We start from the raw sequence: 54498 nt of genomic DNA on the forward strand, positions 1-54498 counted from the left end.
ATATTGGCATTATCCAACACGATTTTTTGCGTTTAGCCTTACTTAGAATACGTAAAGGGAATGTACACAATGCAAACCGCAGCGGCAGAAGGTGCTATGGCAGTGGGCGGCAACCTCGCGCTTGTAAGGCGCGCGCTTGAGAACTTTCCACGTGTGCGTTTTGGTCATTTTCCGACCCCTTTGGAGCCGCTGGAAAGGTTGAGTAACGAGCTGGGCGGGCCGCGCATCTGGGTCAAGCGCGATGACTGCACGGGCCTTTCGTCGGGCGGCAACAAGACTCGCAAGCTGGAATTTCTGATGGCCGACGCCATGAAGCTGGGTGCTGACACAGTGATCACGCAAGGCGCTACCCAGTCCAATCATGCACGACAGACAGCAGCCGCAGCAGCCCGGTTGGGGCTGAACTGCCATATCCTGCTTGAGGATCGCACCGGGTCGAATGACGAGACTTATAATTTCAACGGTAATGTTCTGCTGGATCAGCTACATGGCGCAACCGTTTCCAAACGAGCAGGTGGTGCCGACATGAACGCTGAAATGGAAGCCTTGGCCAGCACGCTGCAAGATCAGGGCCGCAAGACCTACATCATCCCGGGCGGCGGCTCCAATCGCGTTGGGGCGTTGGGTTATGTGAATTGTGCCGCCGAGTTGGAAGAGCAAGCCGGAAACATCGGTCTCAAGATTGACGCCCTGGTTCATGCCACCGGCAGTGCGGGAACCCAAGCAGGACTGGTGGCTGGACTTGCTGCCCTTGGCAGCAACATTCACTTGCTTGGGATCGGTGTTCGGGCACCTCAGGGGAAACAGGAAGGCATGGTCTATGACCTGGCCTGCAAGACCATGGATTACCTTGGAATGGGGGCCGTGATTGAACGTACTTCGGTGCGCGCGAACTGTGATTATGTTGGCCCAGGCTACGGCCTGCCGACCGACGGCATGCGTGCGGCGCTTCTGAAACTGGCTCAACTCGAAGGGCTTTTGTTTGACCCGGTCTATTCGGGCAAAGGGCTCGATGGCCTGATTGATCAAGTTCGCAAAGGCTACTTCGAAGGAATGGATAATGTTGTGTTTCTGCACACCGGTGGAAGTGCAGCGTTATTTGGATATTCCGGCATTTTCGATCTGCCGGGCTATCAGGACTAACAAAAGCAACAGAAACTAAGGGAGAAAACCATGAAATATATGAAACCAGCGGCCGTATTGGCTTTTGCCTTGGCCTTTTCTGCTCCGGCTGTGGCTGAGGATCGCACGGGAACTTTGGCCAAGATTGACGCCTCGGGCGAAATTGTCATTGGACACCGGGAAAGCTCCGTTCCGTTTGCCTATCTGGACGAGAACCAAAATCCGGTTGGGTATTCGATCGACCTTTGCATGAAGGTGGTCGAAGCGGTTTCCGCCGAGCTGGGTAAGGAACTGACGATCAAATATGTGCCGGTGAACCCCAAGACCCGGATTGCACTGATGGCCAATGGCACGATTGACCTTGAATGCGGCTCGACCACGAACAACCTGACCCGTCAGGAGCAGGTCGAGTATCTGCCCACGACCTTCATCACCGGTACCAAACTGATGGTCCGTAAAGACTCCGGCATCAATTCGGTTGCAGATCTGGGCGGCAAGGCCGTTGCGTTGGCGCAGGGCACCACCAACGAGCGTGCCGTCAAGGCCGCAATTGAAGAGCTGGGGCTGGACGTGAAGGTTCTTCCGGTGCGGGATCATGCCGAGGGCATGTTGTCTCTGGAAACTGATCGTGTGGATGTCTATGCCACGGATCACATCCTTCTGTTCGGGCTCATTGCAAAATCCAAGACCCCCGAAGATTTCGCGGTGGTCGGCGATTTCCTGTCTTTCGATCCCTATGCGTTGATGGTGCGCCGCGACGACAGCGCCTTTGAGCTGATCGGCAAGAAGGCTATGGCAGATGTATTCCGCTCGGGTGAGATCAACGACATCTATGCCAAGTGGTTCGATCCGCTGGGTGTCGGTCAGACAGACCTGCTGAAGGCTGCGTTCCAGCTTAATGCGCTGCCGGAATAACCTCCTCCTGTAGCAACACTGTCGGGCCTGCACCGTGCGCGGGAGGCCCGGCACCATTTTATCAGGGTAGAAAGCATGAACTACAACTGGAACTGGGGTGTCCTCTTTGAAGAGGAATACCTTGGCTGGCTGATATCGGGGCTGGGGTGGACCTTTGCGGTCGCGCTTGTGGCCTGGGTTCTTGCGCTGGCCGTCGGTGTTCTAATTGGCGTCGGGCGCACACTGCCATCACGGCCTGTTGCCTTACTTTGCACCACCTACGTTGAACTTTTTCGTAATGTGCCGCTTCTTGTACAACTGTTCCTGTGGTACTTCGTCATGCCTGAGATCGTTCCGGATGATCTGGGTCGTTGGATGAAGCGGGACATGCCAAATCCCGAGTATGTTACGGCTGTTATCGGTCTAGGACTTTACACCGCAAGCCGCGTTGCCGAACAGGTTCGTGCCGGGATCAATGCCGTCGGTCACGGGTTGACCAGCGCAGCCTATGCCAATGGCTTCTCGACTGCGCAGACATATCGCTATGTGCTGTTGCCGATTTCCTTCCGGCTGATCGTGCCGCCGATGACCTCTGAATTCCTGACCATCTTCAAGAATTCCTCACTGGCGCTGACCATCGGCCTTCTTGAACTGACGGCGCAAAGCCAGCAGATCGCGGAATACACTTTTCAAGGATTTGAGGCCTTTACCGCAGCGACGGTCATCTACGTCGTCATCGCTCTTGGTGCGACAGTCATCGCGCAGACACTTGAAAAATACACCCGCATCCCGGGTTTTGTCGGAAAAGGCTGAATTATGGGTGATTTTGATCTTTCCGTCATCTGGAACAATCTTCCATTTCTGTGGCAGGGCTTGCAGCTCTCGCTATGGCTGACCTTTCTTGCTGTGATCGGCGGTATCATTTTGGGGACCGGCCTTGCCTTGATGCGGCTATCTGGTATCGCGCCATTGGCTCTGCTCGCCGCAGGTTATGTGAACCTGATCCGCTCGGTGCCGCTGATTTTGGTGATCTTCTGGTTCTACTTCCTGGTGCCTCTTGCTTTGGGTCGGCCGATTGGCGGCTTCTATTCGGCGCTGATCGCCTTTGTCATGTTCGAGGCGGCCTACTATTCAGAAATTATCCGGGCAGGCATTCAGTCAGTCCGCAAAGGACAGGTGCATGCCGGACAGGCCACTGGCCTCAGCTACTGGCAGATCCAGCGCTATGTGGTCCTGCCACAGGCGTTCCGGAACATGATCCCGATCCTTGTGACGCAGGGCATCATTCTGTTCCAGGATACCAGCCTTGTCTTTGTTGTCAGCTTGCGCGACTTCATGACCGCCTCATCTATTGTCGCCCGAACCGAGGGCCGGCTTGCTGAGATGTATATCTTCGCCGCCCTTGTCTACTTCAGCATTTGCTTCGCCGGTTCACTTGTTGTCCGGCACCTTCAGAAGGCCAAAACAGCATGATCAGCATTGAAAACATCTCTAAATGGTACGGCAACTTTCAGGTGCTGACCGATTGCACCACCAACGTCAAAAAAGGCGAGGTTGTAGTGGTCTGCGGTCCGTCCGGATCAGGAAAGTCCACCCTTATCAAATGCGTTAACGGGCTGGAGCCGGTGCAGCAGGGCCGCATTCAGGTTGAAGACGTGGATGTAACCGCAAAAGGCACCAATCTTACCAAGCTGCGCTCGCGCATTGGTATGGTGTTCCAGCACTTTGAACTTTACCCACATATGAGCGTGCGCGAGAACCTTTGTCTGGGTCAGCAGAAAGTCCTGGGCCGGTCACGCGACGAGGCCAACGCCAAAGCTGAAGCTCTGATCAATCGGGTTGGGCTCCTGCCACATATCGAAAAATTTCCCGGGCAGCTTTCAGGTGGACAGCAGCAGAGGGTCGCCATCAGCCGGGCGCTGGCTATGGACCCGATTGCGATGCTGTTTGATGAACCGACTTCGGCCCTTGATCCGGAAATGATCAATGAGGTTCTGGATGTGATGGTCGAACTGGCAAAGGACGGTATGACAATGATGGTTGTCACGCACGAGATGGGCTTTGCACGCAAGGTGGCGGATCGGGTGGTGTTCATGGATGCTGGTCTGGTTGTTGAAGACCGTCCCACCGAGCAGTTTTTTGGAAACCCGGAAAGTAATCGAGCGCAGGATTTTCTGAGCAAGATTCTGAACCACTAGGCCTGCGCTCAGTTCCCGGGATTGGCCCGGTTGCCAGTACGATGCTAATCGCGGAAATGCCAGAACTTGGTCAAATCACAGGCGAGCAGGCTGCCGCGCTCACCGGCCTCGCGCCCATTGCACACGACAGTGGCGCGATGCGAGGCAAGCGCGCCATCGGAGGTGGGCGGCGATTGCTACGGCACGTGATGTTCCAGGCCGCTCTCGTCGCCAGCCACCACAATCCAGTCCTCAAGGTCTTCGCTGATCGTCTGCGCAAAGCGGGAAAACCGCATAAAGTCGTTATCACGGAAGTCGCCCGAAAGCTCGTCACAATCGTGAATGCTCTCTGCAAATCGCAGCAAAAATGGACGTCTCAGACCGTCTGAGAAATACAGTTGCTAGCCAAAGTACAGACGATCAGGTCCAAATTTTTGAACAACATGATCGAACAGGATCATCGGTTCATAAGGACAAACGTCGGCTTTGCCTGTGAACTAGCACGCAAAATTGACTCACTTTGGTGGGTTATGAGTGAGTAGAATTGACCCAAATGCTTTCGTTAACATCCGCCCAGATTAGTGCGGACGAAAGCGCAGGTGTTATTGATGGAAGGCGTATCTGTTCACCCATCGGTTCAGAGTTGCGTGATCCAGTACAACGCCTCGTCCCGCTATGATTTCTTCCAAATCCCGATTTAACACTCTGTATCGGAGATAGAAGAAAGCACTATACAAGATCACTTCTTTCGGAAAGTCTGCGCCCTCGAATGAGATTGTCACGGTCTGCTCCTGTCTCATCCGAGCATGCGCTACCAAAACGACGCTTTATCCGACAGGTGGGAACTAAAGTATGAGACAGAACAATACTCTGTTGCCATCTCAGAAGCAGCACGTCGTCGAAAAGCCTCCCGCTGACCGTTCTTCGAGAATGAACGAAACTCTGAGTAATTGAGCAACTGCTCTCTTGGTTGGTGCAAGATTGCATTGAGACAGCGAAAGGAGAGCAAGATGGAACAGCGTTTTGTCGGACTGGATGTCTCTAAAGCCGAGACGTCGATTTGTATCTGGTGCGGCAATTAGGGATGGAAGCGAAGTCGCGAGCATGATCCGCAAGAGGCCCTCAGTGTCAGTTCTGATCCACGCATTTCCTTTTCGGTGGCACTGATTTGATAATGTCCGACATTATTGTATATTTTGTCGGACATTAATTGTATTGTTGGAGGCAACTTGATTCGGAGCCACCGCACGTGACAGAAAATTTACCACCGCAAAAACGGAGCGATGACGCGGGAAACTCGCTTAAGGAGTTGCCCTCCGGCAGCACCAGCCGGGATGTTCTGGATACGCTGTCCTCGATGATTGATGCGGAAGGCCTAAAGATTGGCGACCGTCTGCCTCCCGAAATTGAAATCGCACGCCGCCTTGGTATTGGTCGGGCAAAGGTCCGAGAAGCCCTGACGAGTTGGCAGAACATGGGCATCGTTGTTCGCAACAAGAAAGCCGGAACACGTTTGGCGGCCGAAGTGTCAGCGAATGCGATTCACCTTCCTCTGACATTGAAACTAGAAGCAGAGAGCTTGTTGCGAACCCACGCTGTGCGCCGACCCTTGGAAATCGAAGCGGCACGGCTGGCGGCGCTGAATTGCACTGAGGCGCAAGGACTGTTGATTACTGCCCGTGTTGCCGAGCTCATAGCCACTCATGCCGCTGGTGAAGACTGGCGTCAGGCTGACTATCGGTTCCATTCATCACTGCACGACGCTTGCGGAAATCCTTTGTTCGGGCAATTGATCCGTCAGATCCAGCAAGGCTTCAATGAAGTTTACGAAGCGCCGTTCGGTCAGCCGCATCTGGGTCAGGCGACAATCCCAATTCACACAAAGCTTGCCGAGGCGGTTGTCTCGGGGAATGCTGACGAAGCTGCGCGGATTGTCGGCGAGATCATGGACATGGTCGAAGCGGAAATTCTCCAGATCATGGAGAGCCAGAATGTCTGATCACAAAGATATCGCAACCCTCCTTGCAGCGGTACATCCAGACCCAGATGGGGCGGTGGCGCCTCCGATCGTTCAAACCTCACTGTTTACGTTCGATAGCTACCAATGTTTCGAAGACAGGATGGCGGGTCGATCGGATGCCGCGATCTACACCCGCGTCGAAAATCCCACCGTCGCAGCGTTTGAAAAACTCATGGCTCAAGCCGAGCAAGGGGAAACCGCTGTTGGATTTGCTTCCGGGATGGCGGCCATTTCCTCAACGCTCTTGGCATTTGTCAAACCTGGCGATCGGATCGCCTGTGTCGAGCATGTCTATCCGGATACATTCCGGTTTCTGGAACGCATGTTGCGCCCGTTCGGAGTACACATTGAGTATTACGCACCGGAACGGTTTGAAAACGACCCGGATCTGCTTGCTGATGTGTCACTGGCCTATCTGGAAAGCCCCGGATCGGTCGTTTTCGAGGCAATGGATCTACGTCGTGTCGCCGAACATGCCAAACGTCACAACGTGTTGACGATGATCGACAATTCCTGGGCGAGCCCGGTGTTTCAACGCCCCCTCACAATGGGCATAGATATCGTCATCCACTCAGCCTCGAAATATATTTCGGGGCACTCGGACACGGTTGCGGGCGTGGTGGTCTCCTCCCTGGACCATATCGCCCGCATCCGTGATCTGACCCTTCCTTTGCTCGGTGCGAAGCTGGCGCCTTTTGAGGCCTTCCTGCTGACGCGAGGCTTGCGGACTTTGAGTGCACGCATGATGCAACATCAGGCGACGGCCAACATGTTCGTTGATCGTCTGGCCACTATTCCACAAGTTCGGCAGGTCAATTCACCCGGCGCCAACGACGTTCCCGGGTTGGCGGGGCGATCTGGACTAATGTCGATCGAGTTCGATGACAGTGTAGACATCGCAAAGTTTTCAGATGCGTTGAACCTGTTCCGCCTCGGCGTGAGCTGGGGTGGCTTTGAAAGCCTGATCCTGCCGGCGCGCGTCGGTCTTGCTCAGGCGGGCGAGCAGAATTCAATGCAAAAGTTTGGTGTCTCACCCAATCTGGTGCGCCTGAATCTTGGGCTCGAGTCCGCGGATGATCTGTGGACCGATTTCACATCAGCACTCGCAAAAAGCGCCGCTTAGAACTGCGCCCCGACGTAGAAATCAAAACCAACTGGAGGAAAACATGAAAAAACTATTAGCGGGAATGACAGCTGCTGCCGTGCTGATGGGATCGGCGTCGTATGCCGAAACCACACTGAAACTGGTTGAGGTGATCACAAGCCCCGAGCGTACTGAAGTGCTTCAGGGGATCGTCGACGAGTTTGAGGCCAACAATCCTGACGTCACGGTTGAGATTGTATCGCTCCCCTGGGGCAACGCATTCGAAAAGCTGGCCACAATGGTGGCGGGCGGCGACATACCGGATGTTGTTGAAATGCCCGACACGTGGCAGGCGCTCTATGCCGGATCCGACCAGCTGGTCGGCCTCAAAGACCATGTGGCTGGATGGGACCATGGGGCGACGCTGACCGACAAGACCGTTGCAATGGGCAGCCAGGCTGGTGATCTTTATATGATCCCGTACGGCTTCTACCTGCGGGCGATGTTCTACAACAAGAAACTGCTGGCCGAAGCGGGTGTCGACACCCCTCCGACAACGATGGAAGAGTTCATGGCAGCTTCGGCTGCGGTTTCAGAACTTGACGGCAAATACGGGTATTGTTTGCGCGGTGGTCCCGGTGGCACCAATGGCTGGATCATGTTCGCCGCAGCCATGAACGGCACCAACGATTTCTTCACAGAAGATGGCGTCAGCCGCATCAATGAGCCCGGCTCGGTCGAAGGCATCCAGTTCATGATCGACATGTATCAGAACGGATATGCACCCAAGGACAGCGTCAGCTGGGGTTTCAACGAAATCGTGGCCGGTTTCTATTCCGGCACCTGTGCATTCCTTGATCAGGACCCCGACGCGCTGATCGCCATTGCCGAGCGGATGCCTGCAGAAGATTTTGCGGTCATTCCAATGCCAGTTGGACCCTCGGGCAAAGCTTTCCCGACCATTGGTTTTGCAGGCTGGTCGATTTTCAACGCGACCGAACACGAAGAAGAAGCCTTTGATCTGGTCGCGGCCTTGTCCTCGCCGGAGGCCAATGCCACATGGGCCAAACGGGTTGGCGTTATTCCGATCCACAAGGGCGCCGATCAGGATCCGCATTTCCAGACCGAGCAGTTCAAAGGCTGGTTCGAGGAACTGAATGGCGAGCAATATGTGCCGACCACAATGCCAACCAACCTTGAGCAGTGGGGTTATTTTGGCAGCACGCTTCTGTTGGAAACCAGCCAGGAAGCCTTGTTGGGGCAGCGCAGCGCTCAGGACGTCGCGGATGAATGGGCTGAGTTCCTCACTGACGAGCACGCAAAATGGAAGGCAAACCAGTGATTGCTCGCGTTCAAAAAACTGTCAGGCCCGGGGAAACCCGGGCACGACGCTCGCTTTACCTGCAATATATGGTCGAGCCGTTCTTCTATCTGTCGCCGGCAATCCTTCTGATCGGTGCGGTGATCATGATCCCCCTGATCATCGGGATCTCCTACTCGTTCCAATCCATTGAGCTGTTGAAGCCTTTTGCCTCTGGCTGGATCGGGTTCGAAAACTACGTCGATCTCTGGAGCGACCTTAAGTTCTGGATCGCGATGGAGAACACACTGTTCTGGACCTTCTGGTCGATAACGTTCCAGTTTCTGCTTGGCCTCGGCCTTGCCATGCTTCTGAACACTCAATTCTTCGGAAAGAAACTCTTTCAGGCTCTTGTTTTTCTGCCCTGGGCCGTACCGACCTTTTTGTCCGCGCTGACATGGGCGTGGCTTTTCAACCCCGTCATCGGTCCATTGCCGCATTGGCTGGCAGCACTTGGCATTCTGTCAGAGCCTTACAACATCCTTGGTGATCCCAAACTTGCGATGTGGGGACCGATCACTGCGAATATCTGGTTCGGTGTGCCGTTCTTTGCCATCACGCTGCTGGCGGCGTTGCAGTCGATACCCGGTGAGCTGTATGAGGCTGCAGAAGTGGATGGTGCGACCCCATGGCAGACGTTCACCAAGATTACCTTGCCATTCCTTGCTCCGATGATCGCGATCACCGTGATGCTCCGGACGATATGGATCGCCAACTTTGCTGATCTGATCTACGTGATGACCGGTGGCGGGCCTGCAAATTCGACACAAATTCTGTCGACCTACATCTTCACCACGGCCTTCCGCAAACTGGATTTTGGCTACGCGTCGACCATTGCCGTGGCACTTCTGGTGATCCTGCTGATCTACGCCACCATCCTACTCTGGCTTCGTAAGAAGCTGGTAAAGATCTGAGGAGTTGGCCATGTCAGCCGTCAAAAAACCCAACCCCGCATTGATCGTGGGAAAATACGCTGCGCTTGCGTTCTATCTGATTTTTGCGCTGTTCCCGCTTTATTGGTTGCTCAAGATCGGATTGACGCCAGATGCGCTGATCTATTCGGAAGGCACCCGGCTGTTTCCAAGTGAGGTCACTTTCTCGAATTTCACGACGGTCATATTTCAAACCGACTTTGTGGCCTATTTTCGGAATTCTTTGGTGGTGTCACTGGGGGCAGCCTTCTTTACCACTCTGTTCGCAGCCGGGGCGGGCTATGCCTTTTCACGCTTCGTATTTGCGGGCAAACGGATCATCATTGCATTGATGCTGGTCACCCAGATGTTCCCGCTGCTGATGATCATTGCACCGATCTACAAGATCGTCGCAGACCTCGGACTGCTGAATTCACTGACAAGCCTGATCGTCGTCTACACTGCATTCAACATCCCCTTTGCAACATTCCTGATGCAGTCCTTCTTTGACGGTATTCCCAAAGATCTGGAAGACGCGGCAATGATGGATGGCTGTTCGCGATTTCAGGCGCTGTGCAAAGTGGTGTTCCCGCTGACATTGCCCGGTCTCGGGGCGACGTTAGGATTTGTTTTTACCGCAGCATGGTCAGAGTTGCTGTTTGCGCTGATGCTGATTTCGAAGAACGACGCAATGACCTTCCCGGTCGGCTTGTTAACGTTCGTTTCCAAGTTCTCGGTCGATTGGGGGCAAATGATGGCGGCCGGTGTGCTGGCGCTGATCCCAAGCTGTCTCTTCTTCATCTTCATTCAACGCTATCTCGTGCAGGGCCTCACGTCCGGCGCGGTCAAAGGATAGGAGGCCAGATCATGGCACGTATCGAACTTCGTGACGTTGCAAAACGATATGGATCCGTTGAGGTCCTGCGCAACATCGACCTTGAGATCCAGGATGGTGAGTTCATCGTTCTGGTGGGTCCTTCGGGCTGCGGCAAGTCCACTCTGCTACGCATGATTGCCGGTCTTGAGCCGATATCAAACGGCGATTTCCTGATTGATGGCGAGCGTATGAACGATGTTAGACCAAGGGATCGGGACATCGCGATGGTGTTCCAATCCTACGCTCTCTATCCGCATATGGATGTCGCGCGGAATATGGGTTTCTCGATGGAAATCCGCAAAGATCCGGCAGCGGAACGCAAATCAAAGGTCGCCCAGGCGGCGGAAACTTTGGGCCTATCCAACCTGACGGATCGCTTGCCCAAGGCCCTTTCGGGCGGACAACGTCAGCGGGTTGCCATGGGCAGAGCCATCATCCGTGATCCGCAGGCCTTCCTGTTTGACGAGCCTCTGTCCAATCTCGACGCGGCGCTGCGTGTCGAGATGCGGTTGGAGATAGCGCGGCTACATCAAAAACTCAGCGCAACCATGATCTACGTGACACATGATCAGGTCGAAGCATTGACGCTGGCAGACAGGATCGTTGTTCTGAACGATGGTGATATCCAACAGGTCGGCAGCCCGTTGGAACTTTACCAACGTCCGGCCAACAAATTTGTTGCGCAGTTCATCGGCTCACCCACCATGAATGTCGTGCCTGTCACTGGAACCGATACAGGTGTGACCGCCGGAAACGGAGCCGAAATCGAACTTCCCGATCAACTTCTTACTGCACAGGCGAAAGAGCTGGGCATAAGACCAGAGCATATTGATGTCGTGGACAATGGCACAGGTGATCTTTCGGCCGTGGCTGATGTTGTTGAACATCTGGGCTCGGACACGAACATCTATGCCAACGTCGAAGGCATTGGGTCAATGATGGTGCGCAAACATGGCAATATCCCCGTAAAGTCTGGCGAACAGCTTGGTCTGCGCATTCAGACGGAAAACGCGCATCTTTTTGCCAAGGACGGCAAAGCGTTGCGACAGGTCGCTTGAGATGATAAACGAAATTGAAATTCGGGCAGCGCTTGAGAAAAAGACGCTCTGGCTGTCATCGTGGATGATCCACAATGCCAACAACATTCGTGCCAAAGGCAGGATCAAGGTGGGTGGCCATCAGGCATCATCGGCTTCGATGAATGCGATATTGAACGCGCTTTATTTCCATGTGCTGCGACCCGAGGATCGCGTTGCAGTCAAACCGCACGCGAGCCCGGTCTTCCATGCGATCCAGTATCTTCTTGGAAACCAGAGCCTGCAGCAGATGCAGGATTTCCGCGGCCTTGGAGGCGCACAACCCTATCCATCGCGCACCAAGGACAAGGATGATGTCGACTTCTCGACCGGGTCGGTCGGGATGGGTGTTGCAATGACGGCGTTTGCCAGCCTGACGCAGGACTATCTGGCCGGTCACGGATGGCTCAACCAGCCCAAAGGCCGAATGATTGCGTTGGTTGGCGATGCTGAGCTGGACGAAGGCAATATCTATGAGGCGCTTCTCGAAGGCGCCAAACACGACCTGCGCAATTGCTGGTGGGTCATCGACTATAACCGGCAATCGCTTGATGGCGTCGTCACCGAAGGTTTGAACGCAAGGTTCCGCGATATATTCCTCGCCTGCGGGTGGGAGGTGATCGAACTGAAATACGGCTCGCTCATGCAAGCCGCTTTCAAGCGACCCGGCGGAGAGTATTTGCGCGATTGGATCGATCGCTGTGAAAACGCGCTTTATTCAGCTCTGACGTTCAGAGGTGGTGCTGCATGGCGCGCTCAGCTGGAGCAGGATTTCGCGGGCAACAATGAAGCGTTGGCCCTGGTCGCGGATCATGATGATGACACACTGGCACAGTTGATGGGCAATCTGGCGGGGCATGATGCGGCACTGATGTCCAAGACGATGAAAGCTATCGATCACGATCGCCCGGTATGTTTTATCTGCTACACGGTGAAAGGTCACGGGCTGCCCCTTGCTGGACATAAGGACAACCACGCCGGGATCATGACCACGGCGCAGATTGAAGGTCTGCGCGATGATTTGGGGATAGATGCGGGCCATGAATGGGAACGCTTTGCGGGCATCGGTGTTGACCAAGAAGACGTTCAGGCGTTTCTGAACAATGTCCCTTTTAATGACAAGGGGCGTCGCCGCCACATCGCTAACCCGATCCAGGTTGATGAAGTGGCCCGGCCAAGGATCAAGGACGTAGCCTCCACCCAGGAAGCGTTTGGGCAGATACTGTCGGCCATCGCCAGTGAAGCTCCGGCCCTCGCCGAGCGGATTGTTACCACATCACCTGATGTTTCGGTCTCTACCAACCTCGGTCCTTGGATCAACAAGACTGGCCTGTTTGCAAAAGCTGAGCAAAGCGATGTGTTTCGCGATCAGGAAATCCCTTCGACACAAAAGTGGCGCAGGCATAGGGACGGGCGGCATATTGAACTTGGCATCGCTGAGAACAACCTGTTCACGTTCCTAGGCGCGCTAGGTCTGTCTCATTCATTGTTTGGCGAGCGGTTATTTCCGGTCGGGACGGTCTATGATCCGTTTATATGCCGTGGGCTCGATGCGCTGAACTATGCCTGTTATCAGGATGCGCGTTTCATGCTGGCTGCAACCCCCTCTGGTGTATCGCTTAGCCATGAGGGCGGAGCACACCAATCCATTTCGACACCTCTAATCGGTATTGCACAGGACGGGCTTGCAACGTTCGAGCCTGCTTATGCGGACGAGCTTAACGTGATCATGCGTTGGGGGTTCGAATACATGCAACGGGATGGCGCAGCACCGCAGGCTGAACAAAACTGGCTACGCGACGAAAAGGGCGGATCTGTGTATCTGCGCTTGTCCACGGTTCCGCAGGAACAGATCGGGCGCGAAATGACCGATGACCTCGTGCAGGACATAATCGCTGGTGGGTACTGGATGAGACCCCCTACAGCAACAAGTGCAGTCGTGCTGTCCTACACAGGTGTTGTCGCGCCGGAGGCCATTCAGGCCGCAGGACTACTATCTGAAGACGTTCGCGACGTTGCTGTATTGGCTGTGACATCCGCAGATCGGCTGAACGCAGGATGGCAGGCTGCCGAGCGCGCCCGACAACGTGGTGACAGCGCGGCGCTTTCACATGTCGAGAAACTGTTCGCCAATGTGCCGCGTGACGCTGGGTTGGTGACCGTTGCCGATGGCCATCCGGCGGGTCTCAGCTGGCTTGGTGGCGTGCACGGGCACCGCACTAAATCTCTGGGTGTGGAGCATTTTGGACAAGCTGCAACAGTGGAAGACACCTATCATCTGCATGGAATTGACGTGAACGCAATTCTGCATGCGGCGCGAGCGTTGATGCCGGGCCGCGGCGCACGCTACATTACACCCCTCGCCGGATAATAAAGATGATCAAAGACCAACCTCTGCCTCCCGGTGCGCATTCCGAGCCTGGGTTTTGGCTTGAAACCTCCAATCACCGCACATGGTTGATGGATGAGGCCATGCGGCAGCTTGAGTTCTTCAGCACGAGTTGCCGAAATGGGCCTGGGTTCTTCACCCTTGGTCACGATGGCAGTACACAGCCCGGCCTGCTTCAAGAATTGCACACGACAACGCGTCTGGTTCATTCCTATTCATTGGGGCATCTTGCAGGTTTTCAGGGCGCTGAACAGATCATTGATCACGGCATGGCATATCTCGAAAGCCACCACAAAGATCGGGAACATGGCGGGTATCTCTGGGCGCTGGAGGGTGATCAGATCAAGGATGATCGCAAGCTCGCCTACGGGCATGTCTTTGTTCTTCTTGCCTCTGCAAGCGCGAAACTGGCGGGCCACCCGGATGCAGACCGCCTGATGGCGGATGTTCGCGAGGTCTTGGATCAGCATTTCTGGGAGGAAGACGCGGGATTATTTTGCGACGAGTGGAATAGGGATTGGACACCTTTTTCCACCTATCGTGGAATGAACGCAAATATGCATGGTGTCGAAGCATTGCTTGCGGCGTATCAGGCGACAGGGGACGAAATCTATCTCACCCGCGCCGGTCGTATTCTGGATTTCTTCATCGCCAAGATTGCCCCCAGCGAAAACTGGCGGCTGCCCGAGCATTACACATCCGAATGGCAGATTGATCGTGACTATGCCGGCGACCCGATGTTCAGGCCTGCCGGAACAACCCCGGGTCATTCCTTTGAGCTAGGTCGGCTTCAGCTTCAGCACTGGGATCTGTCGGGACGGCCGGAGTCCGACGCTCCGGAAACATCACGCTGCTTGATCGAACAGGCCTTGAGTGATGCCTGGCTACCCGGCGGCGGCTTGGCTTACACGCTTGATTTTGATGGTCGCGTTGCCAACAACTCCCGGTTTTGGTGGCCAGTCACCGAAGCAATTGGGGCAGTTGCGGTTCTGGTTGCTTTGGACAAAATGCCGGAAGACGAGATTTGGTACAGGAAGCTCTGGACCTATGCGAGTGATACGTTCGTGGATCATAAGCATGGCGGTTGGTTTCCAGCGGCAGATGAGAATGGGAATGTCGTGACATCCATCTTTGATGGGAAGCCCGACATTTACCACTCATTGCAGGCCTGCTTCTTCCCTCTTTCTGGACGACTGTCACGGATGATGCTTCCCTAGCTGACACGCATACTTGAAAATTCACCACACAAATTTGCTAAATATTGTCCGTCGTCAGGCCCTCGGTTTTAGGTAGTTCAGACTTTCTTTGAGGATCAGCTTGTCCAGTTCCAGTTCGGCCACGATCTTCTTCAGCCGGGTATTTTCTTTCTCCAGGCTGCGCAACTCCGACAGTTGCGACTTGCCCATGCCACCGAACCGACGCCGCCAATTGTAGTAGGTCGCATCGCTGACACCGACACCACGACAGGCTGTCCGAACATCATCGCCATCTGCCAGCTTCAGTTCAATCTCACGCAGCAGCTTCAGAATGTCTTCGTCCGAGTATCGCTTCCGAGCCATCCCTTGTTCCCCCTTCTCAGCCAAAGTAGTGGCCCAATTTTAAGGGGCAAAGACATTCGATCGCTTGTTTGCCAATTTCAGGTCTCCGAAACCCTATCACATGGATGAGTATCCCGGGTAGGGAGGCCAACACAGACATTTAATAACCCAAAGGAATACGTTGGCAGGAGTTCTGGTTGTGAGGCCGCGCGCGCTACAATATAGCCAAAAAGGTTTCTTTCTCACTGCTCGATTTGGTCTCACTTCATACGAAGTGTGGTCCCAAATTGGAAACAATCAAGTGAAGCCAGTTTACCTCCAAGTGTCTCTGGCAAGCAATTGAAGAGGAGATAGAAATGTCAGTGCCACCGAAGAGTGCCATAAGTTTAGCTTTGTTCACCGCAACAGTGATTTCCTTACCTGTTGTTGCCACTGCACAGCAGGCATGTACTTCGTATACCGTTAAGTCTGGCGATAGTTTGGGGTCCATTGCCCAAGCGGCCTTTGGTACCTTTGACTATCAGTCAATCTTCAATGCGAACCGGGATGTGATCGTTGGCAGCCCCAATGAACTGAAAGAAGGCCTTGTCCTTAACATCCCTTGTGAAGACGGTAGCATCAATGCTGAAAGCAGTGCTGAAGACGTAATCGCTGAGCAAGAAGAAATTCAAGCGAAGAGAAAGAAGACCTCGAATTCGTTTCATCCGCCAATAAAACTGGTAAGTGGTAACGGTTGGGAGCCTTTTACAAGTGAGGAATTTGATGGCGGTGGTATGCTGGTGCGTATCGCGACGACGGCACTAAATCGCGGTGGAAATGATCGCGAGTACAGCGTCAGCTATGTCGACGACTGGGCTTCTCACATGGATACTCTGCTGCCCGTTGGCGCATTCGACGTGTCGATCGCGTGGACAGAGCCTGATTGTGACAGTTTTGACAAGCTGGATGATGAAGGCCAGCGACGTTGTCGGGAACTGGACTTTTCACTGCCGATTTATGAAACCGTTACGGCCTATTGGTCGCTTCCCGACAATGAATACGCAAACGTCAAATCATTTGCTGACTATGCGGGAGCCAAGGTCTGCCGGCCTGAAGGTTGGTCAACTGATGATCTGTCTGTCGAAGGGCTTGTCCCGCCGATTATTGAGTATATCAGGCCGGCCGAGTCGGTAGATTGTATCACTGCTCTGCTAGACGGGACAGCTGACATGGTTTCGCTGGATCTGGAAAGTGGCAATGCTGCGATAGCTCAGGTTCCAGACGCTGTTGGTGTGGTCAAACCCAACCCGAACCTTTCCAAGCTGGAGGCGCTTCAGTTTGTGACCCACAAATCCAATCCGCGTGGCCGCGTTTATCTCTCTTTGTTGAACAAGGGCCTGACAGAGATGCGCGAGACGGGAGAATGGTACGCAATCGTTTCAAGCTCTCGCACGGAATATAACCAACGCCTTGCCGGGCAGTAATGCAATCCGGCAAGCTAGAGAAAGAAGCGTTGTTTGTATGGTCATTTTAACAATGAAAGATGCCCCCTCTCTTTTGTTGAGCCAGATTGGAAATCAAAACAAAAAAGCAAACAACATAATGGTTGTCTGATCCCAAACCCCCTCACTCAATTGGACAACTGAACCGCAGCCGTATCTGGAAACAGTGCGGCTGCGGTTATATTTGTTTTGGGGATACGTGAAGTACTTGAAGATCCAACGATTTTGTCGCTTCAGACGCGGTTGGGCCATACAGCATAACTCGTTTGGAAGCCCCGACTCATCTGTCTGCTGAAACCTAAAAGCCTCTTAGTTTTCAGGCTCAGAGTTGGTCTTTCCCCACTGAAGTGGTCCTCCGCTATGTTTAGGAAAACGGAGGAAACACATGGCAAACAAACGACCGAAGCCAGAGGAGATTGTCACGAAGTTACGGCAAGTTGAGGTTCTGACGGGGCAAGGAATGCCGCGTCTTGATGCGATCCGGCAGATTGGTGTTACGGAACAGACATTCTATCGCTGGAAGAAGAAGTACGGTGGAATGGGCACAGATCAATTGAAGGAACTGAAGCGTCTTCAAAAGGAGAACGAACGGCTGAGAAAGGCGGTATCGGATCTGACTTTGGACAAACTAATCTTAGCGGAGGCCGCAAAGGGAAACTTCTGAGCCCCGCTCGTCGCCGTGCTTGTATTGATCGTGTTCGCAACGAGTTGAACGTCTCAGAGAGGCGAGCCTGTCGCGTCTTGCGGCAACACCGATCCACACAACGCAAAGCACCTGTCGGCCGCCCCGACGAAGAGCGACTGGTGGCGGATATGATCGAGCTGACCCGGCAATATGGTCGATACGGCTATCGTCGGATCGCTGCGTTGCTGAGAGATGCTGGGTGGCAGGTTAACGACAAACGGATCGAAAGGCTGTGGCGGCGAGAGGGGCTGAAAGTGCCAATGAAACAACCAAAGAAAGGACGGCTTTGGCTGAATGACGGTTCATGCGTTCGATTGCGACCTGAACGTCGCGATCATGTTTGGAGCTATGACTTTGTCTATTGCCGCACGGATGACGGAAAGGCGTTCCGCACGCTGAACATCATCGACGAATACAGCCGAGAGTGTCTAGCGATCCGCGTGGATCGCAAACTCGACTCAGGCAATGTCATCGACGTCTTGAGTGATCTGTTCATCCTGTGCGGCATCCCGTCATTCATTCGCTCAGACAATGGCCCGGAGTTTGTTGCCCAGGCCGTGCAGAACTGGATCAAAGCGGTTGGAGCCAAGACAGCTTACATCGAACCAGGGTCACCATGGGAAAATGGATACTGCGAAAGCTTCAACGCCCGGTTCCGGGATGAGTTCCTGAACGGCGAAATCTTCTACAGCCTGCGTGAAGCACAAATCCTGATCGAACAATGGAGGAAACACTACAACACCAAACGACCACACAGTGCTCTGGGCTACCGCCCACCGGCCCCGGAAACCATCGTCCAGATGGACCAAAGGCCAGTCATGCACTAACAATCAAATTGGACCACTCAAGTGGGGCTGATCACTTTGATACTTCATCGTTACCGACCGAAATCTAAACCACTGTAAATTAACGAGTAATAATGATGTTGCTCAATTCCATTCTTGTTGCTGTCTCCTGTTTATTTAGAACCGTTAATCAACTGCCGATTTTCTCAAAACCAGAAAGGTCATCATCCCCAGCGGCGGAAGGGGCCTTTGCTCTTCGACGGCAAGCATATCCTCTTGCAGCACCGTCTCGATCTCGAAATCAGAATGCCAGCCGATAGTATTTGCCAGCGGGGCAAATATGCGTTCCATAGATGCAAGCAGCCCCCGCTTACGTTGGAAATGGTTGGTGATCACCACTCTGCCACCCGGTTTGCAGACCCTCGCTATTTCCGCCATCACCGTTTCCGGTTCCGGAACGACGGACAGCACATGCATCGCTGCAACCGTGTCGAAATGGTTGTCGGGAAATTCTATCGTTCGAGCATCCATTTGCACCAGTGCTTTGACATGCTTTAGTGACATGGCCTGAACCTTGTCGCGGGCCTTTTGTAACATGTCTTCGCTGAAATCGATCCCTGTCACCAGCGTCTCGGCCCCGTAATGTTCCAGGGACAGTCCGGTGCCCACGCCAACCTCCAGAACCTTGCCGGGACGCCTATTGATGTATTCAACCGCGTGCTGTCTCCCGACATTGGTGACAGCCCCAAACGTCCTGTCATAGACGGGCGCCCAGCGAGCGTAAGAGGTTTGAACGGCCTTGATGTCCATATTAAGTCCTTAAAGGTTAGAAGGTAATTCCCTGTCGAGCCATGCCCAGGCGACCATTCCCACATACCCGACACAAAGCGCGATCAGCGTGGCCCAGGCAAATGTCAGCAGCGCCGCCCCCGCAACAGCGACACCGATGAGCAAAAACTTTACGTTCTCGCGGGAAATCCGCGTGGCCTTGAAAGACCATGTTGGTATGCGACTGATGAGCAGAAGACCGATGATCACCATGTAAAGGCAGATCAATACACTCGGCAGCAACGGGGCATCGGCGAAAGCGAAAGACAAATACATTGGCAACATGACCAGAAGCGCCCCCGCAGGGGCGGGGACCCCCTCGAAATAGGCACTGTCCTGATCACATGTCTCGGATTTGCTGCTCACATTGAACCGGGCAAGGCGCATGACGCAGCACACAGCAAAGAACAGAACGGCAATCCACGCCGCGCTGCGTATATCCTGCAAGGCCCAGAAATAGAGAACGAGCGGTGGCGCGACCCCGAAGTTCAGAAAATCTGCAAGAGAGTCAAGCTCGGCCCCCAGCTTGCTGTCACTGCTAAGCAGGCGCGCAATGCGCCCATCTAATCCATCAAGCACGCAGGCAGCAATTATCAACTGGACCGCGAGTACGTAGTTACCCTGAACACCAAATCTGATTGCTGACAGGCCCGCGCAAATGGCCGTTATGGTCAGCGCATTGGGCAGCAAATGGATTAGCGCAAACCCGGTCTCTTCCTGTTTGGGGGGGTCTCCCATTGATCCGCCTACCTATTTTTCTTCAGACATAGAAAAACTGGCAAGGACGGTTTCACCCGCAATCATCGTTTGTCCGACACGCACTTTTGGATCCACGCCATCCGGAAGGTAAACATCCAGCCGAGACCCGAACCGGATCAATCCAAATCGCTCTCCGGTATTAAGCGCTTCGCCTGGTTTTACGAAGCAGACGATCCGTCTGGCCACCAGACCAGCAATCTGGACAACAGCCAGATCCTGATTGTTTGTCATACGAATACGCAAGCTGTTGCGCTCGTTATCGGCACTGGCCTTGTCCAGGGATGCATTGAAAAACTTGCCGGGGCGGTAAGCAACTGCGGTAATCTCCCCTTCAATGGGGGTCCGGTTCACATGACAGTTGAAGACACTCATGAACACGCTGACACGGGTGAGAGGTGTGTCGGGCATCCCAAGTTCTTTCGGCGGTACCGCAGGTTCGATCAGCGAAACCACCCCGTCCGCCGGGCTAACAATCAGGCCTTCTTCTGTCGGTGGCACACGTTCAGGATCGCGAAAGAAATAGTAGCACCAAACCGTGAAGCAGACGCCAATCCAGCCCAGAATGTCGGACAAGAGAAACAGACCGACCGTTATGGCAGCAAAGATTGCGACAAACCGAATGCCTTCGGGATGCATCGGTTTGATGAACGTATCGCGCATGCGCATTGCAAGCTTTCCCTTAGGTCATTTGACGGCACTTTCATAAGTGGATTGGTGTGGAACGCAAGTGTGACTAGCGCGACCGGCGTCAATTGATATTAGGGTGTTACAAGTTGATGGGCACTATTTACAGCACCTCGGCGCTTAGGCTTCGGCCTTGTGACCGGTAAGCAAAATTATGTGAAACGGTTCTGTTGCGAAGTTTAGGTTAGAAGAAGAGAACGTGCTGTAGCAGCAGGTTTAAGAGGCAAGTTCTGCGAACTGGCGAAACGGACAGAGTCCGGGCGTGAGTTGACCTTTGCGGATCATGTGCGCCACTTCGATTCCGTCCAAAGTTGCTGCTGCTGATGCGAAGGCTTTGAACCCCAGCATCGGGCGCGTGCGTCTCTTGATGAAGCGGTGGTCCTGTTCCACAATGTTGTTCAAGTATTTCCGCCTGACCATTTCAATTGGGATCGGGCAACCGAAGCCTTTCAACATCTTGTTTATGGCCTTGATGCCAGCCGTGTTAGCTCCGCTTTTGTCGATGACAATCTTTCTCGGGAGTCCGTTGACCTCCAGTGTCCGAGCAAAGAATTTGGTGGCGGCAGGTTTGTTTCGACGCTGCGAAAGCATGAAATCAAGCGTCTTACCGTGCTTGTCGACAGCTCGGTATAGGTATACCCACGCCCCTTTCACCTTGATGTAGGTCTCGTCCATTCTCCAAGAACGATCGCAAGACTTTTTGCGGCGACGCGCGGCCTCAGCAATCGCGCTAGAGTATCTCTTCACCCAGCGGTTCAGTGTAGTGTGGTCCACCGAAACACCGCGCTCACCCATGATTTCCTCCAGGTCACGGTATGAAACACCATATCGAACGTAGAAGAAGACCGCGAATAGGATCACATCCTTCGGATATTGCGCACCCTTGAAAGAAATCATGAACTGACTTTCGGCTGAATTACACCGGCCGCTATTCACTCTCTGTGTTCTTGAGCGTCAATTGCAAAATGTTTGCAACAGATCCTTTGACGTCTCGTGCGAGGTTACTTTTCCGCCAAAACAATATTGAAGCCATGACAGAAGCGCGGAAGCTCTTGTATCGCGCGAACAAGACCGACCCGGACTATGCAAAAGCGTTTTCATTACTTGCACAAGTGGAGCAGTTTTTCTTTACAAGCCGCGTGAGCGACGAATACGCACAACCAGATACTGCGGAGAGGGTATTTGAAGCCGCTGCCCGTGCGGTCCAAATCGCACCCGAAGATCCATTCGCCGGGGCGGTTTACGGAATGTCGCTAAGAATGAAGGGCGATTACGAAGGTGCGGCACTTGCAGCGCAACATGCGCGCGAGATAGCACCTAATGATCCGGAGGTGTTAGCGCCCGTCTCAGTCATCTTACTCAGCGTAGGAGACTACGAGGGATCTGTTGAGACCATGCAGTTCGCCTGGTCACTCGATCCTCATCTGAGTCCAGTCTTTACAGGAGCTGTCCTTGCGCAGGGCCTTTTTGCACTGGGCGACTACAAGGCGTCAAAAGACGTCGCTGTCGATTGCCTCCGCAAGACCCCTGACGACGTGCGTTGTATGGAAAGCCTTGTACGCGCGTTGGGTGAACTCGGGCCACCCAACGAGACCAAAGAGGCCGTCAAAGATCTTCTTCGCAAAAGCCCAAGTTTCACGATTTCGGAGTACGTCCGGCGAGCCAGTAAGAACCGGAATGATGTTGCGGCGATAGAACGGTGGGCAGAAGGCCTTAGGAAGGCGGGTATTCCAGAGTGACTTGCGAGTTCGCCGGTTGTGAGCTCTTTGCGCCAAACAATTACCTGTTCCGGTCTCAATGCAGACTTCGTAGACAGTGCGATGTGCCCGATCGCGCGTTCTCCGTTCGGTAAGAACGGCCCCAACCGGTCGTTCATCTTGCAAGACGGTGCCGCAGAGCAGCTTCATCAAACCGGCCATTCGCTGCAAACGCGAAATCTGAAGAGAGTTCGCCGTCCGGGATCGCGTAAGAAATTCGACAAATGGCCCCTGGTTGTGAATGTCGATTTCATTTCTACATTCTAAGTTGGTCGTCGAATTTGACCATCCCGCGAAATATTGAGAATGCTCACAAAAGAGCTCTTTCAATTGAGTCAGAACGACGAAGGAGTACATGCGCTGATCACTTTGCATGGCGTGTCACCGGCATTCCGAAACCTGTGTGGCAATATGCTTGAGAAGTAGTACGCGTCCCCGGGGCCCAGAACCCTGGACTGCCCATCTACTGTGACTTCAAGACGGCCCTCTATCACAACCGCACATTCCTCTCCTTCGTGCGACAGTTCAGATCGGCCCGAGTCGGCACCGACATCGTACTCTTCTATGAGCATCTGGAGTTTTCTGTCTCGGCGCTCTCCTGCGACAAGCAAATAGGAGACTCCAGGTGATCCTAAGTCGCGCATTCTTTCGTGCGGATAAAAGAACGACTCCTCTTTTTGCAATTCAAAACTGAAGAAAAAGCCTAAGTTGACGTCTACTGCAGTAAGGATCTTTTTGAGCAGTGCCACGGAAGGTTGCGTCGATCCGCTTTCGATTTGTGAAATCGTCCCGCTACCGACTCCAGCGCGTTTGGCCATTTCACGTTGACTGAGGCCTTTGGTCGTCCGAATCAACTTTAAACGACGGGCTGTTTCGAGATCTGATGACAAAACCGTTACCCTGGTGCTTTCTTGCTTTGGATCGAAAGCATTCTAGGGGCGCAATGATTTTTTTCAATAACTTACAGATTAAAATAAAGCCGGGTATGCGGAAAGTCTGAACTCTGCAAGGATTTGTCATCAAATGAAAATCTGCTTCATGAGGAATGAACGTGCTCGATCAACCCAACACAATGTCATCGTTTTGGATGCCGTTTTCGGCCAATCGTGAATTCCTTCGCGAGCCCCGCATGATCCATTCGGCTGAGGGGATGTATTACACCAGTTCCGATGGTCGGAAGGTCATGGATGGTACCGCCGGGCTGTGGTGCGTCAACGCGGGTCACCGGGATCCACTGATCGTAGAGGCCGTGCAAAAACAAGTGCACGAGCTGGACTATGCCCCGAACTTCCAGTTCTCCCACCCTCAGGCGTTTGAGTTGTCAGCAAAGCTGACAGCGATGATGCCTGAGGGAATGAACCACGCTTTCTTCACAAATTCTGGTTCCGAGTCCGTCGATACGGCTCTCAAAATCGCGCTGCATTACCACCGGATGCGCGGCGATGGCACACGCACGCGATTGATCGGGCGTGAGCGTGGTTACCACGGCACCGGCTTCGGCGGCATTTCAGTGGGCGGCATCGTGAAGAACCGCATGCATTTCGGGACGCTCCTTACAGGAGTAGATCATCTGCGCCACACGCATGACCCAGAGAAAAACGCCTTTTCCCGCGGCAGCCCAAAACATGGCGCGGAACTGGCGGACGATCTGGAACGGTTGGTCGCGCTTCACGATGCCTCAACCATCGCGGCAGTGATCGTTGAGCCGATGGCCGGATCCACCGGTGTGTTGTTGCCGCCGAAAGGATACCTGAAGCGGCTGCGCGAAATCTGCGATCAACATGGCATTCTGCTGATTTTCGACGAGGTCATCACCGCTTTTGGTCGCTTGGGGGCAGCGACAGCATCAGAGTATTATGATGTAAAGCCGGACATCATCACGACCGCCAAAGGCCTCACCAACGGTGTTATTCCAATGGGAGCGGTCATCGTATCCGACAAGATCTATGACTCGGCGATGGAAAATGCCGATGCGCCGATTGAGCTGTTCCATGGCTATACCTACTCCGCCAATCCGGTGTCCTGTGCCGCGGCGCTGGCGACTTTGGAATGCTACAAGCAGAATGATTTGTTCCGCCGTGCCGCATTGCTGTCGCAGCCCTGGGAGGATCAGCTTCACAGCCTCAAAGGTCTGCCGAACGTCATCGATATCCGCAATCTGGGATTGGTGGGCGCGGTTGAACTAGCCCCACGAGAAGGCGCGCCGGGTGCACGGGGCTATGATGCGATGAAACGGGCCTGGGACGCTGGAATAATGATCCGTGTCACAGGTGACATCATCGCCTTGTCTCCACCGCTTATCATCTCGGAACCCGAAATAACGAAACTTTGTCAAACACTTGGAGAGGTATTGGCTGACCTGCCATAACCCCTGACTTCTAACCCCAAAAAGGACTGACATCATGAAAGATGCATCCCCGGTCGCTTTGATCGGCCACTACATTAATGGCCAAACTACTGTTCCTTCCGGCGAAAATACGCAGCCGGTTTTCAATCCCGCAACCGGTGCGCAAACCGGCGAGGTGTCACTGGCGACTGTACAGACCGTCGACGACGCGGTGGCTGCGGCAAAAGCAGCGTTCCCGAAGTGGTCGAACACGCCTCCGATCCGCCGTGCCCGCCTAATGAACAACTTTCTGGCGCTGGTACGCGAGCACAAAGACGAACTTGCCCGCGCTATCACTGTAGAGCATGGCAAGGTGTTCACCGACGCCCAAGGCGAGGTTGAGCGCGGTATTGATATCATCGAGTTTGCCTGCGGCATTCCGCAACTCCTCAAGGGCGACTACACGGAGCAGGTTTCCACTGGCATGGACAACTGGACCACGCGACAGGCGTTGGGCGTTGTCGCCGGGATCACTCCCTTCAACTTCCCGGTCATGGTGCCGATGTGGATGTTCCCGATCGCCATCGCCGCAGGCAATACCTTTATCCTGAAGCCATCCCCGACCGATCCGTCGGCCTCTCTGCTGTACGCGGATCTGATGCAGAAAGCCGGTTTCCCCGACGGAGTGTTCAACGTGGTTCAGGGTGACAAGGTCGCCGTGGATGCGTTGCTGGAGAACGACGACGTCAAAGCCGTGTCCTTCGTCGGCTCGACGCCAATTGCGAACTACATCTACGAGGTCGGTGCGCGCCACGGCAAGCGCGTGCAGGCTCTGGGCGGTGCAAAGAACCACATGCTGGTCATGCCCGATGCCGACATGAACAAAGCCGCCGACGCACTGATTGGCGCTGCCTATGGTTCGGCCGGAGAGCGTTGCATGGCCATCTCGGTTGCTCTGATGGTTGGGGATGCCGCCGACAAGCTTATGCCGGTTCTGAAAGAACGTGCCGAAACCCTGAAAGTCAAAAACGGCCTCGAACTGGACGCCGAGATGGGTCCGATCGTCTCGGCCGCTGCGCGGGACCGGATCAAAGGGTACATCGACTCCGGCATCGCAGAAGGTGCGGACCTGCTGGTCGATGGCCGAGACTATACCGTCGAAGGGCACGAGGAAGGCTATTTCCTTGGCGGTACCCTGTTCGACAAAGTCACACCCGACATGAAGATTTACAAGGAAGAGATCTTCGGTCCGGTTCTGTCCTGCGTCCGCGTCTCGAGTTTCGCGGAAGGCCTGCAACTGATCAACGACCACGAGTTCGGCAACGGCGTGTCGCTGTTCACCCGTGACGGCAACGTCGCGCGTGAATTCGGCAAGCAGGTTCAGGTCGGCATGGTCGGCGTCAATGTTCCGATCCCGGTTCCGATGGCCTGGCACGGTTTTGGCGGCTGGAAGAAGAGCCTGTTCGGCGACATGCACGCCTATGGCGAGGAGGGTGTGCGTTTCTACACCAAGCAGAAATCCATCATGCAGCGCTGGCCTGAAAGTATCTCGGAAGGTGCCGAGTTCGTCATGCCAACGGCCAAGTGATCAAGCGGCTAAAGGAGTGAAAAAATGTTCATTGGTGTTCCCAAGGAAATCAAGAACCACGAATACCGCGTCGGCCTGACCCCCGAAAGTGTCGCGGAACTGGTCTCGCACGGCCACAACGTCGTCGTCGAAACCAATGCCGGTGTTGGGATTGGCGCGGATGACGACGCCTATCGTGCGGCCGGTGCCGAGATTGCCGCAACCGCCGCCGATATCTTTGCCAACGTGGAAATGATCGTGAAGGTGAAAGAACCTCAGGCCGTGGAACGCGCGATGCTGCGCGAAGGCCAAATCCTCTACACCTATCTGCATCTGGCACCCGATCCGGATCAGACCAAGGATCTGGTCAATTCGGGTGCGGTTTGCATCGCTTATGAGACCGTGACTGACGACAATGGCGGTCTGCCACTGTTGAAACCGATGAGCCAGGTTGCCGGGCGCATGTCGATCCAGGCCGGTGCCAGCGCGTTGGAGAAGGCAAAGGGTGGTCTGGGTGTGCTGCTGGGAGGTGTACCCGGAGTAAAACCTGGCAAGGTCGTTGTCATCGGCGGCGGCGTCGTTGGCTTCAACGCGGCGCAGATGGCTGTTGGCTTGCATGCGGACGTCACCATTCTGGATCGCAACCCCGCGGTTCTGGAGAAGCTGGAAAACCACTTCGAGGCCTCGGCCAAGGTTGTCTATTCAACCAAAGCTGCACTGGAGGAAGAAGTCACCAATGCCGATCTGGTTGTTGGCGCGGTTCTGATCCCGGGCGCTGCTGCGCCCAAGCTGGTCTCGCGCGAGCTGATCTCGAAAATGAAACCCGGTGCGGTCGTCGTGGACGTGGCGATTGATCAGGGCGGCTGCTTTGAAACGTCCAAAGCCACCACTCACGCAGAGCCCACATATGTTGTCGACGATGTTGTTCATTACTGCGTCGCCAACATGCCAGGCGCAGTCGCCCGAACCTCGACCTATGCACTGAACAACGTCACGCTGCCGCACGCTCTGGCTATTGCAAACCATGGCTGGAAGCAGGCGCTGGCAGACAATCGTCACCTGATGAACGGCCTGAACGTGGCCCACGGGAAGGTGACGTACAAGGCTGTGGCCGATGACCTTGGATACGAGTTCGTCGCCCCGGAACTTTGCTGATTTGAAGCAAAGAAATGTCCCACCGCGCGTAATGCGGCGGGACACCCACCACTGAGGAGGAAACCTTAATGATTACCAAGATTAACCGCCGCGCCCTCGGCGCGATGGGTGGCGCTGCTTTGCTTGCTGCAACCACACTCTCAACAGCAGCCGCAGCGGAAGACATGACACTGCGCTTTGCCGGCGTGTTCCCGATTGACCATCAGGGCACGAAAATGATGGAGCAGGTCGCAGCGGATGTCGCGGCAGCAGATGTCGGCCTGAAGATCGAAGTATTCCCGGCAAACCAACTGGGTTCGGGTGAGGCGCTGTTCGAAGATGTTGCACGCGGCAATATCGACCTGGCATCGGCGTTCATCTATGCCGACACCGATCCACGCCTGGAATTCCTGTCAATGCCGTTCCTGCTGGGCGGCTGGGATGACATGGAGAGCACGCTTCTCAACATGGATTCCGAGTTCAACACCATCCTGCAAGAGATCACCGACGAATATGGCGTGCGCGTCATGGCGCAGAATCCGGAAGGGTTCATTGGCATCGTTTCGTCGCAAGAGCCCGAGAACTGGAATACTTTCGACGACAAGGGCATGAACATACGCGTCTGGTCTTCCAGCGTCGTTAAGTCGATGGTCGAAGAACTGGGTTACCAGGCGACAACAATGGCATGGGGCGATATCTTCCCAGCACTTCAAGCCGGTATCGTCGATGGGGCGATCTGCTGCACCAAGACTGCAACCTACTCGATCTTCGCCAAGTCGGATGTTGGCACTCACTTTGTCGAGTACAACTCGATCTCAGAGCTGACAACTTTCTATGCGTCGCAGCGGACACTCGACAAGCTCAACGACGACCAGCGCGCCGCGCTGCAAGCCGCGATGACGAAGGCGTCCGAAGACTTCTTTGCCTACAACCGTGAGAATGACGAAGTGTTCGGCCAGAAATTGCTCGACAAAGGCTACACCATCCTGCGCCTGAGCGACGAAGAACAAGCTGCGATGGCCGCTCATGTCCAGGAAACGGTCTGGCCCGCGATGGCACAAAACGTCGGTCAGGACATCATCGACCGCCTGTTGGCAGCAAAGGAACAGCAATAAACACTGAGAAGAAGGGCCAGCAAATCAGCTGGCCCTTTTTTGGTCTTTGGCTCAACAAAGGGAGGGAGAAAGATGTCTAGTTCTGAAGCTGAACGCCCATTGGTCGTCGAAAGCGCAGAAAAGAAGAGCTCGCAAAAAATCACTGACGAGTTGCCAGTCATTATTGGGTATCCGCTGAAAGCAGTGGCCTTTGTCATGAGGCAGATCGTCATGTTTGCCGGTTTCCTGATGGCATTCACGTTTGGAGCCGTTGTTGTCATCCGGTATGGATTTGGCGGTGATCTCTTTGCCTACGAAGAATGGCTTTTGGGTATCAGCATCATCGGCTTTTTTGCAGGTGCTGTTCTGGCCTCGGCCCGCAACCTGCACATCAACGCGGACATTCTTGGCATCGTGATCCAAAATCCTCGGTTGATTTGGTGGCGCGGCTTTGTGGTGCTGACAGTCGAGGTGCTGGTGATCCTGTTCCTCATGTACGCCTGCTATGTCTCGCTGCTTGATGACTTCTCATTCCCCCGGCTGCGCGCAACCCCGGTGCTGCGCATTCCGTTTGTGACCTGGCGGATTGCGATCATGATTGCCTTTGGCCTCATGGCGACGTTCACGGCGGCATATTTGTACGTACACATCCGCAAGGGGCTCGGGCTTCCCCTGAGATCAGAAATGCAAAAAGGAGAAACCCAATGATCATCGGAGGAAGTCTCCTTATCGTCTGCTTTATGCTGCTGTTGGGCGTCAGCGTCTATGTGGCATTCGGATCGGTTTTGATTTTCATCGCCCTTGTCGGAGATCAGTCGATCACTGGCTACCTGCCCACCGGCTCAACGGGCATCCGTTCGCTGGTGCTACTGGCGATCCCCCTCTTCATGATTGCCGGTGGTATCATGGAAAAAGGTAAGATCGCGGCCCCTCTTGTCTCGCTGGCTGAAATGTTCATTGGTCATATCAAAGGAGGTTTGAGCGCAGCGGGGGTGCTGGCCTGCGGTGTGTTCGGCTCCATTTCCGGTAGTGCAAATGCAACGCTGACCTGTATCGGCGGCATCATGATGCCCCACCTGAAAAAGGCCAACTATCCGGGTGGGCAATCGGCGGCTCTGATCGTGGCGGCCAGCCCCTTAGGTCTGTTGATCCCACCGAGTTCGTCGCATATCCTTTATGGCTGGGTTGCTCAGCAGCACGTCCTGAAGTGCTTCTTGTCCACGGTCATTCCGGCGATCATCCTGATCACGCTTTTGATCGTGGTTAATCAGTTCATGCTGCGGAAATATGACAGTATTATCCTGACGGAACGTCCAAAACCGTTCTTGCCGACATTCGGAGTTCAGACGCGCCTTGCCGGGCCTGCGCTTATGATGCCGCTGATCATTCTGGGTGGGATCTATGGCGGTATAATGACGCCAACCGAGGCTGCGGGTATCGCAGTGGTCTACTCGATCCCGATCGCGATCTACTTCTACCGTGGCCTGACCTGGAAAACACTGGCCCAGACGATCCAGAATTCCGGTGTGACGATTGGCGTGGTCATGGTCATGATCTTCATGGTTCTGATCGTGTCGGACAATTTGATCTCGCAGGGCGCCCCTCAGTTGGCCAAGGATCTGGTTTATTCCGTGTCGGACAATCCGGTCGTCATCCTTCTGATGATCAACGTTGTGATGATCCTGATCGGGATGCTCATGGATGATATTTCGGGTCTGCTTCTGGCGACGCCGATCTTGCTGCCCATTGCGCAGAGCACTGGTATGGATCCGATCCACTTTGCGGCCGTGATTGGCGTGAACCTTGGTATGGCGAACATCACCCCTCCAACTGCGCCGCTGCTTTACCTCGGAGCTCAGGTCTGTGATGAGCCGGTTTCGCGCATGCTGTGGCCGACTTTGATCTTCATAGTTTTTGCCTGGCTTCCGACACTGATGCTGACAACTTTTGTACCAGAGTTGGCCCTTTTCCTGCCCGACCTCCTGCTCAGCAGGTAGCGGCAAGAAAGCGCAAAAACCCCAAGACGAAACAACGCGCACCCCATTCTTATGACTGGGGTGCCTGAGCGCCCTCCCGAAGGTGAAGTGGGAGAGGCCAGTCAGCAGCAGATAACCGAAAACCCAAATACGGAGGTTTGAAATGTACAAAAATGTCTTAGTCGCGCTCTCTCTCGAACACGGTATCAGTGAACACGCACTTGCGGCGGCGCATGCGCTTGTATCCGAAGGCGGAAATATCACTGCCGCGCATATCCATGAGCCCCCAAATAGACAGATAATGTACTATATGGATGAAGGAATCGCAGAAAAGTCTCTCCAAAAAGCAAAGGCGCGCTTGGCCGAGCGTCTAACAAGTGAGACCGACGTGTCGTCCATCCTGCTCGAGAGCCAATCGGCAGGTCGCGCAATCACCGAATACGCCAACAAACATGGTATCGACTGTATCGTCCTTGCTTCGCATAAACCTGGAATGAAAGAGTTCTTTTTGGGTTCAACAGCCGCTCTCGTCGTTCGACACGCTCAGTGTTCGGTGCATGTACTCCGTCTGTGACGTTGGCGCCCGCAGCGTGTCAGTAACTCTGTCCAGTGAAATCTGCGATGATAAGCTCGTCTCACTGCGACCAAGGTCTGCAATATGGCGTAACCTAACAGAATTTCACTTTGCGGCATTTGAGAGATAGGGCTCACCGCCGACCTCGGCGGCAATGCGGCATCTTGTGATATCCTCTTTCGTCTACGTCGGGTTGTCGTTGTGGGCGGGCATGGCGGATCGGAGGATCAGTTATGGAAACACCAAACTTACCTGCCATTCGCGCGCTTCGCCCAGCTTGGAACAAGGGACGCATCGTCGGTCAGAAACGGCCGTTAAAACCCAAACACGTCTGGGCAATTCGAGTAAGATTAGAGCTCGCAGAGAACCATCGCGAACTAGCTCTCTTCAATATGGCCATCGACAGTAAGTTGCGCGGCTGTGACTTGGTGAAGATGAAAGTCGTTGACATCATGGCCTCTGGTCAGATCAAGGAGCGGGCTTCGGTGCTGCAAAGTAAAACTCAGAAACCGGTCCGCTTCGAAATTTCTGAAGGAACTCGGGCCTCCGTCGAGAAGTGGATGGAAGACGAACTCATGGTTGGGTCTGAATACCTTTGGCCAGGGCGTTTCCATGAGCGTTTGCACATTTCAACGCGCCAGTATGCGCGGATTGTACGTGATTGGGTAACGTCTATAGGTTTGGAAGCAAGCGCTTATGGCACACATTCAATGCGTCGGACCAAGGTCACCCAAATTTACAAAAAGACGGGCAATCTGCGCGCGGTGCAACTCTTACTTGGGCATACTAAGATGGACAGCACCGTTCGGTATCTCGGTGTTGAGCTTGAGGATGCGCTTGCCATAGCAGAGGCCATTGAAATCTTACTACACGGGCCGCTTTCGTTGGCGGCCCACAGCGGCCGTTTGCGTCAGCCGCATCGAAGGCCTGGTTCGAGCCCAGTATGACCGACGCTGCGCGATACCCCAAAGAACGCGGAGCGCAGTTAAGCAGACTTTGAATAACTTTCTGCAACTGCCTATTCTTGCATTTTGTGATAGCTTCACACTCTCCAAGGCGCAGCCTCCTAAACCAACCATTCGAACTCGGTTTAGCATTGTTGCTTTGAGTATGACGTCGATCCTAAAAACTTGAAATCGTGCGTAAGAAATCAAGGAAACTCGCTTCCTTAGTATCTCGTCAGTGTATCAAGTATCGCTTTCTGCGTTTTGCCGTCGCTGTGAAAAATCCTGTTGGCAAGATACTTAGACGGGAAATCGGGCCATGTCCTGCGCATTTCAGTAACGAGCAGTTGTGCTTCTTCTGAATTCCCCAACTGATCGTGCGCAACGGCTTGGAATAAGAGCGAAGGAGCGCTGACAGGCGCTCCGGCAGCTGGTGCGCCCTGAAAGGCTTCAACAACGTTTTCGTAGTTTCCGAGCATAAGTTGCGAAACACCCCAGATGTTTCTTGCACCAAACCTACCAGATCCTGACCTGACTCTCTTTGGATCACTAACCTCGGCTGCAAGTTCCGGGGCGTTAGCCATGATGGCAGTGATACCTGCAAGGTCGAGAATATGGCCATCCTTCGGTGCTAGTTCGACGGACATTCTTGCGTATTTCAATGCCTCGTTTGGCTGGTTTTTGACAGCCAGCACCCAACCATTTGCGCCGTTTGCCCATGCATCAGCAGGGGACAATTCAAGCGCTGTTCCAGACATTTCTGAGGCTCGACTGAAGAGATCGTCCCTTTGCGCTTCATCCGGGGACAGCAATGCCAGAGTCGCCAAAACCTGCGCTGTTCCGGCAAAGCCGTCAGACAGAGCCGGGTCGAGTTCCACAGCGTGCTGGAACATTCCCAGTGCTATTTGCTGACGTTTGACATCAAAAACGGGAAAAAACATGCCTCTGGCTTGATCCGCAAGGTTAGCCGCCTGAAGTCTCGTCAAAGACTGCTCACCGAGGGCCGCTCTCTCAGCCTGTTCTATGGATTGAGTTGCGGGCGAATCCACCTGGTTGTCCTGAGCAAACCAAAAGCCAATTAAAGCAATCAGTACAAGGCAGCCCAATCCAGCTATCAGCAGTTGCCGCACACGCCGATGTTCTGGAAATACATCGCCGCTCAGTACCTCTGAAGTGCTATCTCCTGTAGTCCTTCTTTGCGAAAACCGTGGCTTGTATCCGCCGGAATCAACAAAAATTCGAACTCCCTCACCGTCCCATTGATCTTCGTAAAACTCATGTAGCAGTCGACGCAGCCGCCTGGCTTCGACGCGAACGAGATTCCGACAACCGGTGCCATCAATGCTCCGACCGTAGACTTCGACTGCGATTGCTTAGCCGCGAACCTGGGCACCGCGACCGGCAAGAGTTTCTTCGACGACATAAGTAAGGAACTGCTGGAGGCGAGGCGAAGCCTGGAACGCGACGCTGGACACAACGCTCTGAAGTGCCTGTCGGACAAGCTCCGGCGATGGCGGTGCAACATCTTGATCTATCGGCAATTCATTAGCTTTGTTCAAGGCAAACTCACCCCCAACTCACGGTGACTCACTTGGCGCATGTCGTCAACCGAACTTATCTTGATGTGAGAATAGATAGTGGGAACCGGGGATTATCCAGTGACTTGGGAACTGAGTGACGAGCTTCCAGATCTTTCCGATGCGCTTTCAGGGCGTATCGAAACGGATGCGTTGCTCAAAGAAGTTATCGAAGACCTGAGGAAAGCTTCGGAGTTGCTGGATGATGTTTCGATCGCAGCCTCAGAGCGTGCGGAATGGGCCCATATCAAATCTGAACTCGTGAACGAGCTTCGCCGGATGGTGAAGCGCGATCCTCACAGCGTTTCCAATTGAGGGCATAGCCATGACAAAAAAAGACAACGGCAAAGATCTTAAGAATGAACCGAACCAGCAATCTGACGGCATCGAAAACCCTACCAGGCGCCACGTTATGCAGGGGCTCGCTGCGGGCGCGGTCGCAACAGGCGCCGTTAGTTACGGTTCAGGCGCAGCGCAAGCACACCAAGGCGATGGCCCACTGGGCGAAAGCCTAAAGAACCCTTACGGCGGCAGACCTGCGGGCGGCATCACGCTACCGGAGTACTTCCGCCCCACAAAATACATGACAGGTTCGAACGCGAACTACTTCCCGCTTTCCGAAGACCTCGGGCCCGACGAAATGCGTATATCGTTCTGTGGTTCGACGCCCTTTCCACCCCGCGAAGATCAGGCTGGAACCTGCATCATGGTCGAGTTGGGTAACGGAAAACGGTTTTTCTTCGACTTCGGGTCAGGTTGTGTCCGCAACATTATCGGGATGCAGGTTCCGGGTCAGTTGATCAACGACATCTTCATTACGCACCTGCATGTCGATCACTATGCCGACATCCCTTACATCTACCCGTTTCGGGCTTGGTCCGGCGGGTACACACCGCTGCGCATTCACGGTCCATCTGGTCGGACACCCGAGCTTGGTACAGCCGGAATGGTGAAAGGTATGCAGCAGATGCTCAAATGGCATCTCGAAGCTTTCGATGTTTTCCCAATCGGTGACGGCTACGAGATCGAAGTCAATGAATTCGATTTCCGCCAAGAAGGTGGCATCGTCTATGATGAAGATGGCGTGACCATACGTTCCTGGCCGCGCAGCCATGCCAAGGACGGCGCTGTCGGATATCGGCTGGATTGGAACGGGCTTAGCTTTGTTTGGACCGGCGATGGACGTCCCGATGAACTGAGCCTTGAATACGGAAAAGGCGTCGATGTGTTTGTGACCGAAATGTCGGGTCAGGATATCGGGCAATTGATGACCTACAAATACGGTCTGCCGCAGGAGCTGTTCAACTACACAATCGATACGCACCATACTTCTCACTACGCTGTTGGTAAGATGATGGCTGAGGCGCGCCCACGGCTTGCAATGGTGACCCACTATACGCAAGACGAGGATATCGATGCCGAAATGCTCGCGGGAATCCGAGCCCATTATGATGGGTTGTTCGCCTGGGGGTTGGATGTCGCCGTCGTCAACGTCACCAAAGATGCAATCTGGTATCGGAAGGCGACACTTCCCGGAAAATCTGGTTCGGTCGCGCCATTCCGCGAATTGGGCAAGATGGAAGCAGAAGGCAAGATCACCTTGCCGGATGAAATCAAGCCGCCAGCACCTCGGTCATCACGTGCCGAACAGCAGGACCAGAAATACCGCGATATGGAGATTGATCCCAAGGAATACTATCCAGCTGACGTATTCCGGGCCCCCGATCCAGAATGGCCCAGTGATTTCGTTATCAAGGTCGATGATGTCATCCCGAACCGCAAGAAGAAGGCGGAGTGATGACATGATCGAATTTGGGTCGTCATCCGCAATTCCTGTAACGATCCTTACCGGCTTTCTCGGAGCCGGTAAGACAACACTTTTGAACCGCATCCTGACAGGCAATCACGGGTTGCGGGTTGCGGTTCTGGTGAATGACTTTGGATCAATAAACGTTGACGCTGACTTGGTAGTCGGTCTCGAAGATGATGTGATGAGTCTTGCGAATGGCTGCGTGTGCTGCTCGATACGAGATGACCTGATCGAAACGGTGGAAGCCGTTCTCGCCCGTCCTGAAAGGCCGGAATACATCGTCCTTGAAGCAAGTGGCGTGTCAGACCCGTCGTCAATCGCGATGACCTTCACGGATCAAAAGTTCCGAGACATGATCCGCTTGGACAGCCTTATGTGCTTAGTCGATGCGGAGCAATTGTTCGCAGCACCTGAACAAATGGAATTGAAGCTTCGCCAAATTGCGTTTTCGGACATGGTTATTCTGAACAAGGTTGATCTTGTTGACAGGGCCACGGTTCAAAAGGTTCATGATTGGCTTGGGTCACGTTTCCGGCGATATCGTCTGGTCGAAGCCGTAAATGCCGATGTCCCGCTGGATATTTTGCTGTCCGTGGGACGCTTTGCCAGCGAGCAACTTGAAACGAAAATACCGGATCATCACGAACATGGGCCCGGTTGCGGTTGCCAAAGCGCCGATCACTCTGACAGCTTTTCGACGACTATGATGAAAGTCGACGACCCCATTAGCCTGTCTTCTCTCAAGACTGCAATTCGAAAGCTTCCGGGCGACGTTTATCGCCTCAAGGGTTTTGTTTTTAGCGAGGAGGATCCAGATCATCGCATTCTTGTACAGGTAGTCGGAAAGCGCATGGACATCGCAAGGGATGGCGCATGGGGTCACCGAAAGCCCGAAACAAGGCTTGTTGCAATAGGTGCACCCGGAGCCCTTTCGGAATATGAGCTTTCCGATGCGTTGTTGGCAACCGCATAGCGGCAAGTCCGACAAAACTTGTTTGCGTGTGTCTCTTAAATTCCAGCACGTAACAGCTCGAAAGCCTGCAGCGCCGAGGACCAAATGTGGAGAAATACCCTATTGCTGAAGCAGTTTAGGAAATGGAGCCAAGCTATCAGGTTGCTCGCACTTGCCACTGCGTTTGTCTTGTCCGGAACGGCTGTGCGCGCGCAGGACGTTTCAAGTCGATAACTTGAAGATACAACCCCAAACCTTGGATTGCCGAGTTCAGCTGGAGGACAAGATGCCGAGTTGCTTTCTGCTTTCCACGGGCTCGAGGCGTTGCCCCGTGTAGCAAATCTCATTTGCAGAGGTTCTAGGGGCAAAGACGGGATGCCTGTTATTTTTTCTACCGAGGTAGATCTGGAAACTTTGCAGGCAGGTGACTTCAGAGTTGTAACAAAGTCAGGCCAGATCGGAACAATGCACTGTGCTTCGGTGTTGCCTGCTACCGATCCCGGTGAATTGCGCACGGTGCTTCTCATCGGGGGTTTTGGGAACGTTTTCGAGGATCCACCGGTTGCAGTAGAGGTTGTTGGACACCTTCATTCCATCGATGGAACACTTGATTTCCGCGGTGCCACTGTCGCCGTGACTCCGCTGGAAGACGGGCCGTCAATGATCTTTGCCGAGATTGTCGAGGATTGGACTTTGGTCGGAAAATTGGGGCCACGTCGCACCAGAGGAAGCCTTTGTCCAAGTGACAACATTGTACAAGCCATTAGAGTAACTTGGGCGGGTGGCGTTACGCTGGCCAATGGTAAGGAACCTGGCGATGTGGAACGTGATCTGTACAGTATTACTGTAGTGGCCGAGGATGGATCTCAACGCATAGTGACACCCGCGGCGCTTGCCGATCTGGGCGACGGAGACAATAACCACATGCTCTGCCGTGATACAAAGGAACAACCTATCTCGGTTTCTTTCCCGGCTGGTATTCTGACGGATCCGAATGACGATCTGAACCCTACAACCAGCATATTTCTCACAAAACCCACTTAAGAAACTGAACAATAATTTGTTCGAATGAACTCGTAACCGAAAAGGTTCGGACGGGCCGGTTGCGGGCTGCGAATATCAGCCATTGGCCATCGCAAGGACAGCTCAAACCGGACATACATTGCGCCCATGCGAGCACTCCAGCATACTCAGGATCGCCTTACCGAAGAAGGCTTGCGGGGATTGGGGGCAGGTATCACCAAGGGGGTAAACCCATCGGCTTGAGAGCGCTCGCCTGCGTAGCTCAGATATCCCTACTGTTCTCGAAGGCTTGATCAATCGCAACCTGCGTTTCCTTAGAGAACTCGAGCGGGCACGGATATTGCGACCCGGTCGTCGCCGAATCCCCGAATGCCTCGACCTGTAATTTATACTGATCAATGATCGGGAAACGCCTACGCGAGACATCTCGACCATCTTTGTGCAACTCGACACTGGCTTCGCCATAGATTCTTGGGTTGAAGGGCGCCGTTACACGGATCAATCCTCCTTCACCGTGGAAAGTCATTTCCTGAAACAGGTTGAGACGTGTGGTCACGTAGGCCGAATAGGTAAAGCCAGGGAAGCTCGCCTGGATGTCGGTGAAGGCGTCCACGTCATTTTCCCATCGGATGCGGGACGAGATATCCTGCGGTTCTTCACCCGTTACAAAGCGGGTCGATCCCAGCACATAAACGCCAATATCGCGCAGCGCTCCTCCGCCGGTTTCAGGGCGATGCCGGATGTTCTCGACATCTTCCCGACTGTCGAAGGCAAAGATGCCGCTGACATGTACCAGCCGCCCAATCTCTCCGGATCGGATCAACTCGCGTACATAATGCCATTGCGGATGGTGCTCGATCATAAAGGCCTCGGCAGCAAGCAAACCAGTTTGGTCGCGGGCGTCTATCAGAGTATCAACCTCGCCCGCCTGCAAGGTCATCGGTTTCTCACAGAGGACATGTTTTCCGGCCTCCAGAGCCTTCAAAGACCACTCGACATGTAGGTGATTTGGCAACGGGATATAGACCGCGTCGATGTCCGGATCAGCCAACAATGCGTCATAGCTGTCATGGATCTTCAGATCAGGACACAAGGCTTGAAATGGCGCGACCTTGTGCTTGGAGCCTGTGGCCAAGGCCACCAGTTTGGCATTGTTTGCCGCGTGAATTGCGGGGCCCATATGTTTCAGCGCAAAGTTCGCGGCACCGAGAATGCCCCAATTGACTGTGTTCGACATGTTATCCCCATTAGTAGTTTGCCTCATCACCTCATAAGTGACGGCATTTTTCGTTTGTGTGGATCCTATCGGATCAGGTTTTCCAGAAGTGACTTTAGTTCTGTAGCTATTTGGAAGCTGTTGCTCTGATGTTGCTTTCGGCAGAACAACTCCGGGCTCCACCAACCCACATATCCCGTCGACTTCACAGCGTCGCACCATTCGCGCAGATCAAGAGCACCACTGCCGGTGGGCAAATCTCGCAGGACCCTTTCATCCGGAATCCCCCCCAGGAATGGCAGTGAATCGCACACATGCACGCCATAGATACGATCTTTGTCAATCCGAGCCACAGTTTCGGGCGTGTCACCCGACACATAGCAGTGCCAGAAATCCACCACCATTTTCAGGTTGTCCCGATCCGCCCTGTCGAGCAGTTCACATTGGTCTGCGATCGTGTTGACCGGTGCCCAACCCAGCGCCTCCAGATAAAGCACAAGCCCCCGTCCGGCAGCCATATCCGCGAGAACCTTCAGGTTCTTGGCGGACAGCTTGATCTGCTCAGTGCGTGGATAGGAAAGCAATCCGGCATAGCCTTGGATTGGTCGGTGGCTCGCGTGATTGCGAACTGACTGGATATCCACCGGCTCCGTCAGGATCTGAACACCTTTGGCCCCAACAGCAGCCGCGAGATCGAATAACTCTTCTGCCTCTTTCAAAAGGCGCTTTGCATCGTCACCTTGACGCTCGATATCCAGAAGAAATCCAATGCCCGGGATCCAGATGTCTCCAATCTGAGACTTCAGTTCATCGTGACAGAACCCTGCCGCAAGAAAGGCGCGCATCTTGTCTACTGACAGCTCGATACCGTCAAACTCCAAAGACGATGCGATCTCCAGATCCATCATCATCGTCGCATGCTTCGAAACAAGCGAACGATAGACGATTTTCTGGCGCGTATGCTCGGCGTCACCCACGCCCACCCCTCCTGCTGGTCTTGTTGACCGAGCATTGCAGGGAGATGCGCACCTAACAATTTCGCAAACCCACTCCTACATGCGCAGTCTGACGCAATTTCAGCGTCATCCTGCGTCGAAAAATGCGTGTTGCGAAATTTCGCGCTCGTCGTCGCACCGGGAAGATCCTTGTGCGTGATGAAGGAGGCAGAAGCGTGGATACTGCAGATATAGTAATTCTTGGTGGCGGCTCCACCGGGTGCGTTCTGGCCTCTCGTTTGTCAGAGGATCCGGAGTGCAACGTAGTCTTGCTGGAAGAAGGCCCACGTGATTGGAGCCCCTATATCCACATTCCGGGCGCCTACTATAAAACAGCGCAAGGTCGGTTGCTCAAACGTATCCCGTGGGTTGCGACACAAGAGCGTAACGACGCCCAGCAAACCATGGTACAACCCAGTGTGCTGGGCGGTGGAAGCTCGGTCAATGCGATGATCTATATTCGCGGCAATCCAGACGATTATGAACGGTGGGAAGCGGAGGGCGCGACCGGATGGGGGTATCAAGATGTGCTGCCCTATTTCAAAAAGGCCGAGGACAACAACCGGTTCTGTAATAACGCACATGGCATCGGCGGTCCGCTTGGCGTTTCAGACGTTGACCACATTCATCCCCTGACCCGAGCATGGCTGCAGGCATGTCAGCAATCTGGGATGCCGTATAACCCGGCCTTCAATTCTGGCGATCCGGCAGGATGTGGGCTGTATCAGATCACCGCACGAAACAAACTTCGCAGCAGCGCGGCAACCGCGTATCTGAATCCGGCACGCAAGCGAAAGAACCTCTCTATCGTGACCCGCGCACAGGTCACGCGGATTATCGTAGAAAATGGGCGAGCCGTGGGCGTTGAGTACACCCTACGAGGCAAGTCTAAAAGAATCAGAGCATCGCAAGACGTGATCTCGTCGGCAGGGGCGATCAACTCGCCAAAGCTTCTGATGCTGTCGGGCATTGGGCCGGCTGATGAACTACGCAGGCATGGCATTGAGATACAACAAGACCTTCCGGGCGTCGGGCAGAATCTTCAGGATCACATCGAGATCTCTCTCGTCTATCAACTCAACGGACCGCACAGTTACGACAAGTACAAGAAGCCCTTCTGGAAGCTAATGGCGGGGTTGGAGTACGCGCTTTTCAAAGGAGGGCCCGCGTCCTCGAACTTGATCGAGGGCGGAGGGTTCTGGTGGGCCGATAGGTCCGAAAGAATGCCGGACCTACAGTACTTCATGGTTGTCGGAGCGGGCGTCGAAGAAGGTGTCGAAACCGTGCCAGGCGGCAATGGGTGTACGATCAAATTGGGACAAATCCGCCCCCGATCGCGCGGGGATATCGTTACGTTGCACTTGATGTCTTTAGACCGGTCATTCCCAAACACAGTGAGTTCCAGGTCTCTATTGACCCGGATGCGTCCACAGAGCCGCCTTGCAATAGTCGGGGGTTTTGATCCCAGGCCTCAAGTTTTCCAGTCAAACATCAGTGATGAGGTTACGTCATCAGCACGTTTGCGAAGTTGATTGCGCAATGCCTGGATGAAAATGCGTCCTTTGAACGGTACATCGCACCAAGGAAACCGCACCGCCGCTTATGTCGATCCGACGCTTCAAGCCTCGGTTAGGTGCTTCCTGATTGTCGGATCGATCCTATTGCTTTGGATTGGGTAGATACCACAAGCGGCAATAGCCTCGCGCGCAGTTACACGCTCGTGCAATCGTTTCCAGATTGTTTTGGCCGCATAGGGATGAGGGTATGGGCGCCAAGCGACGCCCATGGTCATTCCTCGTAGATACTTCAATTGCTGCCGGTGCGCGGAGTACAAGATGGTGTTGGCTACGCTGCCTTCACGCGCGAGCTCGTGTTCTGTCACGAATATCCTGTTTCCCCGCATTGTCACCAAGCCGGAATAGCGAGAAATCTGGTGCATGCTTTTGTCTGTCGACGTGGCAATTTCCCTAGAGCGAATCGTGAAAAGTCCATCAACTTCCTGAATGCGGATCAATGAACAGAAGATCTTTCCTTCCCAAGATGGCGTGCAGAAATATGAATGATAGAAACCTACGTAACGCCTCAGATTTTTCTGTTGACCTCTAAAAGGATCCAGAAATGCGTCTGCGGGCGTTTTGCCAACTTGTGGCAGGACACCCTTTAGCATTCCTTCGAAGCTTGCAGTTTCAGCAAACAGCTCTGCTTCTGTCAGATCGAAGTGACGCGCAATTCGGCGCATGTTGTGGGCCGAAGGCAGGCTAGAGCCATTCAGGTAACGATTGAATTGCTGTCTGTTGACGCCGATATCACGACAAATCTGCGAAATGCTGCCGTGCTCCGCGCATAATGACCTCAGGTTTGCAGAAAAATACTCTGACACCGACGATACCTTTCGCGTTTTGACGCTAGTTTGCGACAAATAGCATCGTTTTGCGCAAGATCGCACAGTTTGTTTTGCCTGTATATTGGTTTTTTCTTCGGCATCAGCTCGCAACAGACAAGCCTCCAGATGCCAATTGAAACAATCGAAAACACATGGATCACACTCTCCGATGGGCGGAGGCTAGCTGCGCGACTCTGGTTACCTGAGACAGGGCCTGCGCCCGCCATTCTGGAGTACCTGCCTTACCGCAAACGCGACGGCACCGCGCCGAGAGATGAAACAACGCACAGAGTGTTTGCTGAGGCGGAGTATGCCTGCGTCCGGGTCGACATAGCCGGGACCGGAGACAGCGATGGGCAATTCGATGATGAGTATTCTGAGCAGGAATTGCGTGATGGCGAGGAAGTCATAGCCTGGATCGCCGCGCAGGATTGGTGTGACGGCCATGTCGGGATGATTGGAATATCGTGGGGCGGATTTAATGGTTTGCAACTGGCCTTTCGCCGACCACCAGCTTTGAAGGCCGTGGTTAGCGTTGCTTCGACCGTCGATCGCTATGCAGATGACATCCATTTTATGGGCGGGTGTCTGCTGAGTGACAACGTGAACTGGGGTAGTCAGATGTTTGCATATCTGACGCGCCCCGCCGATCCGGACCTACGTGCAGATTGGCGAGAGGATTGGCTGGCACGCCTGAAAATTGTCCCGTTCTCTGCCGCAGATTGGTTGCGTCACCAAACCCGTGACTCCTATTGGAGGCATGGCTCTGTTTGCGAGGATTGGTCTGCCATTCAGGTTCCTGTTTTGGCGATCACAGGCTGGGCAGACGCTTATGTGAATGCTCCACCGGCTTTGGCTGCAAACCTGAGGACACCAAGCAAGGCCGTCATCGGACCATGGGAACATCGGTATCCTCATATTTCGAAACTTGATCCTGCGGATTTCCATTCCGAAGCCATCGGTTGGTTTGATCGCTGGTTGAAAGGGCAGGAAAACGGCGCCGAAGATTTGCCCGCGTATCGGACCTATATGCAGGAACACTTTAACCCGACGCCGCAAAATGGCCCTCGGCAAGGTCGTTGGATTGCGGAAGCTAGCTGGCCGTCGCCGCACGTACAGGAACAGATTTGGTATTTGGCACCCGGCGGATTTTCCCAAAGCCCAGGCCCAGGCTCCCTAGCTATCGTGTCGCCTTGCCATGTTGGCATGCAAAGCGGGTATTTCTGTGCTGGCATGCGGATTGACAACGAGCTTCCCGGAGATCAGTCCAGCGATGACGCCTTGTCGCTCTGTTTTGACAGCGCACCATTGCAAGTGCCGCTGGAGTTGCTGGGGCGCGCTAAACTGAAGTTTCAGTTTTCGGTGGATCAGCCTGTCGCCCAGCTTGTTGCTCGATTGTGCGATGTGTCGCCGGACGGTGTTTCGCAACGCATCAGCTATCGGTCGCTGAACCTCTGCCATTACCAGAGTCACGAAACGCCTGAAATCTTGCAGCCGGGGGAGGTATACGAGGCTGAGATTGCCCTGAATGAATGTGCGCATCGCTTGCGTTTGGGGCATGTGTTGCGGCTGGCCGTGTCGACATCCTACTGGCCGATCATCTGGCCGACGCCGAATTCCGCTGAGGTGACATTACACTTGCAGAATTGCACCCTGCATTTACCTGTGCGCGAAGTTACGCACGAAATACAAGCCTCTGAACCTGGTCCGGCGCAGGATTTTCCAGTTCTTGCCGCCGAGCTCTTGCGTTCGACTGCGGCGCAATCCGAGCATTCTATGACTGAAGACGGCCGGATGGTGCTGGAGACCTTTGATGACTACGGTAAAACGCGGGATCCCTACCACGATCTGATTGTCGGCAGCGATGTGCGAATGCACTACGGTATCCATCCCGATGATCCGGCGACTGCACGTTTCGAGACAGCCTGGAATTTTACCTTTGAGCGGGCGGACTGGCAGGTCGCTATCTCGACCGAATGCCGCATGAGTTGCGACACGCAGAATTTCTATCTCTACCGCAAACTACGCGCCACCGAAGGCGCCGATGAAACCGAAGTTCTGACGAAGGAATGGTCCGAAACCGTTCCACGTGGACTTCTCTGACTTAATCCAAGGGAGGAAACCATGAAGATCGAATGGACAAAGGCCAATGTTGGTCGCAGGAAGTTTTTGAAAGGCGCAACCGCGCTTGGGGCCGCCACGGCACTGCCGATGGGTTGGGCGAACCGCGCCTTTGCCGCTGATGACGGCGTATTGCGCGTACGCGCCTATGGCGATGCCCAAAACATGGATCCGGCGCATTCCGTTGGGGTCGTGGAAGAAGAGGTTCATGCCTCGATCTACAACAAACTGATCCAGTACAAGCCGGGCGAGGAATGGGGCTGGCAGTTGGATGCTGCAACGATGATCGAACAGGCTGATCCGACCCATATCAAGTTCGCGTTGCGTGACGACATCGGATTCACCAACGGGTTTGGCGCCATGACTGCCGAGGACGTCAAATTCAGCATGGAACGGATCGTGGATGACGCGACCGATAGTCCGAACAAGCCCGATCTGGGTCCCTTCAGCCATGTTGATGTGACCGGTGAACGCGAAGGGACGATCGTACTGAGCAAACCCTTCGCACCGATCTGGTCGATTGCGCTGCCTTACATTACTGGAAACATCGTCTCAAAGGCAGCGGTCGAAGCCGCCGGTGGCCGGATCGGCGCGGATCCGGTGGCCGAGTCCGGCCCCTACCTCCGGGACAGTTGGTCACCCAAGGAAAAGACGGTTCTCAAGCGCAATCCCGATTGGAAAGGAGATGCCCCAACCTGGGACACCGTCGAGATTTATCCGATTGATGACGAAAACACAGCCGAGATTGCGTTCGAGGCGGGCGAGTTGGATGTAACTCGTGTGTCTCTAGGCTCGGTCGAGCGTTATCGCACCGGGGTTCCCAATGGAGGATCATTGGTTGAGAAGCCCTCACTCTACTACGTCTGGATGGGAATGAACGTCGAGCATCCGAAGCTAAAAAATCAGAAGCTACGACAGGCGATTCAACACGCGGTGGATGTACCCAGCATTCTGGAGGCCGCATATTTTGGTGCTGCTGAACCATCGACCGGCATCATCGCACCGGGGCTTGCCGGGCATCGTCCGTCTTCGCTGGTGCCACCCGCCGCGAATTTCGAAAAGGCGGCGCAGCTGCTCGCAGAATCCGGTGAAACCAACGTCACGCTGACCTTGGACACGCTGAACAAGACGACATTCACAACAACTGCACAGATCATTCAGGCGACGCTGGCACAGATCGGGATCACGGTTGAAGTGAATGTTCTGGAATCCGGTGCGTTCTGGGCATCTGGCGACAATGAGAACCTGCAGCTTGTTCTGAACCGCTATTCGATGACGCCGGACCCGTATTATGCGACGTCGTGGTTCACGCCCGAACAGATCGGAAAATGGAACTGGGAACGCTTCAACAGCCCTGAATTCAATGAAATTCATGAAACCGCGGCCGCAGAAACGGATATCGCAAAACGAGCAGAAATGTATCAGCGCGCGCAGGATCTGATGGAAGAAAGCGGCGCCTATCGCTTTATCACGCACGAGGCGACACCGGTCATTCATAGCGCGCGGGTCATTCCGGCCCTGCGGCCAGATGGCCTGTCCCTGCTTCGCTATTTCGGCAAGGCGACCTGACCTCCCCAGGTGGACCAGGGACGGCGGGCGCATGATGCTCGCCGTGCCAAATCGAACGCCAACAAGTCATAAGGAGCCAGTTGGCCATGCTGAATTTCGCAACCCGTCGCTTCGGGCTGTCGCTGCTCATCCTGTTCGTGGCGGTCACCGTCATGTTCCTGATGATCCGCGCCGTGCCAGGCGATCCGGTCCAGATCATGCTGGGCCCGCGCGCCACGCCCGAACTTCAGGCCCAACTAACCGCGGCCCTAGGGCTTGATCAGCCGATCTGGAAACAGCTTTTGATCTTTTACGGGAACCTTCTGCAGGGTGATCTTGGTACCGATGTCTTTTCCGGCCGATCTGTGACCGAGATCGTGTTCCAGCAATTGCCCTACACACTGGAGCTGATTTTTGCGTCGATCCTTTGGTCCGCAAGCCTGGGCATTGCCCTTGGCGCTTATGCGGCGGCGCACCCCAACACGTTGATCGACCGGATCGCCGCTGCGGTATCTGTCAGCTTTGTCGCCGCTCCGGCCTTTGTCGTTGCGCTTCTGGCGCTTCTGGTTTTTGCCGTGCATCTCCAATGGTTTCCTGCCATTGGCGCAGGCGAAGGGTTTTGGGACCGTCTAGATCATCTTGTCCTACCGGCCTTTGCGATCGGCCTCAGCTGGGTCGGCTATATTGCCCGTCTGGTTCGCGCCTCGATGCTTGAGGTGATGGGCGAAAGTCACGTACGCACGGCCCGCGCCTTTGGCATCGCTGAACGCCGCGTGGTGATGGTTTACGCGTTGCGTATTGCCATTGTGCCCGTGGTCACTGTGATCGGTGTGGGTATGGGCTTTCTGCTCAGCTCTGCCGTGTTTGCCGAAATTGTCTTTGCCCGCCCGGGGTTGGGTAAGCTGGTCATCGACAGTATCACTACGCGCAATTACCCGATTGTGATGGGTTCTGTCCTCATATCAACGGCTCTGTTCGTGGTGTCGACCGCGTTGGCCGATCTGATCAACGCGCTGCTCGATCCCCGTGCGCGCACGGCGCATTGAGGAGGGAATGATGGAAAAGTCTCGTTCCGAACTGGGCCAGATCATCATCGGCGTCGCCCGCGACCCGCTTGGCCTAATGGGCTTGATCATCGTCGGCATCATCGTGTTCTGCGCAGTATTCGCGGCTTGGATCGTGCCCTACGACCCGATTGCCATGGATATTAAATCGCGCATGCAGGGACCATCCGCTGCACACCTTCTGGGGACCGACCAACTGGGGCGCGATACGTTTTCGCGGGTGATTGCAGGGGGTCAGGTTGCGCTCAAGGTGGCATTGCCGGCCGTATTTGGCGCAATGGCGATTGGCCTGACGTTGGGCATGATTGCTGGATATGGGCCGAAATGGCTCGACAATCTTCTGATGCTGTTTTTCGATACCATTCGATCCTTTCCGACCGTGATGTTCGCACTGGCCGTTGTTGCTCTGGTTGGGCCAAGCCTTCAAACGGTGGTGTTCGTGGTCATGGCGACCTCGATCCCGACCTATGGGCGCGTTGCGCGGACCCAGACGCTGACGCTGCGCAATTCCGAGTTCATTCTGGCCGAACGGTCGATGGGGGCCAGCATGGCACGCATTCTGGGCGTGCATATGCTGCCCAATATCATCGGCGTGCTGGCTGTGCTGGCAGCCATGGATATCCCCACCGTTATCGCCCTTGAGGCAGGCCTGTCCTTTCTGGGTCTTGGCGTGAAACCTCCGACCCCCAGCTGGGGTGCGTTGCTCAAGGACGGCTATTCCCTGATCCGCCAAACACCTTGGCTGGTTGTGGGCGGGGGCCTGCCGATCATTCTGGCAACACTTGGGTTCACGTTCCTGGGTGAAAGCTTGCGCGACGTGGTTGATCCAAAACTGAGGAAACAGCGATGACCGATACACTTCTGGAAATCGACCACCTCAGCGTCGATTACGAAACTGGACGCGGCGACCTCAAGGCCCTGAGGGATATCACATTCGACGTCAACAAAGGTGAAATCGTTGGCATTGTTGGGGAATCCGGTTGTGGCAAATCCACCCTGATCTCATCCATCCTACGGCTGACCGCGCCCAATACGCGGTTCCGCGATGGAGAGATCAGGTTCAAAGGGCAGGATCTGTTGCAGGCCTCGGAACGGCATATGCGCGACCTGCGTGGGGCGGATATTTCGATTGTCTTTCAGGATCCGATGCAAACCCATAATCCGGTTCTGACCATCGGGCAGCAGATGCTGGACATTCAGCACCGCTCCAAACAGTCAAAGGCGGACAAGCTGGCGCATGCGGCCAAAATGCTGAGCGCTGTTGGCATTCCCGATCCTGAAGCGCGCCTAAAGCAGTACCCGCATGAATTCTCGGGCGGGATGCGCCAACGGATCGCTATCGCAATGGCATTGATGTCCGAGCCTGACCTTTTGATCGCGGATGAGCCGACTACGGCACTGGATGCAACGCTTGAGGTACAGATCATCGAGCGCCTGCAAGAGCTGCAGCGCGAGTTTCACTGTGCCATCCTGTTCATCTCGCACCATCTGGGCGTGATTGCGGAACTTTGCGACCGGGTGGTGGTGATGTATGCCGGTGCGGTTGTCGAAAGCGGGGACGTGCGTGAAATTTTCCACAATCCCAAACATCCCTACACCCGCCGCCTGATCGAATGCGATCCCGGTCACATCAAGGATCGCGCCCGCGTTTTGCCCACCATTCCCGGTGAAGTACCCGATCTGGCCAACCTGCCGGGGGGCTGCATTTTCCGGGATCGGTGCAATCAAGCCGTTGAGCGCTGTGCCACCGAAGTGCCGCCGCTGGATCAGTTGAAAGAAGGCCATCACGCCGCGTGCTGGCTGAACCACGAGGAGGTCACTACATGAGCTTGCTGAACGTCGTGGATCTTAAAACCAGCTATGGCCCGGTCAATGTATTGGCGGGCGTCAGCTTTACCGTGCAACCCGGCGAAACCTACGCGCTGGTCGGTGAAAGCGGCTCTGGCAAAACCACGGTCATTCGCGCCATTGCCGGTCTTGCGCCTGCGCAAGACGGTTCGGTCACTTTTGAGGGTCAGGAAATTCGGGGCACCCCGGAAAGTGTCATGCGTCCATTGCGCAAAGACATGGCAATGATGTTTCAGGATCCGGTCGGAAGCCTTTCGCCCCGCCTGACGATCCGCAGCCTGATCACCGAACCCTATCGCATTCAAGGCATGAAAGACCGCGATCTGGATGCCGAGGCCAAGCGCCTGTTGGAAATGGTGAATCTGCCGACACATTTTGCTGATCGTTATCCATATCAGCTATCTGGCGGCCAGGCACGGCGTGTGGGTGTAGCTCGCGCGTTGGCGTTGGAACCCAAGCTGATCCTCGCGGATGAACCAACTGCTGGTCTTGATGTATCGGTACAGGGTGAGTTGCTGAATCTGCTCAACGATCTGCGTGAAAGGCTGGGCTTGGCGATGGTTATAATCACTCATAACCTCAGCGTCGTGCGTCACGTGGCCGACAGAATGGGCATCATGTATCTTGGTCGTTTGGTCGAAGAAGGCACAACCGAGAAGATTTTCAATGACCCGCGTCACCCCTACACACGCTGCCTTCTGAGTGCCAACCCAGAGCCCGACCCGGATGCGCGATTGGAACGGATTGCCCTCAAAGGGGAACCCCCCAGCTTGCTCAAGCGCCCTTCCGGGTGTGAGTTCCGCGAACGCTGTCCTTTTGCCAAGGACATCTGCACCCAGACCCCGGAATGGGAAGTGGACGACGGCCACGGGCTGCGATGTCTGGCACCACTGTCTTAGTAGGAAATTCAATGCCAAGCACACTCTATTTCAACGGCACAATCCTGACGATGGATGCGCAGAACTCTTCACCAGAGGCTGTTCTGACCGAAGGAAGCAGAATTCAGGCAGTGGGTGCCGAGGCTGATCTGCGCGCACGCATGGCCGCGGATTCTCAGGAGTACGATCTTCAGGGTCGTACTCTGATGCCCGCTTTCATCGACCCACACGGGCATTTTCCGGATCCGGGGTTTATCCGGCTGTTCCGTGTTGACCTGTCGTCGCCCCCTTTAGGGGACTGCAGGCAAATGGCACAGGCGCTGGACAGGCTTCGGGAGAAGGCCAAATTAACACCCGAAGGCGAATGGGTCATGGGTGTGTCGTTTGACAATACATCTATTCTGGAAGGCCGAATGCCGACCCGGGCCGAACTAGACGATGTATCACAACATCATCCAATCTGGGTTATTCATGCATCGGGTCACAATGGCGTAGCCAATTCTCTTGCGCTTGAGAAACGCGGGGTAAATCGCCAAACACCTAACCCGGAAGGTGGTCGCTTTGGCCGTGATCCCAACACCGGAGCCCTGACCGGATTGATAGAAGGGTTATCGGCCATGGGAGAAATGGGCGATACTGACTTCCTGATTGACCGCGAAAGGTTCTGGCAAGGCTTTGACGCCTGTCGTGACGAATATCTCGCCCATGGGGTGACTTATGCCCAAAATGCCTGGGCGTCGCAAACCATGTTGGATCACTTTGCCAGCCTTTCTGTCGATCAGGATCCGGGAATTGGCATAGAACTCTTACCTGTCGGAAGTCTGGAGCCTGAGTTGTCTGCCAACTGGATCGGCACGAACTGGCCGGGAAACCCGCATTTCACTCTGGGTCCACGCAAACTGTTCACTGATGGGGCATTTCAGTTGCAGACCGCCTATCTGTCTGTCCCGTATTTCAAACCGACCAATCCGGATCACCCTTGTGGGATGGTGTATACCTCGCAAGAACAGTTGAATGCCGACGTCAGCAAGCTTCATAGCCAAGGTTTCCAGATTCATTGCCACTGCAATGGTGATGCCGGCGCAGAGATGTTCATAGATGCCGTGGAAAAGGCACTTATAGTGCACCCACGCCAAGATCATCGTCACACAATTATCCACGGCCAGGCCCTGCGGGACGACCAGTTAGAGCGTATGGCTCAGCTTGGACTTACTGTCAGCTTCTTTCCCGCTCATGTGTTTTTTTGGGGGGATCGCCACTACGACACGTTCTTGGGGCCTGAGCGGGCTGAGCGGATATCGCCAGCGGCGTCAGCCGAACGGTATGGCGTGCGATATACGATCCACAACGATGCTTCGGTCACTCCGACACGTCCGATTCACCTGGCCCATTGTGCGGTAAATCGAAAATCCGTTTCTGGCCGTGTGCTCGGCGAGGATCAGAAGATCAGCGTTCTATCGGCTCTACGTGCCCAGACTATCGATGCCGCATGGCAGGTATTCAAGGAGGACCAACGCGGATCTATCGAACCGGGAAAATTTGCTGACTTCGTTATCCTGTCGCGTAATCCCTTGCACGATCCGCACCGCCTGTCAGATACGCAGGTGCTCGAAACCATCCGCTACGGGCAAAGTGTTTTTGCTGCACCGCGTACTAGTCAAGAAATCGAACACATATGATGACGACCAAGCGAATTGCGATCGCGGGGTTTCAGCACGAAACCAATTGTTTTGGTGTGACGCAAGCCGGTCTGCACGAATTTGAAATGGCGGATTCCTGGCCCGGTATGTTGCATGGAACGCAGGTGGTTTCGGAAACAACTGGCATGAACCTTCCGATCGCAGGTTTTGCCAAGACCGCAGTAGCAGCAGGGCTTGAAGTCGCGCCAATCCTGTGGTGCGCCGCCGAGCCGTCCGCACAAGTGACCGACCATGCTTTTGAAACGATTTGCGGGATGCTGTTGGACGGGCTCAGAGATGCGGGCCACATTGACGGCGTTTATCTTGACCTCCATGGGGCAATGGTCACTGAAAGCTTTGCTGATGGTGAAGGAGAGATATTACGTCGTGTACGAGAAATCGTGGGCTCCAATACTCCGGTGGTCGCAAGTTTGGACCTGCACGCCAACATTTCTGCTGAAATGGTTGATTACGCCGACTATTTGTCGATTTTTAGAACCTATCCTCATTTGGACATGGCGGAAACGGGTGCACGTTGCGTTCCGGTTCTGCAGCGCTTGTTAGAAGGCGAAAAGCTGAACAAGTCATTCTTACCGGTGCCTTATCTCATCCCCCTGCATGCGCAACATACTGGTTCTGTACCGTTCAACGAAATCTATCAATTGCCGGCAAGATTTGAACAGCAGGGGGTCCTGGCCGAAATTGCTCTTGGTTTCACAGCGGCGGACTTCCCCGACACCGGCCCGTCTTGCGTTGTCTACGCATCCAAAGCCGAGATAGCCGCAGCTGCCGCCGAAGAAATCGTGAACTTGTTTTTGTCGCGCGAAGCTGATCTCGATTGCTCGATGTTGTCTCTGGAGGAAGCCGTTTTCACATGTCGTCAAAGGCGGAAGAAACCTGTTGTCCTCGCGGACGTTCAGGACAACGCTGGTGCCGGGGGAACGTCGGATACTACAGGGTTGCTCGCAGCACTGATTGAGGGCGGGGTAAAGAATGTGCTGATGGGTTTGTTTCATGATCCCGAGAGTGCACATCAGGCCCACGCAGCAGGACAAGGCGCGCGGGTCCATCTGGCAATCGGCGCAAAGTCCGATCTAGCGGGCCACATACCGGTCACGGCAGAGTTTGAAGTTTTGGCTGTGGGTGATGGCTTCTGCCGCTATACCGGAGAAATGTATGGCGGCGGTGTCGCAACGCTGGGCAAGACGGCGGCACTGCGTTTAGTTGGGTGCGTGGCGAAAATTGACCTTGTCGTCACAAGCACACGCAACCAATGCCTGGATCGTGCACATTTTACTCATATCGGCCTTAACCCTGAGAGTTATTCAGTGATTTGCGTTAAGAGCACTACGCACTTTCGAGCAGACTTCGAACCGATTGCAGGAGATATATTTCCGGTCTCTTCGCCAGGTGCTTTTCTCTGCGACCTGGAAAAACTCCCTTACAACTGTATAACCAGAAGGTTGCCCTACACTGGCGGCGCTTCATTTAGCCAACACAAAGATATAGGCCCATTGAATTCTGAACATTCCATTCTGAAAGCGTTGCTTCCTTAGTTTTCGAACACACCCGCTTGGCGCCAAATGTTTGAGTGCCAAATTCGTTCCCCTTTTTGCTAGCCAGTCATAGAGAACAACCTCGCGGTCTGGAGGGTTCTGTTCGGTCACTTGATTGCGAAATAACTATGTAACAGAGGGCAGTGGCCCAGGACGTATTCCCTTGAGTGAGCAAACATTAACGCAAGCTCAGTTTGTCAGCGACACATAAATTTGATCCTTGTAATTCACTACGAACATCTTGAATGACCGTTCTATACGCCGCGTGGCGGCGCCAATAATGACGCAGCCGCAGCTATTTTCACGCTGCGAATGCGTGCAGCGACAAACCAGAAGGAACAGGTTGGGCTCAGCCTGCAACGTAAGCGCCTGTAATGAGGTATTCGCCCAGCGGTTTATTGTACGATTCTCATTCCGTAAAATTCCCTGATTGAACACGCTGCCTCAGCCCAATAAAAGCTTACTTTTGAGTACTGTCTGAAATGGCGACGTTAATATCTAGAAGATATGATGCTACCCGAAGTGAAAATGCGAACGGTAATTAGCACGTTGAACGAATAACTGCTACTGATGCGGGGCACCCGACGCACTTAGCAATTGCTTAGAATACTCGTGATTGGGTTTCCCCAAACGCAGAGTTTCCGAAGATAAAACCTCAACAATCTCACCATTTCTCATAACCGCCAATTGTTCACACATATGCGCGATCACTGGAAGATCATGAGATACCATTAGATATGTAAGTCCTCGCTGCGAGCGCAGGTCAGTCAGTAGATTAAGTACTTCGGCCTGAACGCTGACATCCAATGCTGACGTGGGTTCGTCCAAAAGCAAGATGTCCGGCTCACCTGCCAAGGCCCGCGCGATAGCCACGCGTTGACGTTGGCCACCAGAGAGCTGGTGTGGGTACCGGAACCGAAACCGTTGTCCAAGCCCAACATCGTTCAGCAGGTCGGTTACACGTTTATCGATGTTGTCCAATCCATGCAGGTGAATTGTTTCGCTGAGAACCTGATCGACAGTGTGACGCGGGTGAAGCGAAGCATATGGATCCTGGAAAACCATTTGCACGGTTCGAAAGAAACCGCGATCTCGCTTTGCTCCATAAAGTGGTTCTCCCTCGACCCGAATGGTGCCAGACCATTGGGGTGCAAGACCCGTTATCGCACGCAGAATTGTTGACTTACCAGACCCGCTCTCTCCGACCAGACCGAAACTTTCGCCTTGTATGACATTCAGGCCGGCGGACTTTACGGCATCCACGCGATCATGAGCGTGACCGAACCAAACATTCAGGTCCTTGATTTCCAGTGCGGTCATTTCAACCCCTCACACTCGGCGCGTCAGACCAGGAAGGGTCACGGGTCAAAACACTCAGGTGGATGCGTTTGTCATCCAGCCGAGGAAGCGAATTCAGCAAGCCTTGAGTGTACGGGTGCTGAGCCTGATGCAACTTATCCGCTTCACACACTTCAACAATCCGACCCGAATACATGATGAGGACACGATCGCAAAACTCGGAAACAAGATTCAAGTCATGGCTGATGAAAATTAGGCCCATTCCCCGTTCCTTCACTAGCCCGTCCATTATGTCTAGCACCTGCCGCTGAACGCTGACATCCAGCGCCGAAGTCGGTTCATCCGCAATCAGAATGTTGGGGTTCGGGATTAGCATCATAGCAATCATGATGCGCTGACCCATGCCGCCTGACACCTCATGTGGGTAGGCCCGCATTACCCGTTCGGGGTCACGGATCGAGACATCCTCCAACATTTCGATCGCCATCTTTTTGGCGCGCGCTTTAG

Annotated in this window: 50 protein-coding genes and 1 pseudogene; 38 read left to right on the plus strand and 13 right to left on the minus strand. The window is 54.4% G+C overall.

Annotated elements, in window-relative coordinates:
* Nucleotides 1–96 precede the first annotated feature (96 nt).
* The 6 genes from cuyA (at nt 97) to AC2FNN_RS09470 (ending at nt 4582) form a co-directional block, all read left to right on the plus strand.
* Complete coding sequence (gene cuyA, locus AC2FNN_RS09445; protein ID WP_496758203.1) at nt 97–1143, plus strand: D-cysteate sulfo-lyase; 1047 nt, start codon at nt 97–99, stop codon at nt 1141–1143.
* Nucleotides 1144–1173: 30 nt separating this feature from the next.
* The gene (locus AC2FNN_RS09450) at nt 1174–2037 is read left to right on the plus strand and encodes an amino acid ABC transporter substrate-binding protein (RefSeq protein WP_480484728.1); all 864 of its coding nucleotides are present in this window, start codon (nt 1174–1176) and stop codon (nt 2035–2037) included.
* A 75-nt stretch (nt 2038–2112) separates the two neighbouring features.
* Nucleotides 2113–2829: an amino acid ABC transporter permease gene (locus AC2FNN_RS09455; RefSeq protein WP_480484727.1), complete on the plus strand. Its 717-nt coding sequence runs from the start codon at nt 2113–2115 to the stop codon at nt 2827–2829.
* A gap of 3 nt (nt 2830–2832) precedes the next feature.
* Nucleotides 2833–3489 (plus strand): amino acid ABC transporter permease, encoded by a 657-nt coding sequence (locus AC2FNN_RS09460; protein WP_480484726.1) that lies wholly within the window; start codon nt 2833–2835, stop codon nt 3487–3489.
* Nucleotides 3486–4214 carry an amino acid ABC transporter ATP-binding protein gene (locus AC2FNN_RS09465; RefSeq protein ID WP_496758144.1) on the plus strand — a complete coding sequence of 243 codons (729 nt, stop codon included), beginning with the start codon at nt 3486–3488 and terminating at the stop codon, nt 4212–4214. The genes AC2FNN_RS09460 and AC2FNN_RS09465 overlap by 4 nt, the downstream gene beginning before the upstream one ends.
* Nucleotides 4215–4216: 2 nt before the next feature.
* On the plus strand, nt 4217–4582 hold the full coding sequence (locus AC2FNN_RS09470) for a transposase (protein ID WP_496758204.1): 366 nt from the start codon (nt 4217–4219) through the stop codon (nt 4580–4582).
* Between the two features lie 225 nt (nt 4583–4807).
* Here the strand turns inward: AC2FNN_RS09470 and AC2FNN_RS09475 are convergent.
* Nucleotides 4808–4975: pseudogene (locus tag AC2FNN_RS09475) on the minus strand (IS6 family transposase); the annotation flags it as partial.
* A 467-nt stretch (nt 4976–5442) separates the two neighbouring features.
* Between AC2FNN_RS09475 and AC2FNN_RS09480 the strand changes: the two are divergent.
* Genes AC2FNN_RS09480 through AC2FNN_RS09515 form a run of 8 tightly spaced genes read left to right on the plus strand, consistent with a single transcriptional unit; the run spans nt 5443 to nt 15127 of the window.
* Nucleotides 5443–6192: a FadR/GntR family transcriptional regulator gene (locus tag AC2FNN_RS09480; protein ID WP_496758146.1), complete on the plus strand. Its 750-nt coding sequence runs from the start codon at nt 5443–5445 to the stop codon at nt 6190–6192.
* Nucleotides 6185–7336, plus strand: coding sequence for an aminotransferase class I/II-fold pyridoxal phosphate-dependent enzyme (locus tag AC2FNN_RS09485; protein ID WP_496758147.1), 1152 nt, complete (start codon nt 6185–6187; stop codon nt 7334–7336). The genes AC2FNN_RS09480 and AC2FNN_RS09485 overlap by 8 nt, the downstream gene beginning before the upstream one ends.
* A 43-nt stretch (nt 7337–7379) precedes the next feature.
* The gene (locus AC2FNN_RS09490; RefSeq protein ID WP_496758149.1) at nt 7380–8639 is read left to right on the plus strand and encodes an ABC transporter substrate-binding protein; all 1260 of its coding nucleotides are present in this window, start codon (nt 7380–7382) and stop codon (nt 8637–8639) included.
* Nucleotides 8621–9571 carry a carbohydrate ABC transporter permease gene (locus tag AC2FNN_RS09495; protein ID WP_496758150.1) on the plus strand — a complete coding sequence of 317 codons (951 nt, stop codon included), beginning with the start codon at nt 8621–8623 and terminating at the stop codon, nt 9569–9571. The genes AC2FNN_RS09490 and AC2FNN_RS09495 overlap by 19 nt, the downstream gene beginning before the upstream one ends.
* Before the next feature lie 10 nt (nt 9572–9581).
* Nucleotides 9582–10424 (plus strand): carbohydrate ABC transporter permease, encoded by an 843-nt coding sequence (locus AC2FNN_RS09500; protein WP_496758151.1) that lies wholly within the window; start codon nt 9582–9584, stop codon nt 10422–10424.
* An 11-nt stretch (nt 10425–10435) separates the two neighbouring features.
* Nucleotides 10436–11503, plus strand: coding sequence for an ABC transporter ATP-binding protein (locus tag AC2FNN_RS09505; protein WP_496758153.1), 1068 nt, complete (start codon nt 10436–10438; stop codon nt 11501–11503).
* Between the two features lies 1 nt (nt 11504).
* Nucleotides 11505–13892: a thiamine pyrophosphate-binding protein gene (locus tag AC2FNN_RS09510; protein ID WP_496758155.1), complete on the plus strand. Its 2388-nt coding sequence runs from the start codon at nt 11505–11507 to the stop codon at nt 13890–13892.
* Between the two features lie 5 nt (nt 13893–13897).
* Nucleotides 13898–15127, plus strand: a complete 1230-nt coding sequence (locus tag AC2FNN_RS09515) for an AGE family epimerase/isomerase (RefSeq protein WP_496758157.1) — start codon at nt 13898–13900, stop codon at nt 15125–15127.
* 54 nt (nt 15128–15181) lie between these two features.
* Here AC2FNN_RS09515 and AC2FNN_RS09520 read toward each other — a convergent pair whose 3' ends face one another.
* Complete coding sequence (locus AC2FNN_RS09520) at nt 15182–15469, minus strand: transposase (RefSeq protein ID WP_170703282.1); 288 nt, start codon at nt 15467–15469, stop codon at nt 15182–15184.
* Between the two features lie 335 nt (nt 15470–15804).
* Here AC2FNN_RS09520 and AC2FNN_RS09525 point away from each other — a divergent pair, with 335 nt between their 5' ends.
* Both AC2FNN_RS09525 and AC2FNN_RS09530 read left to right on the plus strand, forming a co-directional pair.
* On the plus strand, nt 15805–16911 hold the full coding sequence (locus AC2FNN_RS09525) for a LysM peptidoglycan-binding domain-containing protein (RefSeq protein ID WP_496758159.1): 1107 nt from the start codon (nt 15805–15807) through the stop codon (nt 16909–16911).
* A 403-nt stretch (nt 16912–17314) separates the two neighbouring features.
* Nucleotides 17315–18441 (plus strand): IS3 family transposase gene (locus AC2FNN_RS09530; protein WP_496758161.1). Its coding sequence is split into 2 segments (ribosomal slippage): nt 17315–17579 and nt 17579–18441, totalling 1128 coding nucleotides; the frame shifts between segments, so codons are not numbered across the junction.
* 144 nt (nt 18442–18585) lie between these two features.
* Here AC2FNN_RS09530 and AC2FNN_RS09535 read toward each other — a convergent pair.
* The 4 genes from AC2FNN_RS09535 to AC2FNN_RS09550 form a co-directional block, all read right to left on the minus strand.
* Nucleotides 18586–19209, minus strand: a complete 624-nt coding sequence (locus AC2FNN_RS09535) for a class I SAM-dependent methyltransferase (protein WP_496758162.1) — start codon at nt 19207–19209, stop codon at nt 18586–18588.
* A gap of 9 nt (nt 19210–19218) precedes the next feature.
* The gene (gene pssA, locus AC2FNN_RS09540) at nt 19219–19965 is read right to left on the minus strand and encodes a CDP-diacylglycerol--serine O-phosphatidyltransferase (protein ID WP_496758164.1); all 747 of its coding nucleotides are present in this window, start codon (nt 19963–19965) and stop codon (nt 19219–19221) included.
* Between the two features lie 12 nt (nt 19966–19977).
* Nucleotides 19978–20652 carry a phosphatidylserine decarboxylase gene (locus AC2FNN_RS09545; protein WP_496758166.1) on the minus strand — a complete coding sequence of 225 codons (675 nt, stop codon included), beginning with the start codon at nt 20650–20652 and terminating at the stop codon, nt 19978–19980.
* Between the two features lie 234 nt (nt 20653–20886).
* The gene (locus tag AC2FNN_RS09550) at nt 20887–21567 is read right to left on the minus strand and encodes an IS6 family transposase (RefSeq protein WP_496758167.1); all 681 of its coding nucleotides are present in this window, start codon (nt 21565–21567) and stop codon (nt 20887–20889) included.
* 68 nt (nt 21568–21635) lie between these two features.
* Here AC2FNN_RS09550 and AC2FNN_RS09555 point away from each other — a divergent pair, with 68 nt between their 5' ends.
* A complete protein-coding gene (locus AC2FNN_RS09555; RefSeq protein ID WP_496758169.1) occupies nt 21636–22409 on the plus strand; it encodes a tetratricopeptide repeat protein in 774 nt (257 codons plus the stop codon).
* Nucleotides 22410–22762: 353 nt separating this feature from the next.
* Here AC2FNN_RS09555 and AC2FNN_RS09560 read toward each other — a convergent pair whose 3' ends face one another.
* A complete protein-coding gene (locus AC2FNN_RS09560) occupies nt 22763–23317 on the minus strand; it encodes a cupin domain-containing protein (protein ID WP_496758170.1) in 555 nt (184 codons plus the stop codon).
* A gap of 155 nt (nt 23318–23472) precedes the next feature.
* Between AC2FNN_RS09560 and aptA the strand changes: the two genes are divergently transcribed.
* The 8 genes from aptA to AC2FNN_RS09600 all read left to right on the plus strand — a co-directional run bounded on the left by aptA (nt 23473) and on the right by AC2FNN_RS09600 (nt 32045).
* Nucleotides 23473–24795, plus strand: a complete 1323-nt coding sequence (aptA, locus tag AC2FNN_RS09565) for an omega-aminotransferase AptA (protein ID WP_496758171.1) — start codon at nt 23473–23475, stop codon at nt 24793–24795.
* Between the two features lie 34 nt (nt 24796–24829).
* Nucleotides 24830–26341: a CoA-acylating methylmalonate-semialdehyde dehydrogenase gene (locus tag AC2FNN_RS09570; protein WP_496758172.1), complete on the plus strand. Its 1512-nt coding sequence runs from the start codon at nt 24830–24832 to the stop codon at nt 26339–26341.
* Between the two features lie 24 nt (nt 26342–26365).
* Nucleotides 26366–27475 carry an alanine dehydrogenase gene (gene ald / locus AC2FNN_RS09575; protein WP_496758174.1) on the plus strand — a complete coding sequence of 370 codons (1110 nt, stop codon included), beginning with the start codon at nt 26366–26368 and terminating at the stop codon, nt 27473–27475.
* A gap of 104 nt (nt 27476–27579) precedes the next feature.
* Nucleotides 27580–28569, plus strand: coding sequence for a TRAP transporter substrate-binding protein DctP (gene dctP, locus AC2FNN_RS09580; RefSeq protein ID WP_496758206.1), 990 nt, complete (start codon nt 27580–27582; stop codon nt 28567–28569).
* 99 nt (nt 28570–28668) lie between these two features.
* Nucleotides 28669–29256, plus strand: a complete 588-nt coding sequence (locus AC2FNN_RS09585; RefSeq protein WP_170417478.1) for a TRAP transporter small permease — start codon at nt 28669–28671, stop codon at nt 29254–29256.
* A complete protein-coding gene (locus AC2FNN_RS09590) occupies nt 29253–30545 on the plus strand; it encodes a TRAP transporter large permease (protein ID WP_496758175.1) in 1293 nt (430 codons plus the stop codon). The genes AC2FNN_RS09585 and AC2FNN_RS09590 overlap by 4 nt, the downstream gene beginning before the upstream one ends.
* A gap of 142 nt (nt 30546–30687) precedes the next feature.
* Nucleotides 30688–31098 carry a universal stress protein gene (locus AC2FNN_RS09595; protein ID WP_496758177.1) on the plus strand — a complete coding sequence of 137 codons (411 nt, stop codon included), beginning with the start codon at nt 30688–30690 and terminating at the stop codon, nt 31096–31098.
* 233 nt (nt 31099–31331) lie between these two features.
* Nucleotides 31332–32045, plus strand: coding sequence for a tyrosine-type recombinase/integrase (locus tag AC2FNN_RS09600; protein WP_496758178.1), 714 nt, complete (start codon nt 31332–31334; stop codon nt 32043–32045).
* A 221-nt stretch (nt 32046–32266) separates the two neighbouring features.
* Here the strand turns inward: AC2FNN_RS09600 and AC2FNN_RS09605 are convergent, their stop codons facing one another.
* On the minus strand, nt 32267–33172 hold the full coding sequence (locus tag AC2FNN_RS09605; RefSeq protein ID WP_496758180.1) for a tetratricopeptide repeat protein: 906 nt from the start codon (nt 33170–33172) through the stop codon (nt 32267–32269).
* A gap of 528 nt (nt 33173–33700) precedes the next feature.
* Here AC2FNN_RS09605 and AC2FNN_RS09610 point away from each other — a divergent pair.
* The 4 genes from AC2FNN_RS09610 (at nt 33701) to AC2FNN_RS09625 (ending at nt 37425) form a co-directional block, all read left to right on the plus strand.
* Nucleotides 33701–33934, plus strand: a complete 234-nt coding sequence (locus AC2FNN_RS09610; protein WP_496758181.1) for a hypothetical protein — start codon at nt 33701–33703, stop codon at nt 33932–33934.
* A gap of 10 nt (nt 33935–33944) precedes the next feature.
* The gene (gene gntH, locus AC2FNN_RS09615) at nt 33945–35417 is read left to right on the plus strand and encodes a guanitoxin biosynthesis MBL fold metallo-hydrolase GntH (protein ID WP_496758182.1); all 1473 of its coding nucleotides are present in this window, start codon (nt 33945–33947) and stop codon (nt 35415–35417) included.
* 4 nt (nt 35418–35421) lie between these two features.
* Nucleotides 35422–36402: a CobW family GTP-binding protein gene (locus AC2FNN_RS09620; protein ID WP_496758184.1), complete on the plus strand. Its 981-nt coding sequence runs from the start codon at nt 35422–35424 to the stop codon at nt 36400–36402.
* 354 nt (nt 36403–36756) lie between these two features.
* Complete coding sequence (locus tag AC2FNN_RS09625) at nt 36757–37425, plus strand: hypothetical protein (RefSeq protein WP_496758186.1); 669 nt, start codon at nt 36757–36759, stop codon at nt 37423–37425.
* A 241-nt stretch (nt 37426–37666) separates the two neighbouring features.
* On the opposite strand, the gene AC2FNN_RS09630 is transcribed toward AC2FNN_RS09625, so the two are convergent.
* Both AC2FNN_RS09630 and AC2FNN_RS09635 read right to left on the minus strand, forming a co-directional pair.
* A complete protein-coding gene (locus AC2FNN_RS09630; protein WP_496758187.1) occupies nt 37667–38641 on the minus strand; it encodes a Gfo/Idh/MocA family protein in 975 nt (324 codons plus the stop codon).
* A 65-nt stretch (nt 38642–38706) separates the two neighbouring features.
* Nucleotides 38707–39597, minus strand: a complete 891-nt coding sequence (locus AC2FNN_RS09635) for a sugar phosphate isomerase/epimerase family protein (RefSeq protein ID WP_496758188.1) — start codon at nt 39595–39597, stop codon at nt 38707–38709.
* 194 nt (nt 39598–39791) lie between these two features.
* Here AC2FNN_RS09635 and AC2FNN_RS09640 point away from each other — a divergent pair, with 194 nt between their 5' ends.
* Nucleotides 39792–41147, plus strand: a complete 1356-nt coding sequence (locus tag AC2FNN_RS09640) for a GMC family oxidoreductase (RefSeq protein ID WP_496758189.1) — start codon at nt 39792–39794, stop codon at nt 41145–41147.
* 86 nt (nt 41148–41233) lie between these two features.
* Here AC2FNN_RS09640 and AC2FNN_RS09645 read toward each other — a convergent pair whose 3' ends face one another.
* Entirely contained in the window at nt 41234–42109 is an 876-nt protein-coding gene (locus AC2FNN_RS09645) for a helix-turn-helix domain-containing protein (RefSeq protein WP_496758190.1), read from the minus strand.
* Between the two features lie 15 nt (nt 42110–42124).
* Here AC2FNN_RS09645 and AC2FNN_RS09650 point away from each other — a divergent pair, with 15 nt between their 5' ends.
* The 8 genes from AC2FNN_RS09650 (at nt 42125) to AC2FNN_RS09685 (ending at nt 52692) form a co-directional block, all read left to right on the plus strand.
* On the plus strand, nt 42125–44101 hold the full coding sequence (locus AC2FNN_RS09650) for a CocE/NonD family hydrolase (protein ID WP_496758191.1): 1977 nt from the start codon (nt 42125–42127) through the stop codon (nt 44099–44101).
* Between the two features lie 21 nt (nt 44102–44122).
* Nucleotides 44123–45688, plus strand: a complete 1566-nt coding sequence (locus tag AC2FNN_RS09655; protein ID WP_496758192.1) for an ABC transporter substrate-binding protein — start codon at nt 44123–44125, stop codon at nt 45686–45688.
* Between the two features lie 86 nt (nt 45689–45774).
* A complete protein-coding gene (locus AC2FNN_RS09660) occupies nt 45775–46713 on the plus strand; it encodes an ABC transporter permease (protein WP_496758193.1) in 939 nt (312 codons plus the stop codon).
* 10 nt (nt 46714–46723) lie between these two features.
* Nucleotides 46724–47581 carry an ABC transporter permease gene (locus AC2FNN_RS09665; protein WP_496758195.1) on the plus strand — a complete coding sequence of 286 codons (858 nt, stop codon included), beginning with the start codon at nt 46724–46726 and terminating at the stop codon, nt 47579–47581.
* A complete protein-coding gene (locus AC2FNN_RS09670; RefSeq protein WP_496758196.1) occupies nt 47578–48558 on the plus strand; it encodes an ABC transporter ATP-binding protein in 981 nt (326 codons plus the stop codon). The genes AC2FNN_RS09665 and AC2FNN_RS09670 overlap by 4 nt, the downstream gene beginning before the upstream one ends.
* Complete coding sequence (locus AC2FNN_RS09675; RefSeq protein ID WP_496758198.1) at nt 48555–49478, plus strand: oligopeptide/dipeptide ABC transporter ATP-binding protein; 924 nt, start codon at nt 48555–48557, stop codon at nt 49476–49478. The genes AC2FNN_RS09670 and AC2FNN_RS09675 overlap by 4 nt, the downstream gene beginning before the upstream one ends.
* Nucleotides 49479–49489: 11 nt before the next feature.
* On the plus strand, nt 49490–51136 hold the full coding sequence (locus AC2FNN_RS09680; RefSeq protein WP_496758199.1) for an amidohydrolase: 1647 nt from the start codon (nt 49490–49492) through the stop codon (nt 51134–51136).
* Complete coding sequence (locus AC2FNN_RS09685; protein WP_496758200.1) at nt 51133–52692, plus strand: M81 family metallopeptidase; 1560 nt, start codon at nt 51133–51135, stop codon at nt 52690–52692. The genes AC2FNN_RS09680 and AC2FNN_RS09685 overlap by 4 nt, the downstream gene beginning before the upstream one ends.
* A 564-nt stretch (nt 52693–53256) precedes the next feature.
* Here AC2FNN_RS09685 and AC2FNN_RS09690 read toward each other — a convergent pair.
* Both AC2FNN_RS09690 and AC2FNN_RS09695 read right to left on the minus strand, forming a co-directional pair.
* Nucleotides 53257–54012, minus strand: a complete 756-nt coding sequence (locus tag AC2FNN_RS09690) for an ABC transporter ATP-binding protein (protein ID WP_496758201.1) — start codon at nt 54010–54012, stop codon at nt 53257–53259.
* Nucleotide 54013: 1 nt separating this feature from the next.
* On the minus strand, nt 54014–54498 hold a 485-nt coding region (locus tag AC2FNN_RS09695), incomplete at its 5' end, for an ATP-binding cassette domain-containing protein (protein ID WP_496758202.1).

The organism is Ruegeria sp. BHSA118 (genome assembly GCF_059613405.1).

Bases quoted from the DNA above. Each gene is read 5' to 3' on its own strand.
- cuyA (WP_496758203.1), top strand. From the start codon at position 97: ATGGCAGTGGGCGGCAACCTCGCGCTTGTAAGGCGCGCGCTTGAGAAC.
- AC2FNN_RS09450 (WP_480484728.1), top strand. From the start codon at position 1,174: ATGAAATATATGAAACCAGCGGCCGTATTGGCTTTTGCCTTGGCCTTT.
- AC2FNN_RS09455 (WP_480484727.1), top strand. From the start codon at position 2,113: ATGAACTACAACTGGAACTGGGGTGTCCTCTTTGAAGAGGAATACCTT.
- AC2FNN_RS09460 (WP_480484726.1), top strand. From the start codon at position 2,833: ATGGGTGATTTTGATCTTTCCGTCATCTGGAACAATCTTCCATTTCTG.
- AC2FNN_RS09465 (WP_496758144.1), top strand. From the start codon at position 3,486: ATGATCAGCATTGAAAACATCTCTAAATGGTACGGCAACTTTCAGGTG.
- AC2FNN_RS09485 (WP_496758147.1), top strand. From the start codon at position 6,185: ATGTCTGATCACAAAGATATCGCAACCCTCCTTGCAGCGGTACATCCA.
- AC2FNN_RS09490 (WP_496758149.1), top strand. From the start codon at position 7,380: ATGAAAAAACTATTAGCGGGAATGACAGCTGCTGCCGTGCTGATGGGA.
- AC2FNN_RS09495 (WP_496758150.1), top strand. From the start codon at position 8,621: ATGGAAGGCAAACCAGTGATTGCTCGCGTTCAAAAAACTGTCAGGCCC.
- AC2FNN_RS09500 (WP_496758151.1), top strand. From the start codon at position 9,582: ATGTCAGCCGTCAAAAAACCCAACCCCGCATTGATCGTGGGAAAATAC.
- AC2FNN_RS09505 (WP_496758153.1), top strand. From the start codon at position 10,436: ATGGCACGTATCGAACTTCGTGACGTTGCAAAACGATATGGATCCGTT.
- AC2FNN_RS09510 (WP_496758155.1), top strand. From the start codon at position 11,505: ATGATAAACGAAATTGAAATTCGGGCAGCGCTTGAGAAAAAGACGCTC.
- AC2FNN_RS09515 (WP_496758157.1), top strand. From the start codon at position 13,898: ATGATCAAAGACCAACCTCTGCCTCCCGGTGCGCATTCCGAGCCTGGG.
- AC2FNN_RS09520 (WP_170703282.1), bottom strand. From the start codon at position 15,469: ATGGCTCGGAAGCGATACTCGGACGAAGACATTCTGAAGCTGCTGCGT.
- AC2FNN_RS09525 (WP_496758159.1), top strand. From the start codon at position 15,805: ATGTCAGTGCCACCGAAGAGTGCCATAAGTTTAGCTTTGTTCACCGCA.
- AC2FNN_RS09535 (WP_496758162.1), bottom strand. From the start codon at position 19,209: ATGGACATCAAGGCCGTTCAAACCTCTTACGCTCGCTGGGCGCCCGTC.
- pssA (WP_496758164.1), bottom strand. From the start codon at position 19,965: ATGGGAGACCCCCCCAAACAGGAAGAGACCGGGTTTGCGCTAATCCAT.
- AC2FNN_RS09545 (WP_496758166.1), bottom strand. From the start codon at position 20,652: ATGCGCATGCGCGATACGTTCATCAAACCGATGCATCCCGAAGGCATT.
- AC2FNN_RS09550 (WP_496758167.1), bottom strand. From the start codon at position 21,567: ATGATTTCTTTCAAGGGTGCGCAATATCCGAAGGATGTGATCCTATTC.
- AC2FNN_RS09555 (WP_496758169.1), top strand. From the start codon at position 21,636: ATGTTTGCAACAGATCCTTTGACGTCTCGTGCGAGGTTACTTTTCCGC.
- aptA (WP_496758171.1), top strand. From the start codon at position 23,473: ATGAACGTGCTCGATCAACCCAACACAATGTCATCGTTTTGGATGCCG.
- AC2FNN_RS09570 (WP_496758172.1), top strand. From the start codon at position 24,830: ATGAAAGATGCATCCCCGGTCGCTTTGATCGGCCACTACATTAATGGC.
- ald (WP_496758174.1), top strand. From the start codon at position 26,366: ATGTTCATTGGTGTTCCCAAGGAAATCAAGAACCACGAATACCGCGTC.
- dctP (WP_496758206.1), top strand. From the start codon at position 27,580: ATGGGTGGCGCTGCTTTGCTTGCTGCAACCACACTCTCAACAGCAGCC.
- AC2FNN_RS09590 (WP_496758175.1), top strand. From the start codon at position 29,253: ATGATCATCGGAGGAAGTCTCCTTATCGTCTGCTTTATGCTGCTGTTG.
- AC2FNN_RS09595 (WP_496758177.1), top strand. From the start codon at position 30,688: ATGTACAAAAATGTCTTAGTCGCGCTCTCTCTCGAACACGGTATCAGT.
- AC2FNN_RS09600 (WP_496758178.1), top strand. From the start codon at position 31,332: ATGGAAACACCAAACTTACCTGCCATTCGCGCGCTTCGCCCAGCTTGG.
- gntH (WP_496758182.1), top strand. From the start codon at position 33,945: ATGACAAAAAAAGACAACGGCAAAGATCTTAAGAATGAACCGAACCAG.
- AC2FNN_RS09620 (WP_496758184.1), top strand. From the start codon at position 35,422: ATGATCGAATTTGGGTCGTCATCCGCAATTCCTGTAACGATCCTTACC.
- AC2FNN_RS09625 (WP_496758186.1), top strand. From the start codon at position 36,757: ATGCCTGTTATTTTTTCTACCGAGGTAGATCTGGAAACTTTGCAGGCA.
- AC2FNN_RS09630 (WP_496758187.1), bottom strand. From the start codon at position 38,641: ATGTCGAACACAGTCAATTGGGGCATTCTCGGTGCCGCGAACTTTGCG.
- AC2FNN_RS09650 (WP_496758191.1), top strand. From the start codon at position 42,125: ATGCCAATTGAAACAATCGAAAACACATGGATCACACTCTCCGATGGG.
- AC2FNN_RS09655 (WP_496758192.1), top strand. From the start codon at position 44,123: ATGAAGATCGAATGGACAAAGGCCAATGTTGGTCGCAGGAAGTTTTTG.
- AC2FNN_RS09660 (WP_496758193.1), top strand. From the start codon at position 45,775: ATGCTGAATTTCGCAACCCGTCGCTTCGGGCTGTCGCTGCTCATCCTG.
- AC2FNN_RS09665 (WP_496758195.1), top strand. From the start codon at position 46,724: ATGGAAAAGTCTCGTTCCGAACTGGGCCAGATCATCATCGGCGTCGCC.
- AC2FNN_RS09670 (WP_496758196.1), top strand. From the start codon at position 47,578: ATGACCGATACACTTCTGGAAATCGACCACCTCAGCGTCGATTACGAA.
- AC2FNN_RS09675 (WP_496758198.1), top strand. From the start codon at position 48,555: ATGAGCTTGCTGAACGTCGTGGATCTTAAAACCAGCTATGGCCCGGTC.
- AC2FNN_RS09680 (WP_496758199.1), top strand. From the start codon at position 49,490: ATGCCAAGCACACTCTATTTCAACGGCACAATCCTGACGATGGATGCG.
- AC2FNN_RS09685 (WP_496758200.1), top strand. From the start codon at position 51,133: ATGATGACGACCAAGCGAATTGCGATCGCGGGGTTTCAGCACGAAACC.
- AC2FNN_RS09690 (WP_496758201.1), bottom strand. From the start codon at position 54,012: ATGACCGCACTGGAAATCAAGGACCTGAATGTTTGGTTCGGTCACGCT.